Source organism: Pediococcus argentinicus (assembly GCF_001437605.1).
In the GTDB taxonomy this organism is placed as follows: Bacteria; Bacillota; Bacilli; order Lactobacillales; family Lactobacillaceae; genus Pediococcus; species Pediococcus argentinicus.
This window is the reverse complement of record NZ_JQCQ01000013.1, coordinates 1-43,657: the sequence shown is the minus strand read 5'-3', so window position 1 is coordinate 43,657 and position 43,657 is coordinate 1. Positions and strand designations below refer to the sequence as shown.

39 protein-coding genes and 1 other annotated feature are annotated in these 43,657 nt (G+C 37.1%); of the genes, 36 read left to right on the top strand and 3 right to left on the bottom strand.

Features of this window, described 5'->3' with window-relative positions; genetic code table 11:
• Positions 1–90: 90 nt before the first annotated feature.
• Positions 91–318 (top strand) — a binding site (T-box leader).
• A gap of 54 nt (positions 319–372) precedes the next feature.
• The 31 genes from IV88_RS04500 to IV88_RS04350 all read left to right on the top strand — a co-directional run bounded on the left by IV88_RS04500 (position 373) and on the right by IV88_RS04350 (position 35,775).
• A complete protein-coding gene (locus tag IV88_RS04500) occupies positions 373–1,023 on the top strand; it encodes an amino acid ABC transporter permease (protein WP_057799211.1) in 651 nt (216 codons plus the stop codon).
• Positions 1,024–1,037: 14 nt separating this feature from the next.
• A complete protein-coding gene (locus tag IV88_RS04495) occupies positions 1,038–1,673 on the top strand; it encodes an amino acid ABC transporter ATP-binding protein (RefSeq protein ID WP_057799209.1) in 636 nt (211 codons plus the stop codon).
• The gene (locus IV88_RS04490) at positions 1,674–2,495 is read left to right on the top strand and encodes an amino acid ABC transporter substrate-binding protein (protein WP_057799208.1); all 822 of its coding nucleotides are present in this window, start codon (positions 1,674–1,676) and stop codon (positions 2,493–2,495) included.
• Positions 2,496–2,574: 79 nt separating this feature from the next.
• On the top strand, positions 2,575–4,002 hold the full coding sequence (gene cls, locus IV88_RS04485) for a cardiolipin synthase (RefSeq protein WP_057799206.1): 1,428 nt from the start codon (positions 2,575–2,577) through the stop codon (positions 4,000–4,002).
• Between the two features lie 68 nt (positions 4,003–4,070).
• Positions 4,071–5,339, top strand: coding sequence for an EF-P 5-aminopentanol modification-associated protein YfmF (gene yfmF, locus IV88_RS04480; RefSeq protein WP_057799204.1), 1,269 nt, complete (start codon positions 4,071–4,073; stop codon positions 5,337–5,339).
• The gene (gene yfmH, locus IV88_RS04475) at positions 5,329–6,636 is read left to right on the top strand and encodes an EF-P 5-aminopentanol modification-associated protein YfmH (protein WP_057799201.1); all 1,308 of its coding nucleotides are present in this window, start codon (positions 5,329–5,331) and stop codon (positions 6,634–6,636) included. Before yfmF ends, yfmH begins: the two co-directional genes overlap by 11 nt.
• Positions 6,633–7,358 (top strand): elongation factor P 5-aminopentanone reductase, encoded by a 726-nt coding sequence (gene ymfI, locus IV88_RS04470; RefSeq protein WP_057799199.1) that lies wholly within the window; start codon positions 6,633–6,635, stop codon positions 7,356–7,358. Before yfmH ends, ymfI begins: the two co-directional genes overlap by 4 nt.
• A 51-nt stretch (positions 7,359–7,409) precedes the next feature.
• Positions 7,410–8,261: a helix-turn-helix domain-containing protein gene (locus tag IV88_RS04465; protein WP_057799197.1), complete on the top strand. Its 852-nt coding sequence runs from the start codon at positions 7,410–7,412 to the stop codon at positions 8,259–8,261.
• Positions 8,262–8,272: 11 nt separating this feature from the next.
• The gene (gene pgsA / locus IV88_RS04460; RefSeq protein WP_057799194.1) at positions 8,273–8,836 is read left to right on the top strand and encodes a CDP-diacylglycerol--glycerol-3-phosphate 3-phosphatidyltransferase; all 564 of its coding nucleotides are present in this window, start codon (positions 8,273–8,275) and stop codon (positions 8,834–8,836) included.
• A 106-nt stretch (positions 8,837–8,942) separates the two neighbouring features.
• On the top strand, positions 8,943–10,184 hold the full coding sequence (locus IV88_RS04455) for a competence/damage-inducible protein A (protein WP_057799192.1): 1,242 nt from the start codon (positions 8,943–8,945) through the stop codon (positions 10,182–10,184).
• Between the two features lie 86 nt (positions 10,185–10,270).
• On the top strand, positions 10,271–11,323 hold the full coding sequence (recA, locus tag IV88_RS04450; RefSeq protein ID WP_057799190.1) for a recombinase RecA: 1,053 nt from the start codon (positions 10,271–10,273) through the stop codon (positions 11,321–11,323).
• Positions 11,324–11,521: 198 nt separating this feature from the next.
• Positions 11,522–13,081, top strand: a complete 1,560-nt coding sequence (rny, locus tag IV88_RS04445) for a ribonuclease Y (RefSeq protein ID WP_057799188.1) — start codon at positions 11,522–11,524, stop codon at positions 13,079–13,081.
• A gap of 180 nt (positions 13,082–13,261) precedes the next feature.
• On the top strand, positions 13,262–15,892 hold the full coding sequence (mutS, locus tag IV88_RS04440; protein WP_057799187.1) for a DNA mismatch repair protein MutS: 2,631 nt from the start codon (positions 13,262–13,264) through the stop codon (positions 15,890–15,892).
• Between the two features lie 9 nt (positions 15,893–15,901).
• On the top strand, positions 15,902–17,824 hold the full coding sequence (mutL, locus tag IV88_RS04435) for a DNA mismatch repair endonuclease MutL (RefSeq protein WP_057799185.1): 1,923 nt from the start codon (positions 15,902–15,904) through the stop codon (positions 17,822–17,824).
• Between the two features lie 53 nt (positions 17,825–17,877).
• Entirely contained in the window at positions 17,878–18,465 is a 588-nt protein-coding gene (gene ruvA, locus IV88_RS04430; RefSeq protein WP_057799183.1) for a Holliday junction branch migration protein RuvA, read from the top strand.
• A gap of 9 nt (positions 18,466–18,474) precedes the next feature.
• A complete protein-coding gene (ruvB, locus tag IV88_RS04425; protein WP_057799181.1) occupies positions 18,475–19,488 on the top strand; it encodes a Holliday junction branch migration DNA helicase RuvB in 1,014 nt (337 codons plus the stop codon).
• 11 nt (positions 19,489–19,499) lie between these two features.
• Positions 19,500–20,534 carry a tRNA preQ1(34) S-adenosylmethionine ribosyltransferase-isomerase QueA gene (queA, locus tag IV88_RS04420; protein ID WP_057799179.1) on the top strand — a complete coding sequence of 345 codons (1,035 nt, stop codon included), beginning with the start codon at positions 19,500–19,502 and terminating at the stop codon, positions 20,532–20,534.
• A gap of 26 nt (positions 20,535–20,560) precedes the next feature.
• The gene (gene tgt / locus IV88_RS04415) at positions 20,561–21,703 is read left to right on the top strand and encodes a tRNA guanosine(34) transglycosylase Tgt (protein WP_057799177.1); all 1,143 of its coding nucleotides are present in this window, start codon (positions 20,561–20,563) and stop codon (positions 21,701–21,703) included.
• Positions 21,704–21,767: 64 nt separating this feature from the next.
• Positions 21,768–22,187 carry a preprotein translocase subunit YajC gene (yajC, locus tag IV88_RS04410; protein ID WP_057799175.1) on the top strand — a complete coding sequence of 140 codons (420 nt, stop codon included), beginning with the start codon at positions 21,768–21,770 and terminating at the stop codon, positions 22,185–22,187.
• Positions 22,188–22,349: 162 nt separating this feature from the next.
• Positions 22,350–23,843: a glucose-6-phosphate dehydrogenase gene (gene zwf / locus IV88_RS04405; RefSeq protein ID WP_057799174.1), complete on the top strand. Its 1,494-nt coding sequence runs from the start codon at positions 22,350–22,352 to the stop codon at positions 23,841–23,843.
• Between the two features lie 91 nt (positions 23,844–23,934).
• Entirely contained in the window at positions 23,935–25,083 is a 1,149-nt protein-coding gene (gene dinB / locus IV88_RS04400) for a DNA polymerase IV (protein WP_371862095.1), read from the top strand.
• A gap of 19 nt (positions 25,084–25,102) precedes the next feature.
• Entirely contained in the window at positions 25,103–26,059 is a 957-nt protein-coding gene (locus IV88_RS04395) for a DHH family phosphoesterase (protein ID WP_057799172.1), read from the top strand.
• Positions 26,056–27,420, top strand: a complete 1,365-nt coding sequence (locus tag IV88_RS04390; RefSeq protein WP_057799170.1) for a DEAD/DEAH box helicase — start codon at positions 26,056–26,058, stop codon at positions 27,418–27,420. Before IV88_RS04395 ends, IV88_RS04390 begins: the two co-directional genes overlap by 4 nt.
• A gap of 261 nt (positions 27,421–27,681) precedes the next feature.
• The gene (gene alaS, locus IV88_RS04385) at positions 27,682–30,321 is read left to right on the top strand and encodes an alanine--tRNA ligase (RefSeq protein ID WP_057799168.1); all 2,640 of its coding nucleotides are present in this window, start codon (positions 27,682–27,684) and stop codon (positions 30,319–30,321) included.
• Positions 30,322–30,417: 96 nt separating this feature from the next.
• Complete coding sequence (locus IV88_RS04380) at positions 30,418–30,699, top strand: IreB family regulatory phosphoprotein (RefSeq protein ID WP_057799167.1); 282 nt, start codon at positions 30,418–30,420, stop codon at positions 30,697–30,699.
• The gene (gene ruvX / locus IV88_RS04375; RefSeq protein ID WP_057799165.1) at positions 30,699–31,139 is read left to right on the top strand and encodes a Holliday junction resolvase RuvX; all 441 of its coding nucleotides are present in this window, start codon (positions 30,699–30,701) and stop codon (positions 31,137–31,139) included. Before IV88_RS04380 ends, ruvX begins: the two co-directional genes overlap by 1 nt.
• Before the next feature lie 9 nt (positions 31,140–31,148).
• Entirely contained in the window at positions 31,149–31,439 is a 291-nt protein-coding gene (locus tag IV88_RS04370) for a DUF1292 domain-containing protein (protein ID WP_057799163.1), read from the top strand.
• 75 nt (positions 31,440–31,514) lie between these two features.
• Positions 31,515–33,869: an endonuclease MutS2 gene (locus IV88_RS04365; protein WP_057799161.1), complete on the top strand. Its 2,355-nt coding sequence runs from the start codon at positions 31,515–31,517 to the stop codon at positions 33,867–33,869.
• An 84-nt stretch (positions 33,870–33,953) separates the two neighbouring features.
• Positions 33,954–34,265, top strand: coding sequence for a thioredoxin (trxA, locus tag IV88_RS04360; protein WP_057799159.1), 312 nt, complete (start codon positions 33,954–33,956; stop codon positions 34,263–34,265).
• Positions 34,266–34,374: 109 nt separating this feature from the next.
• On the top strand, positions 34,375–35,169 hold the full coding sequence (gene murI, locus IV88_RS04355) for a glutamate racemase (RefSeq protein WP_057799157.1): 795 nt from the start codon (positions 34,375–34,377) through the stop codon (positions 35,167–35,169).
• Between the two features lie 9 nt (positions 35,170–35,178).
• Complete coding sequence (locus IV88_RS04350) at positions 35,179–35,775, top strand: XTP/dITP diphosphatase (protein WP_057799155.1); 597 nt, start codon at positions 35,179–35,181, stop codon at positions 35,773–35,775.
• A gap of 25 nt (positions 35,776–35,800) precedes the next feature.
• Here IV88_RS04350 and IV88_RS04345 read toward each other — a convergent pair whose 3' ends face one another.
• Positions 35,801–36,643: a mechanosensitive ion channel family protein gene (locus tag IV88_RS04345; protein WP_057799152.1), complete on the bottom strand. Its 843-nt coding sequence runs from the start codon at positions 36,641–36,643 to the stop codon at positions 35,801–35,803.
• A gap of 158 nt (positions 36,644–36,801) precedes the next feature.
• Here IV88_RS04345 and IV88_RS04340 point away from each other — a divergent pair, with 158 nt between their 5' ends.
• The 3 genes from IV88_RS04340 to spxB all read left to right on the top strand — a co-directional run bounded on the left by IV88_RS04340 (position 36,802) and on the right by spxB (position 39,473).
• The gene (locus IV88_RS04340; protein ID WP_057799150.1) at positions 36,802–37,218 is read left to right on the top strand and encodes a DUF948 domain-containing protein; all 417 of its coding nucleotides are present in this window, start codon (positions 36,802–36,804) and stop codon (positions 37,216–37,218) included.
• Between the two features lie 12 nt (positions 37,219–37,230).
• Positions 37,231–37,578 carry a hypothetical protein gene (locus IV88_RS04335; RefSeq protein WP_057799148.1) on the top strand — a complete coding sequence of 116 codons (348 nt, stop codon included), beginning with the start codon at positions 37,231–37,233 and terminating at the stop codon, positions 37,576–37,578.
• 140 nt (positions 37,579–37,718) lie between these two features.
• Positions 37,719–39,473 carry a pyruvate oxidase gene (gene spxB / locus IV88_RS04330; protein WP_057799146.1) on the top strand — a complete coding sequence of 585 codons (1,755 nt, stop codon included), beginning with the start codon at positions 37,719–37,721 and terminating at the stop codon, positions 39,471–39,473.
• Between the two features lie 99 nt (positions 39,474–39,572).
• On the opposite strand, the gene IV88_RS04325 is transcribed toward spxB, so the two are convergent.
• Positions 39,573–40,670: a M24 family metallopeptidase gene (locus tag IV88_RS04325; RefSeq protein ID WP_057799144.1), complete on the bottom strand. Its 1,098-nt coding sequence runs from the start codon at positions 40,668–40,670 to the stop codon at positions 39,573–39,575.
• 178 nt (positions 40,671–40,848) lie between these two features.
• On the opposite strand from IV88_RS04325, the gene ccpA reads away from it, so the two are divergent.
• Positions 40,849–41,853 (top strand): catabolite control protein A, encoded by a 1,005-nt coding sequence (gene ccpA / locus IV88_RS04320; protein WP_057799143.1) that lies wholly within the window; start codon positions 40,849–40,851, stop codon positions 41,851–41,853.
• 43 nt (positions 41,854–41,896) lie between these two features.
• On the opposite strand, the gene IV88_RS04315 is transcribed toward ccpA, so the two are convergent.
• A complete protein-coding gene (locus IV88_RS04315) occupies positions 41,897–42,628 on the bottom strand; it encodes an MIP/aquaporin family protein (protein WP_057799141.1) in 732 nt (243 codons plus the stop codon).
• A 169-nt stretch (positions 42,629–42,797) separates the two neighbouring features.
• Here IV88_RS04315 and IV88_RS04310 point away from each other — a divergent pair, with 169 nt between their 5' ends.
• Positions 42,798–43,649 carry a hypothetical protein gene (locus IV88_RS04310; RefSeq protein WP_057799139.1) on the top strand — a complete coding sequence of 284 codons (852 nt, stop codon included), beginning with the start codon at positions 42,798–42,800 and terminating at the stop codon, positions 43,647–43,649.
• Positions 43,650–43,657: the final 8 nt, after the last annotated feature.

Sequence of the window (43,657 nt, the reverse complement as noted above, 5' to 3'; positions counted from 1 at the left end):
TTTGGACATTATCATTTATGTTCGACACAAAGTTCTAGAACTTTAGAATAAAAGCTTGACTTATTTTGAAATGTTGCTAATATAACCTTTAACTTAACTATGAACAGAAGAGTAGATTTATCACAACAGCAAAGCGAGTTACGGATAGTGTGAGCGTAGCCTAGTTGATAATCGAACCACACCTGGGAGTTGAATTTCTGAAAGAAGTAAGAAGTTCCGGTAATGCCGTTATCATTTAAGTTATTTATAACTTACTGAGGTATTGCTATGTGAATAGCGTACGAACCAGAGGTGGAACCACGATGAATCGTCCTCTTAGACTTTTATTAGTCTAAGAGGATTTTTTTGTACATAGAGAATGGAGGAAATGATATGGATATAATTAACTATGCTCTTCAGATTTTACCGTCCTTAATGCAAGGGGCTTTAATGACACTGCAAATCTTTTGTTGGACAATCATTGGCTCACTTATTTTAGGGGCTATTCTAGCTCTTGGATTAGTATCCAGGTTTGGATTTTTAAAGAAGATAATTAGTGGATATGTTTGGCTAATGCGTGGGACACCACTACTTCTTCAATTAATTTTTGTTTTTTATGGGCTACCAACAATCCATATTATTTTTCCTCGGTATGAAGCGGCACTATTCGCATTTATTCTCAATTATGCAGCATACTTTGCAGAAATCTTTCGTGGTGGTTTGCAAGCAGTTGATCAAGGACAGTATGAAGCAGGACGAGTGCTTCAGATGAGTTACTGGCAAATTACTAAATCAGTGGTAATGCCACAGGTTGCAAAGATTGTTTTACCATCACTGGGAAATGAAGTTATTAATTTAGTTAAAGATTCATCACTGGTTTACGTTATTGGTTTAGGCGATCTACTTCGAGCAGGAAATGTTGCTGCTGCTCGTGATGTCAGTCTGGTTCCGTTTATCTTAGTTGGAATTATTTATTTATTATTAACGGCTATATGTACTTATTTCTTACGTCGCGTCGAAAAACACTATTCATATTTTAGATAGAGGAGGACCTGCCAATGCTTGAATTACAAAATATTTCCAAAAAATTTGGTAATAAAACGGTTATTGATCAACTGAGTTTAAAGATTCCAGACGATTCAATTTTAACGATTGTTGGTCCTTCTGGTGCGGGAAAGACAACCCTATTGCGTTGTATCATCGGGTTAGACAAAGTCGATGGTGGTAAGTTTCTACTAGATGGACAACCCTTTGATCCATATGTAAGTCGTAATAGTGATGGAATTATCGGAGCTGTTTTCCAGGACTTTCAATTATTTCCTAATTTATCGGTTGAAGAAAATATCACACTTGCTCCAATGCAAGTTCTTAAAAAGTCAGTCGATGAAGCAAAACAAGATGCTAAAAGAATTATGGAACAACTTCACCTTCTGGATTATCAGGATCAATATCCTTATCAATTATCTGGAGGTCAAAAGCAGCGTGTAGCGATTGCGAGGGCACTTGCAATGCGACCACAGATTCTCTGCTATGATGAACCCACATCAGCTTTGGATCCAGAATTAAAAAATGAAGTTAAGAAAATTATTCTTGATCTAAAAAAGACTAAAATTACACAGATTGTCATTACTCATGACATCGACTTTGCTAACGAAATTACGGATCAGACATTAACAGTAAAGCCGGTGAAGTAAATGAAAATAAAATCTAAATATTCGGTTTATGGATTATTACTAATTGCAATCTTATTGATTACAACAGGATGTGCTCGAGTAGGAGCTAAACAAACTAACCAGGATAGCTGGAATCGAATTAGCAAATCAAAGCACGTTGTAATTGGAATTGATGATAGTTTTGTACCGATGGACTTTCGTGAAAAGAATGGGACATTAGTTGGCTATGATGTCGATTTAGCACGAGCAGTGTTTAAACAGGCTGGTGTTAAAGTTGATTTTCAAACAATTGATTGGTCGATGAATGCAACTGAATTACGTAATCAAACGATTGATTTGATTTGGAATGGTTTTACAATTACTCCTGAGCGTAAAGAAACGATGCTGTTCAGTCAACCATATTTAAAAAACGAACAAATTTTGGTTACTAAGACCAAGAGTAATATTAAATCCACAAAGGATATGTCAGGTAAAACACTCGGTGCTCAAAGTGGGTCATCAGGCTCACAGGATATTGCTCGTTTCCCCAATGTCTTACAAAATCGAATCAAAGGTAAATCACCAATTTTGTATGATTCTTTCAATAATGCTTTTATTGATTTAAATGCTAATCGAATTCAAGGATTGTTGATTGACAGTGTTTATGCCAAATACTATATTTCACATCAAAAGAATCCATCTGATTATCGTATTATTCAAAGTGGATTGCCAGATGAAGAATTTGCTATTGGAATGCGTAAACGGGATCGGAAATTAAACGATTATATAAACAGTCAATTAGATAGATTACAAAAGAATGGAACAATTACTAAACTTAATCAAAAGTGGTTTGGTGACCGTTAAAAATAAGGGCTTGGACAAACGTTGTTAGTTTGTTCCTAAGTCCTTTTTTGATACACTTTTAAGTAAAGGAGGCGATGAGATGATTTGGATTGAGATTGGACTTTATCTTTTAAATGCTTTGATTGCAATTACGATTGCATTATTTGAAAGAAGAGATATTGCTGCGGCCTGGGCTTGGATGCTGGTTATGTTTTTACTACCGGGAGTCGGATTGTTAGCTTATATGTTTTTGGGTCGTAAATTATCATCTAATCAAATTTTTGATATTAGGGCGCAACAAAATCTTGGCGTGAGTGAAATGGCGCGCTACCAAAAAGAATCTAGTGCCAATCATATTCAACTCGAATCGCCGATGGAAACAGAACTAGTTAACTTATTCTTGAATACAGATGACGCCATTCTGACACATCAAAATGAAGTTATGCTGTTAAATGATGGTAAACGAAAATTTAAGCAACTATTTCGTGATTTAAAGCATGCTAGATACAACATTAATATTGAGTATTTTACGATTTATAATGATGATTTAGGACAACAGTTACGTGACATCTTAGTTCAAAAAGCTAAGGCTGGTGTACGAATAAAGGTTATGTATGACTTGTTTGGTTCTAAAGGGAGTAAGACGGCTATGTTTAAAGAGTTGATTGAAAATGGTGGTGAGGTTATCCCATTCATGCGTCCTCGTTTTAGTTATTTAAACTTCCGCATTAATTTTAGAAATCACCGTAAAATAGTTGTGATTGATGGCTCCATTGGCTATATTGGTGGATTCAATGTCGGCGACCAGTACGTGGGACAAAATAGTCGTTTTGGCTATTGGCGTGATACTCATTTAAGAATTACAGGATCTGCAGTATTACAGTTACAAAGTCGTTTCTTTATGGATTGGAATGCCTCGAATAAGAAAAACACCGAACGGATCGATATTAGTTATTTTCCGCAGAATGAGGTACATGGTAATGTGCCAATTCAGATTGTTAGTAGTGGACCAGAGAGTGAAATTCAGAAAATCAAACAGGGATATATTAAGATGATTGCGGCAGCACAATCGTCAATCAAAATTGAAACGCCATACTTTATTCCGGACGATGCACTGATGGAAATATTATTAATTGCGATTAAAACAGGAGTTCACGTTACACTGGTGATCCCTAATCAGCCGGATCATTTCTTTGTATATCGTGCAACAGAGTATTATGCACAACAATTAGTTGCTGCAGGTGCCAATGTATACATGTATCAAAAGGGGTTTATGCACGTTAAAACAATTATTGTGGATGAAAAAGTTGTCAGTGTAGGTTCAGCTAATTTAGATATTCGTTCCTTTAAACTTAACTTTGAGGCGAATGCGTTTATCTATAATCAGCAAATTGCACAACAAGTTGGACAAGATATTAAGCAGGATATTAACGACTCTGAATTATTAACTGAACACTATTTCAAAAATCAATCAAACTGGACTAAAATTAAACAACAATTTAGTCGGTTACTTTCACCAATTTTGTAATCAAAGATTGAATTATCTAGTGGTTTTGATATGATTAGTCGCATGAATTATTTGATGGAGGAACCACATTGCAAAAAGAAATTATGGCTGGTGTTAATTTAAATCTTCAAACTACCCAGCAATTTAAAACAAATCGAATCGAAGTTCATTTTTTAAGTAAAGCATCAGTTGCCGAAATGGCAAAAAGAACTTTATTAACTAATATATTGGAAACTAGTTCGCATAAGTTTAATACCCAAACTAAAGTTACCCACGAACTCTCTCGGATGTATGGTGCTAGTTTTTCTACAAGTGTTGCCAAGAAAGGGATACTGCACGATATTTCATTTTCAATAGTGGTGGTTAATGAAAAGTTTATTAATCAAAAAGTCGATTTGATACAACAGGCATTTCAATTTTTAAACGAAATTATTAATTATCCGTTAGCTAGTGGAAATGAGTTTGATCAAGAGATTTTTTCACGCCAGAAAGCTAACCTGATTGACTATATTCGTTCAGCAGCTGACGATAAGCAATACTGGGCCATGCAACAATTGCGCCAGTTAACTTATGGGCAGGATAGTATTCAGGCCACTCCAAGTTACGGTAAGATTAGTGATATTGAGGCAATCGGTAATTCCGATTTATTTGAATATTACCGTGGCCTTTTAAGTAGCGACCAAATTCAAATTACAGTTGTTGGGGATACCGATGAAGAAACTGTCACAGAAGCTGTTAAAATATTTGATTTTAAATCTCGCAATTTTGAATTGGAATCAGTTTTTTCCAAATTAGAACCTGTTTCTGAAGTTTCAATTGGCGAAGTTCATGACAATGTTAATCAAGCTAAACTAGATTTTGCTTATGATTTCCCAGTTTACGTCCGTGATCAACATTATTTTGCAGCGATTGTCTTTAACGCTTTATTTGGTGGAACGCCACAGTCAAAACTATTTTTAAAAGTCCGAGAAGAGGCTAGTTTAGCTTACTATGCTAGTTCAACATTAGACTTATATAACGGTATTATGATGGTACAAACCGGTATCGATGGAGCTAATTGGCATAAAGTTGAAGATATTATCGCCCTTCAGTTGGTTGCACTTCAAAATGGAGACCTTAAATCTGAGGAGTTAGACAACGTTAAGAAAGGTTTGCAATCTGAATACCTAGCCAGCTTAGATAGTCCTAGAAGCTATTGTCGAAAGGTATTAAGCGATTGGGCACTGAATAGTACTATGACAGATGAAATGTGGTTAAGTGGGATTAAAGCTGTGACAATTGACGATGTTAAAGAAATTGCTTCACTTGTTAACTTGCGAAGTGAGTTTATATTGGATGGTAATTTAGATGAAGACTAAAGCTTATAAAAATTATGATGAAGAACTATTTACTGAAGTTTTAGATAACGGGCTAACTGTTAATTTGTTACCTAAGGCAGGATATCACAAAACATATGCGGTATTTACAACAAACTTTGGGTCACTTGATAATCAAATTAAGGTTGACGGTCAAACAGTCACTATTCCGGCCGGAACTGCACATTTTTTAGAGCATAAAATGTTTGAAAAAGAAGATTATGATGCTTTTGACTTATTTAGTAAGAACGGTGCTGATGCAAATGCTTTTACTAGTTATTCGAGAACTAGTTATCTTTTTTCTACAACGGTCAATTTAAAAGAAAACTTGAATAATTTATTAGACTTCGTGCAACGTCCTTATTTTTCTGCAAAGTCGGTTGCTAAAGAACAGGGGATCATTGGTCAAGAAATCAAAATGTACAATGATGATCCGGACTGGCAATCTTATATGGGTATTTTAAAAAATCTTTTTCCTAATCATGCCATGAGTCAAGATATTGCTGGATCAGTTGATAGTATTAGTGAAATCACTCCGGAAGTACTTTATCAGATTCACGAACTAGCTTATCGTCCTTCCAACATGAATTTATTTGTAGTGGGTGGTTTTGATGTTCAAGAGGTTTTGGATTGGCTCAAGGATAACCAAAATAAGAAACACTTTGAAAAAAAAGTGGTTGAACTTTCAAATAATCAAAATGACAATTTACAATCCGATGGAGCGGATATAATTCGTGAAGCCCTGCAAGTAGGAATGGTACAACGTCCTAAAGTAATGATTGGATTGCGTGGATTAAAGCCGCTACCAGCTAAGGGGATTGCTAGATTAAAATATATTATGGAACTGGATTTAGCATTATACCTACTTCTTAGTTCGTCCTCGCAAAGTTATTTGGAGCTCTATGATAAGGGAATCTTAGATGATACTTTTGGATATGAATTGAATGCTGAGCGGGATATTTATTACTTAACCATTTCTGGGGATACTAATAATCCTGACGACTTCAAACAAAAAATTGAACAGGTTCTAAAAAATGGTGTTGATCAATTGAAAGACCAAGCGCCAGAATTTGAATTAGCGCAAAAGGAAATGATTGGTCGTTCAATCACCAAGATGAATTCTATTGAGGCAATTGCGAACTCATTTGAAGGAGAATGGTACGGAAATAGTACAGTTTTCGATGAAGCGGATTTATACCAAACAATTAAGTTTGAAGATGTTCAAAAAGCCTTTGCGGACTTTATCAGTGGAAATGTGATTAGTACATTCCAAACAAATAGCAGAGGTGACCAAAAATGAAATTTGCTCTAGTTTGTGGTGCAAGTGGAGATATTGGTTCACAGATTGTTACTGACTTAGCAGAAGCAGGCTGGTCATTATATTTACAATATAATCAAAACGAAAGTGTCATAGAACATTTAGTTGCACAACTTACTGATGCTTTTCCAAAACAAGAGTTCTTTATGATTCAGGCTGATTTCCATGATGCTATGTCCATCAGCAAAATTGAATCTAGCATTTTTGCTTTAGATGCTGTGATTTTTGCACAGGGTAGTACGCAGTATAAGCTGTTCTCTGAATTGAAAGATGATGAATTAGAAAATCTTTGGCTAGAACATGTTAAAGTACCTTTGTTATTGTCACGTGATTTAACACCTAAATTAGCGATGAAAGATTCGGGACGAATCATATTTGTCGGATCTGTTTATGGTGCAGTAGGAAGCCCGATGGAGGTTGCTTATAGCATGCTCAAAGGTGCTTTGAGTTCTTTTGCGAATGCTTATGCTAAAGAAGTTGCGACAGAGGGCATTACAGTTAATGTTATTGCTCCGGGTGCTGTTAAGACACAGATGAATGACGGTTGGAGTTCTGAAAGCATTAAAAGAGTAAACGACGAGATCCCGGTTAACCGTTGGGCAACACCACGTGATATTAGTTTTATGGTTGGAAACTTGTTGGATTCGCGTGCTGATTATGTGACTGGTCAAACCATCTATGTTGACGGTGGATGGTTAAAATAACCTTCATTCAATGGTATACTTTTAAGAGAGAAAACCGAGGATAACCTAGATATGAGTAGAAATAAGTATGCGGAAATAGGAAAACAACTTCAAGATGCCCGCCAAAAGAAAGGTTGGACGGTTGAAGATGTTCATTTAAAAACCCAAATCTCTAAAAGATACATAATGGCCCTAGAGGCCGGTGCTGAAGATGATTTGCCGGGTGAATATTACGTACAATCAATTATCAGCCAATATGCTGCACTTGTAGGGATGGATCCGAAACGATTTAATAAGGATAAGGAACCCAAAAGTGTTGCGGAATGGCGTGAAGAACATCGCCCGGTTGCTAATCGTATTGAACGGGATGAAGTTCGGCAACGACCATCAGTTTTAATGGGATTGATTAGACAGGTGCCATGGCTAATGGCGATGGCCTTAGTTTTAGTGATTTGGTTATTAGTTTGGGGACTGACGTCAGGTATGTCAGGAAATGCCCAGATTAAGGCAGATCCCAAAACGGTTGTGGTTGACCACACTGCAAAAAAGAATGTTAAATCTGTGAACGGTAAAACGGTCAAGCCAGTGGATACATCTGATCAGACAGATGTTAGCGAAAATGGTGGTAATGTTGATGACTTGCAGGTTAAACTTGGTTCTAAAGTTAAAACAGCTAGCTTGAAAGTTAACACGACGGATGCTAATTCGTGGATTATGTTGATTGATACCAAAAAGATTGATGCTCCAGTTTGGCAGGGTAGTGTACCAGCTAAGTCTAGTAAATCGTTTGATTTAGAAAAAGGGCACAGTTATACTTTGCAAGTGGGAAATGTTAAGGTTACGGAACTAACTATTAACAATAAGAGTGTTCCCAATAATCCAAAAGATAATCAAATTAGAAATATTAAATTACAGGTAAAATAAGGAGATCAAGCATGAACTTACCAAATAAGTTAACTATTTTCAGAATTATTTTAATTCCACTATTTATTATTATTACTGTTATTCCTAATATCTGGGGAACTATCGCTGTTGCAGGAACAGTGATTTCTGTCACAAAATTAGTAGGAGCTATTATTTTTGCAATTGCTGCTATTACAGATTTCTTAGATGGACAAATTGCTAGAAGACAACATTTAGTAACCAATTTTGGTAAATTTGCAGATCCAATTGCTGACAAAATGTTGACTATGACAGCCTTTGTAATCTTAGTTGAAATGGGTATGGCACCAGCATGGGTCGTTGCTATTATTGTTTGCCGCGAATTGGCAGTGAGCGGATTAAGATTAATCATTGTTGAAAATGACGGTGAAGTTTTGGCTGCTGAAATGCCAGGTAAAATCAAAACATTCTCCCAAATGTTCGCCATCATTTTCCTTCTTTTGAATAACATTTTCTTTATTGGATCAATACTATTGTATGTTGCTTTGTTCTTTACAATTTATTCAGGAATCGATTATTTCGTTAAAAACAGAGCTATTTTCTCAGATTCATTCTAATAATAATTTAAATGCTTAGGATAGTAACCGTTTGGTTATTTATTCTAAGTTTTTTGTTTAAAGAAATTATTTTATATTAGCGTAATTAAAAACATAGGGGTAAAAAATGAAAGCAGAACTTATTTCAGTTGGAACAGAGATCCTATTAGGTGAGATTACAGATACAAATGCGGTTAAATTAGGGCAATTTCTCGCTCAGAAAGGAATTGACGTAGTCAATCGACAAACGGTTGGGGATAATAAAGAAAGAATTGAAGAAGCTCTTGAAATCGCAACTAGGCGGAGTGATTTGATTATTACAATTGGTGGTCTAGGCCCCACAGAAGATGACTTAACAAAGGATGCAGTTGCTGACTTTGTAGGGGATCAGCTTATATTTGATCAGAATACTTTAGACAAAATTACCGATTATTTTGAAAAAAGTAATATTGAAATAACCAGTAATAATAAGAAACAAGCTGAAGTATTTGCTAATGGTGGAACGCTCGCCAACGGAATCGGACTAGCGGCCGGCAGTTTTATTGAAAATAATAATCACACCTATGTGGTGCTACCTGGTCCGCCAAGTGAATTCACGCCAATGGTCAACGGTTCATTTAATCAGTTTTTGATAACTAGATTTAATCTGAATCAGCAAATAAAATCTAAGACACTTCATTTTGTTGGTATCGGGGAATCTCTTCTAGCAGACAAGCTAGATGATTTAATTAATCGACAGACCAATCCCACGATTGCTTTATACTTTAAAGATACTGATGTGACAGTTAGATTGACGGCTAAGGGAACAGAAGAACCAGAAATCGATCAATTGTTAAACCAAACTGAATCTGATATTAACAAATTAGTCGGTGAATTTTATTACTCGGATGAGGATGAAATAGATTTTCCAAGTTTTGTGACCCAAGAATTAATTAAGCGTGAGCTGTCTATCACATCTGCCGAGAGTTTAACCGGTGGCTTATTTCAAAGTACAATTGTAGGTGTGGCAGGTGCGTCAAACATCTTCCCCGGTGGATATGTTACTTATTCAGATGCCAGTAAACACAGTTTACTGGGTGTATCTGAGGCTACGATTTCGGATAATACAGTAGTCAGTGGCCCAGTGGCCAAAGAAATGGCCATTGGTGCGAAGAATTTAATGGGAACATCAATAGGGGTCAGTTTTACCGGTGTAGCAGGACCAGATGGATTGGAAGGACACCCAGCCGGTGAGGTATGGATCGGATTAGCACTACCCAATGGTGACACTGTTCAAAATAAATATGTGTTCAACGGTAACAGACAAAAAATCCGGCAACGCTCAGTAAATAAGGCTTTTGAGCTAATTTGGAGATTGATCTTGAAATAAGACGAACTTTTGTTCGCTTTTTTATTGCTTTTTACTTCATAAATAGGTATGATTACATTATTGATAAATCGAATGGAGGATTTATAGTGGCAGATGAACGTCAAGCAGCCTTAGACAAGGCCCTTAAAAAAATCGAAAAAAACTTTGGTAAAGGCTCAATCATGCGAATGGGTGATGCAGCTGATACTCAAATCTCAACTATTTCTAGTGGCTCATTAGCATTGGATGACGCATTAGGTGTTGGTGGATTTCCACGTGGTAGAATCGTTGAAATATATGGACCAGAAAGTTCTGGTAAAACTACTGTTGCCTTGCATGCCGTTGCTGAAGTACAAAAGCGTGGCGGAACAGCAGCATATATTGATGCTGAAAATGCCTTAGATCCAGTTTACGCTGAACACTTAGGTGTAAATATTGATGATTTACTTCTTTCTCAACCAGATACTGGTGAAGAAGGTCTAGAAATTGCTGATGCTTTGGTTACCAGTGGTGCTGTTGACTTAATCGTAGTCGATTCTGTTGCCGCTTTGGTACCCCGTGCTGAAATTGAAGGTGAAATGGGTGATGCTCACGTTGGTTTGCAAGCTCGTTTAATGTCCCAAGCACTTCGTAAGTTATCGGGTTCTATCAATAAAACTAAAACAATCGCATTATTCATCAACCAAATTCGTGAAAAAGTTGGTGTTATGTTCGGTAATCCTGAAACAACACCAGGTGGTCGTGCTTTGAAGTTCTACGCTACGGTTCGTCTTGAAGTACGTCGTGCAGAACAAATTAAAGATGGAACAGATGTTATTGGTAACCGAACTCGAATCAGAGTTGTTAAAAACAAGGTTGCACCACCATTTAGAAAAGCTGAAGTTGATATCATGTACGGAAAGGGTATTTCCCAAACTGGTGAGTTAATTGATATGGCTGTTGAAAAAGATCTTGTTGGTAAGAGCGGTTCTTGGTATTCATACGGTGAAGACCGAATTGGTCAAGGTCGTGAAAATGCTAAGCAATATATGGAGGATCATCCAGATACTCGCGCCGAATTAATGGCTAAGGTTCGTGAAGCATATGGTATGGTACCAGATGCCACAACTGAAAGTCCTAAAGAATCTAAAGATCCTAGTGAATTAGATTTAGATAACTAAATAATTAATGTTAAAAGTTCTGAACGAATGATATTATCTGATAATTTCTTATAATACCGCGTTTGGGGCTTTTTGCTTTTAAGTAACTTATTGACAGAGGTACAACTAAACATTAGAATTATTACAAGTGTAAGAATTATAATAACATCATAATTTGTGAACATTTAAACCCTATTTTGATGATTTGGAGGTCAGAAAATGAACATTTTCTCTATAATCCTCGCAATCATCGCTATCGTTGTTGGTTATTTTGGTGGTTACTTTATTCATAAGAATATTGTTGAAAAACAAAATGAAAATGCAAAAGTAACTGCTGATTCAATAATCGAAGATGCAAGAAAACAAGCTGAAACTGATCGACGTGAGGCTCTCCTAGAAGCTAAAGATGAGAGTCACAGGTACCGATCAGAAGTAGAAGGCGAATTAAAAAAGCGTCGTTCGGAACTTCAAAAGCAAGAAGATCGTTTGTTGCAAAGAGAAGAATCGCTCGATCGTAAAGATAATTTCTTCGAAAAACGGGAAAGCAGTTTGGAACGGAAGGAACAAAAACTTACTTCTGAACAAAAGCATATAGAAGAGCAACAACAAAGGGCATCCTCATTGGTTGAGGAACGACAAACCGAGTTAGAACGAGTTTCTAAATTATCTCAGGACGATGCAAAAGACCTGATAATTGAAGAAACTAAAGCCAATTTAGCAGATGAACGAGCTTTAATTATTAAAGACGGAATTGAAGATGCTGAACATCAAGTAAATGAAAAGGCTAAGAGTTTAATTGCTCAAGCTATTCAACGTGGTGCTACAGATATGGCTGCAGAAACTACTGTAACAGTGGTCAGTCTACCTAACGATGATATGAAAGGTAGAATTATTGGTCGCGAGGGTCGTAATATTCGTAATTTTGAGAATGTTACAGGAGTTGATTTAATTATTGACGATACGCCTGAAGCAGTAGTTTTGAGTAGTTTTGACCCAGTTCGACGAGAAGTTGCACATATTGCACTGGAAAAGTTAATTCAAGATGGTCGTATTCACCCAGCTCGTATTGAAGAGATGGTTGAAAAGGCACGTAAAGAACTTGATGATAATATTCGTAAAACTGGTGAACAAACAATCTTTGATTTGGGAATTCACTCGATGAATCCTGAACTTGTTAAGTTAATTGGAACGTTGAAATATCGTACCAGTTATGGTCAAAATGTTTTGAATCACTCGGTTGAAGTTGCTAATTTAGCTGGAATTTTAGCGGCTGAATTAGGTGAGGATGTTACTGTAGCAAAACGCGCAGGATTATTACACGATATTGGTAAAGCTGTGGATCATGAAACTGATGAATCACATGTACAAATTGGCGTAGAGTTAGCTAAGAAATATAAAGAGAGTAAAGTTGTTATTAATGCGATTGAATCACATGAAGATGACAACAAAGCTCAATATGTTATTTCAGTATTGGTTAGCGCAGCTGATTCAATCTCTGCTGCTCGTCCCGGAGCACGGAGTGAGACACTTCAAAGCTATATCCATCGTTTGGATAAGTTAGAACAATTATCTAACGGATTTGAAGGAGTTAAAAAGAGCTATGCAATTCAGGCTGGACGTGAAGTTCGCGTGATTGTTAGACCAAATAAGATCAATGATTTAAAGGCTGTAACGCTTACTCATAATATTCGTAAAGCAATTGAAAATGAGCTTGAATATGCTGGTAAAGTTAAAGTTACAGTTGTTCGTGAAGTACGAGCAGTTGATTTTGCAAAATAATAGTTAAAAGCTTGTTTCAAACTTTAATAGTTTGAAATCAGGCTTTTTATTTTTTATTGGTTGGTTCTAAACTAAGGAAAGTTTTTTAGATTGTCTAAAAATGTTAATATAGAAGCTATAATTAAAAGAGAACGCGTATTTAAGTAAGAAAGATAACTTGAATAAAAAGGAAGAAAACAGATGCCCCAAAAAACTAGTGATACACCAATGATGCGCCAGTACTTTGAAATAAAAAAGCAGTACCCAGATGCGTTTTTATTTTATCGAATTGGAGACTTTTACGAACTATTTTATGATGATGCCATTAAGGGTTCACAAATTTTGGAGTTAACCTTAACGGCGCGCTCTAAAAATGCGGATGATCCAATTCCAATGTGTGGTGTACCGCATCATGCTGCTCAAAATTATATTGATATTTTAATTGAGCAAGGCTATAAAGTGGCTATTTGTGAACAAATGGAAGATCCAAGAACGGCTAAGGGAATGGTTAAGCGTGAGGTCATTCAATTAGTAACACCTGGTACTGCTACTGATAATGGTGTTACTGAAGCAAAAACTAATAATTATTTAACAGCACTAACTTACGACAAAACGACTGGTAAATTTGGTTTTGCTTATACTGATTTATCCACAGGTGAATTAAAAACAGCTTTGTTGGATGATTTAGATGGTGTTTTAAACGAAGTCGTTAGTCTACAGACAAAAGAAATCGTTGTTGATAATGATATTACTGAAGATATTAAAGATCGGATATCTGAATTAGGTGTCCTAGTCTCTAATCAAGTTGATGGGGAGATTTCCTCTGAAACAAGCTTCTTGAGTCAGGATTTGAAGATTGAACAAGAAAAAGCGGTAGTTAAAGAACTCTTGTTATATGTGGAAACTACTCAGAAGAGGAGTCTTGCTCATTTACAAAAGGCGGTTCCTTATGAACCATCTTTCTATTTACGAATGGATCATGCTTCTAAATACAATTTGGAACTGACCAGTTTAATTCGAACCGGTAAAAAACAAGGCACTTTACTGTGGTTATTAGATTCCACTAAAACCGCCATGGGTGGCCGTCTTTTGAAACAGTGGTTGGATCGTCCATTAATTCAGAAAAAGGCAATTTTAAGTCGACAAAATCAGGTTCAGTCTTTAGTAGATCATTTCTTTGAAAGAAGTAGTTTACAAGAGGAATTGACGAAAGTGTATGATTTGGAACGCTTGGCCGGACGAGTTGCTTTTGGGAACGTCAACGGACGTGATTTAATTCAATTAAAGACTTCACTAAATCAGATTCCCAAGATCAAGTACATTTTGCAAGAACTTGATGATCCTGCATTTAAAGATGTTTTAAACCATTTAGATCCTGTCGATGATATTGCTGATTTAATTGAACAAGCAATCAATGATGATGCCCCTATTTCAGTTAAAGATGGAAATATCATTAAAGATGGTTACAACGAATTGTTGGATCAATATCGGGATGCGATGACTAATGGCAAAAAGTGGATTGCGCAACTTCAGGCAGATGAACGTAAAAATACGGGAATCAAGAATCTGAAAGTAGGTTTCAATAAAGTCTTTGGTTACTATATTGAAGTTACACGCTCTAACCTAGACTTAGTACCAGAAGATCGTTTTGAACGTAAACAGACACTAACGAACGCTGAAAGATTTATTACACCTGAACTAAAAGAAAAAGAACAGATTATTTTAGAAGCTGAACAGAAGTCTACTGACTTGGAATATGAATTGTTTAATGGAATTCGTGAACAAATCAAAGATTCAATTGAGCGCCTTCAACGTTTGGCCAAGGGTGTTTCTAAATTAGATGTTTTACAGAGCTTTGCGGTTGTTAGTGAAAAATATCAGTTTGTTCGCCCAACTATGAAAGATGGTCATGAAGTAAATATCGAAGATGGTCGTCATCCAGTTGTTGAAAAGGTTATGGGTCACCAAAGCTACGTACCTAATGATATAAAAATGAATGATGATACGGACATTTTACTTATTACGGGACCTAATATGTCTGGTAAGAGTACCTATATGCGTCAGTTAGCCTTAACAGTTATCATGGCTCAAATGGGATGCTTCGTAGCAGCTAAATCGGCAGAATTACCAATTTTTGATCAAATATTTACTAGAATTGGTGCCGCAGATGATTTAATTGCTGGTCAAAGTACTTTCATGGTTGAAATGCAGGAAGCAAATCGAGCATTGCAGAGTGGAACGCAAAACAGTTTGATTTTATTTGATGAAATTGGACGTGGAACTGCAACATATGATGGAATGGCATTAGCACAAGCAATTATTGAGTTTATTCATAGAAATTTGCATGCTAAAACACTATTTTCTACTCATTATCATGAATTAACTGAATTAGATCAGACGTTAGATCACTTAAAGAACGTGCACGTTGGAGCTGTTGAACAAAACGGCAATTTAGTTTTCTTGCATAAAATGCAGGATGGGCCAGCAGATAAGTCTTACGGAATTCATGTTGCAAAATTAGCTGGGATGCCAGATGACTTACTAAAACGGGCTAATGTGATTTTACAAGGACTAGAAGAAAACTCCAATGAATTAAACTCTTCAGTAAAAACTAGTTTGAACCAACAAGTTGAACCTGAGGTAGAGACAGGAGAGCCAAATGAAGTTACTGAGACGGATCAGGTCGACGAACAATTGGCACTATTTCAAACGAGTGAAGCTTCTGTTCAACAAGTTATTGCTGAACAATTGAAAGATTTAAACTTAATGGATATGACTCCAATGGAAGTAATGAATCAAATTTATAAATGGCAGAAGAAGTTACAGAAGTAGGTGAAATAGATGGCACAAATTCATGAACTGAGTGAAATTCTCTCAGATCAAATTGCGGCTGGTGAAGTGGTTGAACGACCAGCTTCAGTTGTTAAAGAATTAGTTGAAAATGCGGTCGATGCAGGTAGTGACCGAATTGATATCTTATTAGAAGAAGCAGGACTCAAATCAATCAGGGTGATTGATAACGGACAAGGTATTAACTCTGACGAAGTTCAAATCGCATTTCGACGACATGCAACTAGTAAAATAAGTTCACGTGAGGATCTTTTTAAAGTTGCTACGCTGGGATTTCGTGGTGAAGCTTTACCTAGTATTGCTTCAATTGCTGATGTTGTGTTAACTACTTCAACCGGATCCGGTGTTGGTCAAAAGGTACATTATCGTGGTGGTGATTTAGTTGATCAAAACGAAACATCGATTCGTCAAGGAACCGATGTATTAGTTACGGATCTATTCTTCAATACACCTGCACGTTTAAAGTATCTTAAATCAGTACAAACCGAGCTCTCAAAAATCACTGATATTGTGAACCGGATTGCTTTAAGTTATCCAGATATATCATTTAGTCTGAATCACGATGGACGTGAGCTTTTACGAACCACTGGTCGAGGAGACTTACTTCAGGTTATTTCAAATATTTATGGAGTGCAAAATGCTCGTAAAATGGAGCACATCCAAGGACAAAATGTCGATTTTGAAGTTGAAGGATATATTAGTTTGCCAGAGTTAACTAGGGCATCCAGAAATTATATTTCAGTTTTACTAAATGGTCGTTATATTAAGAATTATGCAATTAGTAAAGCGATTATCAGTGGTTATGGATCGAAACTTATGGTCGGCCGTTATCCAATGGCTGTTATTAATATTAAAATGGATCCGTTACTTGTTGACGTTAACGTTCATCCTACTAAGCAAGAAGTTCGAATTAGTCAGGAACCTAGTTTAACGAATCTGATTTCAAAAAGTATATATGATCAGTTGGCACAAGAAAATTTGATTCCAGATGCAATTCAAAATCTGAAGGGTAGAGACAAGGCAATTGTTCCAGTTAAGAATGAACAAATGAACTTAGATCAGTCAACGGTATTAGATCAAGCAGTTCAACTGGAAGAACCGTCTGAATCGTTTTCGACAGATAGTGATAATGAAATATCAGAGGAACAAACGCCGATTATTATTAAAAGCCGTTCGGATTTGGCAGATAATTCGCTCAAGGAATTTAAAGCAAAATATCGAGATGGTAATGCACCAACATTTACACCATCGATTCGTTCTGTCGGAGAAGATTCACAGGAATCAGCACCAAGTTCGAAGAGACGTTTTCCGGAGTTACTTTATATTGGTCAGATGCATGGAACATACTTGTTTGCAGAATCCAGTGATGGTTTGTATATCGTGGATCAGCATGCTGCTCAGGAACGGATTAACTACGAATACTACCGTGTGGCAGTTGGGCAAGTCGATGATAATCAGCAAGACTTACTAGTTCCCATTTATTTAAACTATTCCAGCAGTGATACTTTGAAAATTGAAGAACATCAAGATGTGCTAGCTAATGTGGGACTTCACTTAGAACCATTTGGCAAAAACACTTTCATAGTTAGACAACATCCTGCATGGTTTAAGGCTGGACAAGAGGAAGATACAATTCGTGAAATGGTCGATTATGTAATTAAAGATGGTATCGTTTCAGTTGCTAAGTTCAGAGAAGCCAGTGCTATTATGATGAGTTGTAAACGGGCTATTAAGGCTAATCACCATTTAGACGATGCTCAGGCAAAACAACTTTTACGCGATCTTTCTCAAACAGAGAATCCTTTCAATTGCCCACACGGTCGTCCAGTCTTAGTTCACTTTTCAACTAATGATATGGAAAAGATGTTTAAGAGAATTCAAGATCCCCATCATACTGACGTTTTAGGTGACTAGTCATGTTACAATAATAAGGCGAACAAATGTTTTTTTGAAACGGAGTCTATGAAATGTACGAATATTTAAAAGGGATTATTACAGTGATTACCCCGGCTTATGTGGTAGTTGAAGTTCAGGGAGTTGGTTATCAAGTCAATGTTGCAAATCCTTATCACTTTAAACAAGACGAGCAAGTTATGATGTATGTCTATCAGGCAGTGAGTGAGACGGATTTGAGTTTATTTGGTTTTGATCGACCAGAGGATAAGGACCTCTTTTTGAATCTCTTACGAGTAAAAGGGATTGGTCCCAAAAGTGCTTTAGCGATTCTTGCTAATGATGATCATTCAGGTTTAATCAACGCAATCAATAATGATGACGTTAACTATCTAAAGAAGTTTCCTAAGATTGGACCTAAAGCAGCTCAACAAATCATATTGGACCTTAAAGGTAAAATTTCATCTGAGGGAGTTAGCGGAAATCCAATGGGTGAGTCAACACCAGTTGGGGGTCCTTTAGAAGAAGCCAGCGAAGCCCTGTTAGCATTGGGGTATTCAGCTAAAGAAGTTACGAAAGTTAAAAAACAATTGAAACAGTTAGATATTGATACAACGGACCAATATATTAGTGAAGCACTAAAACTATTGATGAAAGGGTAGGTGATTTGAATGGATGAAGATCGAATTGTTTCTTCCGATGTTCAAGATGATGATGAACAATCGGTCGAAAAGTCATTACGACCAACTACTCTCGATCAATATATTGGTCAAGATCAAATTAAGCATGAACTAAGAGTGTATATTGAGGCTGCTAAGAAGCGTCAGGAAGCTTTAGATCATGTTTTGCTATATGGACCTCCTGGTCTTGGTAAAACCACTTTAGCAATGGTTATTGCAAATGAAATGGAAGTTCAAATTAGAACAACCAGTGGACCAGCAATTGAAAAGCCGGGCGATTTAGTAGCCCTTTTAAATGAGTTGCAGCCTGGGGATGTCTTGTTTATTGATGAAATTCACCGATTACCAAAGCTGGTTGAGGAAATGCTTTATTCGGCAATGGAAGATTATTTCATTGATATCGTGGTTGGTCAGGGACCAACAGCTCATCCGATTCATTTCCCACTACCTCCGTTCACACTGATTGGTGCAACTACTCGGGCCGGAGTTTTATCTGCGCCCTTACGTGACCGTTTTGGCATTGTGGAACATATGGAATATTACACTGAAGAAGATTTATCAGAAATCGTCAAACGTTCAGCTGATATTTTTGATACGCAGATTAAACCAGAGGGTGCCCATGAAATCGCTAGTCGTTCACGCGGAACTCCACGAATTGCTAATCGTTTGTTAAAACGCGTTCGTGATTTTGCGCAGGTAGCTGAGAAAGATAGTATTGACCAGCCAATTGTTGATCATTCTTTGAAGTTACTTCGTGTTGATAATCGGGGACTGGATGAAACTGACAAAAAGGTTTTAGAAACTATGATTGAACTTTATCATGGTGGTCCTGTCGGAATTGGAACGATCGCAGCTAACATTGGTGAAGAAAAAGATACCATTTCAGAGATGTATGAACCTTATCTACTGCAGATTGGTTTCTTGAAGCGGACCCCACGCGGTCGAATGGTCACTTATGAGGCATATCAACACTTAGGACTCGAATCAGAGTTTAAAGAAAAATAGGAGAAATTCTCATGACATTAACTGTAGATGATTTTGATTATGACTTACCACATGAATTAATTGCACAAACACCAATTAAGCAACGCGATACATCACGTTTATTAGTTTTAGATCATAAGACAGGTACCATGGAAGATAAGCACTTTTATGATATTCTAGATCAACTAAACCCTGGGGATGCGGTTGTGATGAACAACTCTCGCGTTATGCCAGCCCGTATTTATGGTATCAAGGAAAATACTGGTGGTCACTTTGAAGTTTTGCTTCTGCACAATATTGAAGGAGATAAGTGGGAAACACTTGTTAAACCAGCTAAACGAGCAAAGTTGGGTACTAAAATTGATTTTGGAGATGGATTGCTAACAGCAACCGTAACTAAAGAATTGGAACACGGCGGTCGTGAAATTGAATTCTCATATGATGGAATTTTCATGGAAATTCTTAATCAGCTGGGCGAAATGCCATTGCCACCATATATCAAAGAAAAACTAGACGACCAAGAACGTTATCAAACAGTTTACTCTAAAGAACCTGGTTCTGCTGCTGCACCAACGGCTGGTCTCCATTGGACAAAGGAGTTACTTCAAAAGGTTGAAGACAAAGGAGTTAAACTGGTTTATCTTACATTACATGTGGGGTTAGGTACGTTTAGACCAGTTGATGAAAAGAATATCGAAGATCACAAGATGCACAGTGAGTTCTACCAGTTATCTGAGGAATCTGCTGCTACGTTGAATGAAGTACGTAAAAATGGTGGTCGTATTATTGCAACTGGTACAACTTCTATTCGAACTTTGGAAACCATTGGTTCTAAGTTTGATGGTGAAATTAAAGCTGATAGTGGTTGGACAGACATTTTTATCAAACCAGGTTACGAATGGAAAGTTGTCGATGCCTTTATCACTAATTTCCATTTACCTAAGTCGACCCTAGTAATGTTAGTTGCTGCCTTTACAGGTCGTGACTTAATCTTGAACGCATACCAACATGCTATTGAAGAAAAATATCGTTTCTTTAGTTTTGGTGATGCAATGTTCGTTAAATAATTTAAATAATTGAATGGAGATTTAATTTGGAACCTGCAATTAAATATCGGTTAATCAAAACCGAAAAGCATACAGGCGCTCGCTTGGGTGAGGTAATCACTCCGCATGGTACTTTCCCAACACCTATCTTTATGCCAGTTGGAACGCAAGCTACAGTTAAAGCTATGTCACCTGAGGAATTAGATGATTTAGGTGCTGATATTATTTTGGCTAATACTTATCATTTATGGGAACGACCTGGTGAAGATATTGTCAAAGAAGCTGGCGGTCTACACAAGTTTATGAATTGGAACAAGGGAATTCTTACTGATTCTGGTGGTTTCCAAGTATTCTCACTTGCTAAGCTACGCGATATTAGTGAAGAGGGAGTTCGTTTCAGAAATGAAATGAACGGGAGTAAAATGTTCCTTTCACCTGAAAAAGCAATGCAAATCGAGAATGATTTGGGACCAGATATCATGATGAGTTTTGATGAGTGTCCACCATACTTTGAAAGTTATGATTACGTGAAGCATTCGGTTGAACGAACTAGCCGTTGGGCTGAACGTGGACTAAAAGCTCATCGTAATCCAGATACACAAGGGTTATTTGGAATTGTTCAAGGTGCTGGTTTTGAAGATCTTCGACGCCAAAGTGCAGCTGACTTAGTAAGTATGGACTTCCCTGGTTATTCAATCGGTGGACTTTCAGTTGGTGAATCAAAAGCTGAAATGAATCGAGTCCTTGACTTTACAACACCGCTCATTCCAGAAAACAAACCTCGTTACTTAATGGGAGTTGGTTCTCCTGACTCTTTAATCGATGGAGTTATTCGTGGAATTGATATGTTCGACTGTGTCTTGCCAACACGAATCGCCAGAAATGGTACATGTATGACTAGTCACGGTCGTTTAGTTGTTAAGAATGCTAAATATGCTCGTGACTTCACACCGCTAGATGATAATTGTACATGTTATGCTTGCCGTAACTACACTAGAGCTTATATCAGACATTTACTTAAGACTGACGAGACTTTCGGATTGCGTCTAACAAGTATTCACAACGTGCACTTTTTGGTTCATTTGATGAAAGATGTTCGTCAGGCAATTATGGATGACAATCTTTTGGAATTTAGACAAAACTTTTTCGATGAATACGGATATACTGAAAATCCGACTAAGAATTTCTAAACATCTGGTTATAGTACCGTTTTTTTGTTAGAGTATATGTATAAACCAAAAATGAGGTGAAAGAATGTTACTAGCAGCAAATCCACTTGGTGGAATGAGTTCAATTATTTTCTTTGCATTAATTCTTGGATTAATGTACTTTATGATGATCCGTCCACAACGTAAACAGCAACAACAACGTCAAGAAATGATGAGTAAGTTAAATGTCGGCGATAATGTTACAACAATCGGTCGTTTGCATGGTGTCGTTGATTCAATCGATGATGATGCTAAAACCGTTACTTTAGACTGCGATGGTGTGTACTTAGTTTTTGATCGTGCCGCAATTATGCGTGTTGATCAACAAGTTGCAAAGGAAAGCGTTGAATCAGATGATAAACCTGAAGAAACAAAACCAGCAACAGAAGCAAAAGATGCCGTTGAAGATGTTAAAGAAGACGCAACTGATGTAACAAAAGACGCTAAGGATGATCTTGGCGAATAATATTGTTAATAAATTCTGAAACGGTTATCCGTTTCAGAATTTTTTTATCCACTTAAATAGACATTCTAAAATAATTAACCAAATTAGATGGTTTTTAGTTGAGTAAGGGGTACTTTTGATACATAATTAGACATATGAAAAATTGAAAGCGAGGCACTTGAAATGGATCAACGTGCACTATTTATAATTTTTGGTGGAACTGGCGATTTAGCTTATCGTAAGCTTTATCCATCATTGTTCAGATTATATGAAAAAGGATATTTAAAAGAAAATTTTGCTGTTATTGGAACTGCTCGTCGCCCTTGGAGTGATGACCATTTTCACGAAGTTGTTTTGAACGCGATTGCAGATGATGGTCGCGATGTTGAGCGTACTAACACTGAGCTGGCACGTAAATTTGCTAGTCATTTTTATTATCAATCTCATAACGTTGATGACGCTGAACATTATGTCAATTTAAAAAACTTGGCTGATAAATTAGATGCTAAATATGAACTGAATGGAAACCGTGTGTACTATTTAGCTATGGCACCAAGATTCTTCGGTACAATTTCATCTCATTTAAAAGATCAAAACTTATTAACTGAAAATGGTTTTAATCGTCTAATTATTGAAAAGCCATTTGGTCGAGACTATAAGACTGCTAAAGAGTTGAATGATTCAGTTTCAGGCTCATTTGCTGAAGATCAAATCTTTAGAATTGATCACTATTTGGGCAAGGAACCTATTCAATCCATTGCTGCACTTAGATTTGGTAATCAAATCATTAGTAGTTTATGGAATAAGGAACATATCGATAATATTCAGGTTACTTTGGCTGAATCCTTAGGGGTTGAGGAACGAGCAGGTTATTATGAAACCGCTGGTGCGTTACGTGATATGGTTCAAAACCACATCATGCAAATCGTGTCACTCTTAACTATGGAAAAACCTGACGTGTATGATGCAAGCCATTTACGTGATAAGAAAGTTGAAGCTTTAAATAACATTCAGTTATATTCTGTTGATGAGGCTAAAAAGAATTTTGTTCGTGGACAATACGGAGAAGATGCTAACCAAACTCAAGCTAGTTACCGTGATGAAGAAGGTACTGACGAACATTCACAAATTGACACATTTGTTGCTGGTAAGCTCATTAGTCATAACCCTACTTTAGAAGGCGTTCCAGTTTATGTTAGAACAGGTAAACGTCTCGCTAAAAAGACAACTCAAATCAACGTGGTATTTAAGAACGTAGATACAGATATTTTCCATAATGTTGAAGACAATGATGCGATTGGATTGCAGGACAATGTTCTAACAATTTATATCGAGCCAGAAATGGGCTATACACTCAAATTAAATACTAAGTATGGTAATCAGGGTTACAATATCAATCCAGTACACTTACGTTATCGTAAGACGCCAGAAGAAAAGGCTAAGATTCCTGATGCATACGAACGTTTAATTCATGATGCACTGCGCGGTGATAAGACCAACTTTGCTCACTGGCATGAAGTTAGTCGTGCTTGGAAACTAGTTGATGTGATTCGTGAAGCTTGGGATAGCGAAGATGCAAACTTCCCGAACTACGAAAGTGGATCAATGGGACCAAAGGATGCTGATGAATTATTGACTAATGATGGTCGTAATTGGGTCTTTAATCCTTTAAAATAGAATCTGAATAACTGATGAAGGTTGTGCCAATCATTTTTGGTCACAGCCTTTTGTATTGAATAGTCGAAAAATGATGGAGGAGGCGTACATATTGGCATCAGATGAACTGAATATTCCAATGAGAGTAGATGATTCGAGAAAGATTATTCATGTCGATATGGACGCTTTTTATGCCTCCATTGAAATGCGAGATAATCCCAAATACAGAACATTACCGCTTGTTATTGCGCATGACCCGCGCGAGACTGGAGGTCATGGGGTAGTGACAACTGCGAACTATGTTGCACGAAAGTATGGAGTGAATTCAGCCATGCCCGCAATGAAGGCATTAGAGCTATGTCCACAAGCTGTTTTTAAAACACCAGACTTTGAAAAGTATCGCGCAGTTTCAGCTCAAATTCATGAAGTGTTTCATGAATATACTGATAAAATAGAACCAGTCGCATTGGATGAAGCGTACTTAGATGTAACCGAAAATAAAAAAAACATGATTAGTTCTGTCGCAATTGCGCATGAAATTCAGAAAGAAATCTTTGATAAGACGCATTTAACCTGTTCAACTGGAATTTCTTACAACAAATTTTTGGCTAAAATGGCATCAGAATACGAAAAACCAATCGGAGTGGCGATGGTTTTTCAAGACGATGTGCATGACTTCTTAGCTCGACTGCCAATCGAAAGCTTTCGGGGAGTTGGTAAAAAAACTGTACCCAAGATGCATGATCTGGGAATTGAAACTGGAGCAGATTTATTTAAATTGTCGGAAACAGACTTGATGCATTATTTCGGGAAATTTGGGTATGTTTTATACCGACAGGTGCGTGGAATCGATGATCGCCCCGTTGAATATCAAAGAGAACGGCGATCAATTGGAAAAGAAGAAACCTATGGCAATCCGCTTACGACTGATTCAGAGGTCGATATACAGTTAAGATTGATTGCTAAAAAATTAATGACATACGTTAGTCGTCAGCAAAAACATGGTAAGACGATTGTTTTGAAATTACGGTATAGTAGTTTTGAAACCCAGACTAAACGAATTACTTTGGACGAATTCGTTCAAAATGATGCGGAAACTTTTTATTTCTACGCTCGCCAACTGTTTGATGAGATTGGGGATGCTAGTCAAGGTATTCGTTTATTAGGGATTACGCTGACTAATTTAACTGATTTAAATTATCAAGATGTTGTTTTGCCACTATTCGAACGTGAAAGTTCATTTTATGGTAAGCTTGAATGAAATCAATAAAGGGGAAACTATGAGTACTTTAGATGAAATTTTTGAGAAAATAAAAAAATATAATCGAATTGTGATTCACCGTCATCAACGCCCGGATCCTGATGCGATTGGTTCACAGATCGGCTTAGCAACTATTTTGCGTGATTCTTTTCCATTTAAGCAAATCAAGGTAGTTGGTAAACAAATTGATGGTTTAAGTTGGCTTGGAACGGTTGATGAAGTAGATAATGACTTTTATGATGACGCATTGGTAATTGTTGTTGATACTGCTAATCCACCACGTGTTGATGATCGACGTTATGAAAACGGAGATTATTTAATTAAGATTGACCATCATCCTAATGATGATCCATATGGAGATATTATGTGGGTTGAAGAGGATGCTTCTAGTAGTTCAGAGCTTGTTTATGACTTTTATGAACAATTTAAGGATGAACTAAAGCTAAGTGCTGAAGCAGCAAGATTACTTTACGCTGGGATTGTGGGCGACACAGGTCGTTTCTTGTATCCTGCTACTAGTGCGCACACTCATGAAGTTGTTGCACGATTGATGGATACTAAATTTGATATGGTAGCAGTTAACCAAAAGATGGATAGTATGTCAGAAGCAGTAGCACGTCTATCTGCCTACGTTTTTGAAAACTTACAAGTTGAAACGAATGGTGCTGCTCATATCATTTTAACCAATGAAATATTGGAACAATTTAAGCTTCAGGATGCAGGAACAGCCGGAATTGTTTCTTTACCAGGTAAAATAGATACAGTTAGTTGCTGGGCCATTTTTGTTGAGCAACAAGACCATAGCTATCGAGTTCGATTGCGATCAAAAGGTCCAGTTATCAATGAACTAGCTAAAAAGCATGACGGTGGTGGTCATCCACTTGCAAGTGGTGCCAAAGCCGCTGATACAAATGAAATAAATGATATTATTACTGAGTTGAACGAACTCGCAGTTAAATACGGGGAAAATAAATGAACAATTTTGCAAAATTTAATTTAAAGCCATTCTTAATGGATGCGCTTGAAGAAATCAATTTTAAAGAACCAACACCGGTTCAAAATAAAATCATACCGCTTATTAATGACGGTAAAAGTGTAGTAGGTCAGTCTCAAACAGGTAGTGGTAAAACACATGCCTTTTTACTACCAATTTTTAATCAAATCGATCCTGAACAAAATACTATTCAGGCCGTAATCACTACGCCAAGTCGTGAGCTATCATATCAGATTTATGAAGCTGCTAAACAATTGGCTAAGAAGTCTGAACAACCAATTGAAATTGGTAATTATGTTGGTGGAACTGATAAAAAACGCCAATTAGAAAAGCTTGAACATCACCAACCACAAATTATTATTGGAACACCGGGTCGTGTGCTTGATTTACTTAAAGCACGTGCTCTTAATATGCGCCAAGTTAAGTTTATGGTTATTGATGAAGCCGATATGACGTTAGATATGGGATTCTTAAATGAAGTGGATCAGATTGCCGCAAGTATGCCAGAACATTTACAAATGCTAGTATTTTCAGCAACAATTCCACAGAGTTTAAATACTTTCTTGCGTAAGTATATGGAAAATCCAGCTATTGAAGAAATTCCAACAGAAACAACCATCAGTCCTACAATTGAAAATTTACTTATTTCAACTAAGGGTCGCGATAAGAACCAGGTGATTTATCAGCTATTAACACTTGGTGAACCATACCTTGCTTTGGTATTTGCAAACACCAAAGAACGAGCAGATGATATTACTGATTATCTTAAGAGCCAAGGTTTAAAAGTTGCTAAAATTCATGGAGGAATTCAGCCTCGTGAACGTAAGCGCATCATGAAAGAAATTCATCGTTTAGAATATCAATTTGTTGTAGCAACTGATTTGGCAGCCCGCGGAATTGATATTGAAGGTGTATCACTGGTAATTAACGATGATATTCCAGAAGACCTTGAATACTTTATTCACCGAGTTGGTCGTACGGGCCGTAATGGTATGAGTGGAACAGCTATTACTCTTTACAAGCCTAACGATGAAGATAAGGTTGTTGAAGTAGAACAAATGGGCGTTAAGTTCCAACCAAAGGCTATTTCCAATGGAGAATTGGTAGACACTTATGATCGTGATCGTCGTACAAAAAGAGTTAAGGATCACAAGAAACTTGACCCAACGATGGTTGGATACGTTAAGAAGAAGAAAAAGAAGGTTAAGCCTGGTTACAAGCGCCGAATTCGTAAGGCTATTTCTGATAAAGATGAACGTGATCGACGAGTAGCTAAGCACCAAGAGTTTAGAGAAGCTAAGAAGGCTAAAATTAAGCAATCACGTGCTAATCGAAATCGGTAGGAATTGACTTATACTGGTTGCTTAACCTATAATTATGAATGAATAAAGGACATACAGGCTATTTAAAAGATTTCAGCGACGTTTCGGTGGTGGGAGAAACGACTTTTGATAGGTTGGGCTACCTTGATAAGTGTTACGCGACTCAGCGTTATGAGTTTAAGAGGTTAACGATCAAAACATCGTTGCAAGTAAAGTGGTACCGCGTGAAAGCGTCTTTATTTTACTGGCAATGGTGTTTTTTATTTTCAGGAGGAAGAATAATTGGAACGAAAATCAAGTAGTGAAATCAGAAGAATGTACTTAGATTTCTTTAAATCAAAAGGACATGTCGTTGAACCAAGTGCGTCATTAGTACCACAAGATGATCCAACTTTATTGTGGATTAACTCTGGTGTTGCAACAATGAAAAAATACTTTGATGGTAGTGTGGTTCCTGAAGTACCACGCTTAACAAGTTCTCAAAAGAGTATTAGAACGAACGATATTGAAAATGTTGGGCATACAGCTCGTCATCACACTTTATTTGAAATGTTAGGTAACTTTTCAGTTGGTGATTATTTCAAACAAGATGCTATTCATTGGGCCTGGGAATTGTTAACTTCTAAAGAATGGTTTGGAATGGATCCTGAAAAACTATTCGTAACTGTTTATCCTAAAGACCAAGATGCCAAGAAGATTTGGCTTGAAACAGGAATTGATCCAACGCACATTGTCGAAATCGAAGATAACTTCTGGGATATTGGTGAAGGTCCAAGTGGTCCTGATTCAGAAATCTTTTATGATCGTGGTCCATCGTTCAATAACTTAGCTGATGATGATCCTGAAAATTATCCTGGTGGTGAAAATGAACGCTGGCTTGAGATTTGGAACATTGTGTTCTCACAGTTTAATCACGAACCGGATGGATCATACGAACCATTACCACATAAAAACATTGATACGGGGATGGGACTTGAACGTGTTGTTTCAGTCTTCCAAGATGCACCAACTAACTTTGAAACAGATTTGTTTTTACCTTTGATTCATGAAGTTGAAAAACTGAGTGGCAAGAAATATGGCGATACCAAGGAACAAGATGTCTCATTTAAGGTTATCGCTGATCACGCCCGTGCCATCACATTTGCTATTGGTGATGGAGCTCTTCCTTCAAATGAAGGACGTGGATACGTTATCCGTCGTTTGATTCGTCGTGCTGTTATGCATGGTAAGAAGCTTGGAATTGATCAAGCCTTTCTCGTTGATTTAGTACCTGTAGTTGGCGAAATCATGAAGGATTACTATCCAGAAGTATTAGAAGAAAAAGCATATATTCAAAAAGTTGTTCAATCTGAAGAGGATCGCTTTAATGAAACTCTAGACGATGGAATTGGTTTATTAGATAACATTATTGCTGAAGCCAAGGCAAACGGTAGTAGTGAAATTGATGGTAAGCAAGCCTTTAAGTTGTTCGATACTTATGGTTTCCCATTTGAATTAGCTCAAGAATATGCTGGTGATCAAGGTATTAAATTAGATCGTGCAGGCTTTGATGCTGAGATGGCTAAACAAAAGGAACGTGCTCGTTCAGCTCGTTCAAAGTCAGTTTCAATGGGTGTTCAATCAGACTTATTAACAGATTTGAAGACGCCAAGTGAATATGTAGGTTATGACACTTTAACAGTTGATGGAGCAGTTCTTGCTGATCTTGTTCAGAATGATCAATTGGTTGACCATGTTGAGCGTGGTACTGCAGAGTTAATCTTTGATAAGACACCATTTTATGCCGAAATGGGTGGACAGGTCGCCGATATTGGTGAAATTAAAGACCAAGACGGTCAATTAGTTGCTACGGTTGAAGACGTTCAACATGCTCCTAATAGCCAAAACTTGCACACTGTTAAGCTTGTTAAACCAATGAGTAAGGGTGAAAAATACAATTTAAGCGTCAATCGAGAATTCCATCTTAAGGTAGAAAAGAACCATACAGCCACTCATTTGTTAGATCAATCTTTACGTAGTATTTTAGGCGATCATACTAAGCAAGCTGGTTCACTTGTTGAACCAGGATATTTACGTTTTGACTTTACTCATTTTGGTCAAGTTACTGAAGAAGATTTAAACAAAGTTGAAAAGCTAGTTAACGATAAAATTTACGAAGAAATTCCTGTTACAACAGTTGAAACCGACCTTGAAAGTGCTAAAAAAATGGGAGCAATTGCTCTATTTAGTGAAAAATATGGCAAGAAGGTTCGTGTTGTTAGTGTTGATGACTTCTCACGTGAGTTCTGTGGTGGAACACATGTTAAGAATACCAACGAACTAGGACTCTTTAAAATCGTGTCTGAATCCGGTGTTGGTGCTGGTGTTCGAAGAATTGAAGCTGTTACATCTCAAGCAGCCTATGAATTCTTGCTTAAAGAAGAGAATCTCTTGAAACAAACGGCTGGTTTGTTAAAAGCAGCTCAAGTGAAAGATGTCCCAAGTAAAGTTGCTCAACAAATTGATAACGTTAAATCTTTAAATCAAGAAGTTCAGAAGTTACAAGATCAAATTGCAAAAGACCAAGCAGCTGGTATTTTTGATAATCCAGAAGATGTAAATGGCATTAGCTTAATTACAGCTAAGGTTGACGTTGCTGGAATGGATCAATTACGTCAGTTGGCAGATGACTGGAAGAACAAGAAGTCATCACAAGTACTTGTTTTAGGTGCTGAAATTGGTGGCAAGGCTAATTTGATTGTCGCAGTTGCGGAAGACTTAATTAAGCAAGGTGTTAAAGCTGGAGATTTGATTAAAGCTATTTCGGGTAAAGTTAATGGTGGCGGTGGCGGCCGTCCAAACTTAGCTCAAGCGGGTGGCTCCAATCCTGCTGGAATTGAGGATGCATTAGCTGAAGCTCATCAATGGCTTGCAGCACGCTAATATTACGAATTGATTACGAGAAGTCGCTATCATTGTGATTTCGGTGATAATCAAGTAAAATTTACTCCAGTATGTATATAGTAGGAGGTGCCAACAATGGGAAAACTCGATGAAACAATGTTTTTTGATTTTGGTAACAGTAAATCTAATGATTTGCATGAAACTTTAAAAACGGTTTATGATGCACTAGAAGAAAAGGGATATAATCCAATCGATCAGATTGTTGGTTATTTAATCTCTGGTGATCCGGCTTATATTCCCCGTCTTAATGATGCTCGGAACTTGATCCGTAAGCATCAACGTGATGAGATTATTGAGGAATTAGTGCGCTATTATCTTGCCGATCAAGTTGATGCAACAAAGAAGGATCAGAAGTAATGCGGTTAATGGGATTAGACGTTGGATCTAGAACTGTTGGAATTGCTGTAAGTGATTCACTTGGCTGGACATCGCAGGGTGTTGAAATCATTCGAATTAATGAGGATGAAGAAGAGTTCGGAATTGAACGTGTGAAAGAGTTAGTCAAAAAGTATGAAGTCGTTGGCTTTGTAGTCGGACTACCTAAAAACATGAACAATTCTGAAGGACCCCGCGTTGATGCTGCACGTGCTTATGGTAAGTTGTTGGAAGATACTTTTGAATTACCCGTTGATTATCAGGATGAACGTCTGACGACTGTTGAAGCCGAACGGATGTTGGTTGAACAAGCTGATACATCCAGAGCAAAGCGAAAAAAAGTAATTGATAAGTTGGCAGCTAGTCTGATTTTGGAAAACTATTTAAACGGTCACGGAAAACTACTAAACGAACTTAAGTGAGGATATATTATGGATAACGAAGAAGAACAACAAATCACACTTGTCGATGATCACGGCAACGAAGAACTTTATACAGTTCTTTTCACATTTGATTCAGAAGATTATGGTAAATCATACGTGTTACTTTACCCATCAGAAGCTGCTGAAGATGAAGAGGTTGATATTCAAGCCTATTCATTCGAACCAGATGAAAATCATGATTTAGGGGAGGGCGAACTTAGCCCAATTGAATCTGACGATGAATGGGATATGGTTGAGGAAGTTTTGAATACTTTCCTTGGCGATCAAGATAACGAATAGTATGTAGTTTAACTGAGTCTAGGACAAAACATTGTTTTTGTGCCGGGCTCTTTTACTTTAAAGATGGAAAGATAAATGAATAAGAAAATATTAGATATTTTAGAATATCAAAAAGTTAAAGATGCAATCAAAGATTTTTTAGGAACTGCTAACGGACAGCAGGAATTACTAGAGATGTTTCCTAAGACGGACGTTGATTCAATTCAAAAGGATTTGACAGAAACCTTAGATGCAGTGGATATCTATCGTGTGAAAAGTGGGATTCCAATTCCTAAGTTAGCAAATATTGTGGAACCACTCAGACGATTGAAAATAGAGGCAACTTTGAATGGTCAAGAACTTGCACAAATTGGTCAAGTTCTTCGGGCTACTCGTGAGGTTACAACTTTCTTTCAAGATTTGGTAGACGAAGAGATCAATATTCGAGTTTTAAATCAGAAAGTTGATCAATTAGTTTTGTTGCCAGAAGTTGAGCATCGTTTGTCAGAATCCATTGAGGGTAACGGTCATTTAACTAACGCAGCTTCACCAGAACTTCGAAAAATCAGAACGAATATCAGTCGCTTAGAATCAGAGGTTCGTTCCAAGATGGAGAAATATACGCGTGGAGCAAATGCAAAATATTTAAGTGACCCAATCGTTACAATTCGAAATGATCGATATGTAATTCCAGTTAAGTCTGACTCACGTAGTCGTTTTGGTGGAGTGGTGCATGATCAAAGTGCGTCTGGGCTAACGTTTTATATTGAGCCTGAAGCAGTGGTCGATTTGAATAATCAGTTGCGTCAAAATCAGCTGGCTGAAATTGCCGAGGAACAACGAATCTTCCAAGAACTTAGCGAATTATTAATTCCTTACCGGGATGACTTGAGAGAAAATAGTTGGGTATTAGGACATCTTGATTTACTAAATGGTAAGGCCAAGTATGCTCACAAATTGCACGCAACTGAACCACGTATTTCTGGTACCAATGTAATCAACTTAAGACAAGTTCGTCATCCACTATTGGATCAAAACAAAGCAGTGGCAAATGATATTAAATTGGGTGATGATTATCAAACTCTAATCATTACTGGACCTAATACGGGTGGTAAGACAATCACTCTTAAAACGGTTGGTTTAATTCAATTGATGGCGCAATCTGGACTATTTATTCCAGCCAATGAGAATAGTACTGTTGGCATTTTTAAAGAAGTATTTGCTGATATCGGTGATGAACAATCAATTGAGCAAAACTTAAGTACCTTCTCGTCTCACATGGATAATATTATTCAAATTTTGGATAAGCTTGATCATGATTCACTAGTTCTATTTGATGAACTAGGAGCCGGAACTGATCCTAAAGAGGGTGCCGCTTTAGCAATTGCAATATTGGCTCGCGTTCGTCAGACCGGTAGTATGGCGATGGCAACGACTCATTATCCAGAATTGAAAACTTATGGGTATGAACGACCAGCAACTATTAATGCAAGCATGGAATTTGATGTGGCTACTCTACAGCCAACGTATAAATTATTAATTGGAATTCCAGGACAAAGTAATGCTTTTGAAATTTCTAATCGATTGGGATTGGACACTGCAATTATCGATCAAGCCAGAGGTTTAGTTGATCAAGATAGTCAGGATCTTAATAATATGATTAAGGATCTGACAAGCAGACAAAAACATACAACTAATTTAGCAAATGATTTAGAAAGTACTTTGAAAGACTCCAATCAGTTACGAACTGATTTAAGCCGTGCTGTTGATTCATTTCAAAGACAACGGACAGAGATGGTCGAAAAAGCTAAAGAAGAGGCTAATCAAATTGTCAATGACAGCCAAGAAACTGCAGATAAGATTATTAAACGTCTTCGTAAGATGGAACATAATGCAGGCTATCAAGAAAATGATTTGATTGAAGCTAAAAGTAAGTTGAATTCTTTACGCCAGGACACTAATCTAAAACGTAATCGAGTTTTGAATCGTGCTAAAGCCCGCCAAGAATTGCATCCAAACGATGAAGTGATTGTTACTTCATACGGCCAAAAAGGTGAGTTAATTCGGAAGGCCGATCAAAATCATTGGGAAGTTCAACTTGGTATTATCAAGATGAAAGTTAGTGTGGATGAACTGGAATTAGTGGAATCCGCAAGAAGTATTGAAAAGAGAACTAGAACAAATGTCCGTCGAACAGCATCTGTTTCAGTTAAAACTACTTTGGATTTACGTGGCAAACGATACGAAGAAGCCATGGTTGAGGTTGATCGATACATTGACGCGGCCATTCTGGCTGGCTATGACCAAGTTACAATTGTTCATGGTAAAGGGACTGGTGCATTGCGTGCCGGTATTACTAAGTATTTACAAGCCAATAAACGCATTAAAGATTTCGGTTATGCACCTGCTAATGCGGGTGGTAATGGAGCAACAATTGTTAAATTACGTTAGCACTTGTAAAATGTAAGCAAATTGTTTTCCAAAAATTATTCGAACTGGTAGAATTATACCAAGATAAGACGAGGAGGAATTATTATGGTTGAAGTAATCAATGATAAGAACTTTGAAGAAAAGACTCAAGATGGTGTTACATTAACTGATTTCTGGGCAACTTGGTGTGGTCCTTGTCGGATGCAGTCACCAGTTGTTGAGCAGTTAGACGAAGAGATGGGTGACAAAGTTCACTTTACAAAGATGGATATTGATGAAAATCCAAATACTCCACAAGGTTTTGGCATCATGAGTATTCCAACTTTACTCGTTAAAAAAGATGGCGCTGTCGTTGATACGATTGTAGGTTATCATTCTAAGGAACAACTAGAAAAGATCTTAAATCAATATTTGTAGAATCTGATTTAGTGATAAATTAAGGGTTGTGGAGCCGATTATGGTGTTTTCACAGCTCTTTTTTTGTTAAAATAGAAGTTAATTAATTCAAGAAAAGAAGGCACTTAAAATGGATAATCGTCCAATTGGATTTATGGATTCTGGTGTAGGTGGCTTAACAGCAGTCAAATCACTGCACCAGTTATTGCCAGATGAAAAAGCAATTTATATTGGGGATGAAGCTCGAGTGCCCTATGGTCCTCGTCCAACTACTGAGGTTGTTGATTTTGCAATTCAAATGGGTGATTTCTTAGTTAGTAAGAATGTCAAAGCAATTGTAATTGCCTGTAACACCGCAACAGGGGCTTCATTACCAACTTTGCAGGCTCGTTATAATATTCCAGTGATTGGTGTGATTCAACCGGGTGCTGAAGCTGCTTTACGAACTTCTAATTCTAAGCGAATTGGAGTTATTGCTACTGATGGAACTATTAAATCAAAAATTTATAGTGAAACCATTCATAAATTGGATCAAAATGCTTTTGTTAAGGAACTCGCATGCCAAGACTTTGTACGAATAGTTGAAGCTAACCAGTCTAAAGCACCAGAAACTGAAAGTATTGTAAAAAAACAGCTAAAACAATTAGAACCTGATAATTTAGACACTTTGATTCTGGGGTGTACTCATTTTCCACATCTACGTTCAGCGATTCAAACAGCTGTGGGTGAACAGGTTCAATTAGTTGATCCTGGATTACAGGCTGTTTCAGACTTGAAAGAGCAATTACAAAAAACAGATGGTTTTGTTGGTCAGACGGTAGAATCTGAAGAGTATTACACCACTGCTAATTTGGAAGAATTTAAGACAATTGCAGATGACTTATTAGGTATGAATACAAACGTTCAATTAGCAAAGATTGATTAGGAGACTGAATTGGAAAAAACAATTGTTATTGCAACTAAGAATGAAGGTAAATTACGGGAGTTTAAGGAAGTGTTTGCTAAAAAGGGAATTGATGTAAAATCCTTAAAAGACTTTCCAGAGCATTCTGAAATTGCTGAGACTGGTTTGACATTCGAGGAAAATGCTCGCTTAAAAGCTGAGGGTTACGCTGAGGTTACTGGATTGTCAGTATTAGCAGATGACTCAGGACTTCAGATTGATGCCTTACATGGACGTCCAGGAATCTTTTCTGCAAGATATGCTGGTAATCATGATGATGCAGCTAACAATGCTAAGGTTCTAATGGAAATGGGTGGAATTCCAGATGAAAAAAGGACAGCCAACTTCCATACAACGTTGGTTCTAAGAAAACCAGATGGTCAAGAACTAATCGGCAATGGTGATGTTCATGGACGTATATTAGGTGTTCCGCGTGGTAATAACGGATTTGGATATGATCCATTATTCTATTTACCAGAAAAAGGTAAAACATTTGCCGAATTGACTAGCGATGAAAAGAATCAAGTTAGTCATCGTGGTCGTGCAATCGAAGATCTAATGGAACGATTTGATGAGTTTTGGAAATAATNGCTGGAAAATTTTCCAGCCTCGTTTATTTATTCTCTAATTCAATACCTTCAGCCACTAGAGCTTGAATACAACGATCTAAGAGCATCGTTTGCATTGCGGACTGATAATCCAAATTGACCTTTGCAGATACCTTAATACTGATTTTATGGGTATCTGGATTAATAGTAGGTGCAGTAATGATAGGATTACTGTGTAGTTTGTCTGATTGAGCTTTTGCTTTATTTAGAGCGGTTTTTAAGATGTCCTTGGAACGATCGACATCAGCCACGTTAGCTGGTGTTAAATAGAAAGTTAAAGTGCTATTTCCCTGTGAATGATTGGAAATCAAGGCGACAGATCGATTAGGGATGAAATGAACGGTTCCATCACTGGCATGAAGTTCAATTGTTCGAAGCCCAATCGCAAAAACTTTACCGTCGATATTTTGAATCGTGACTTGGTCTCCAACTCGTAGTTGTCCCTCAATTAAAATGGTTAAGCCATTGATTAAATCTGAAACGAGTCCTTGAGCACCAAGTCCAATCGCGATACTTACAATTCCGGCACCGGCGACAAGTGTTCCAACTGGTACACCAATGTTAGATAAGATGATGTATAGGTAACAAAATAGGACCGTATATTTAAAGGTGTTCATAACGATGACATAAATAGTATCACCGCGTTTTGATCCACCGTTAGTTGTTCGATATTGGTCTAACAATCGCATCAATACAAACTTACCGATGCGATTAATAACGATAAAAATTAAAGTAATAATTACAATTTCAAAAATATGACTAATTATTAGTTCACCAATTTTCTCCCAGTTAATTTTACTCAACTGAGATTGAATCGGACTAAACTTACTAAGTATGAATGGATGCATGAAAATTCCTCCGTTAGGTACTTATTTTAACAAATTTTTGGATTAAAAAATATTCTGAAATTAATTCCCGAATTAATTAAGCCATTTGTTATGGTTTTCATTGCAAGTACTGCGCCACAATGCTATTCTTTAAGCATAATACAATAGGAGGTTATCAAATGACAGGTGGCGGTATCGCAGCAATTATTGCTGCAGTTGCATTGTTAGTATTAGTCCTATTTATTGGACTTGTATTGATTAATGCGGCTAGAACGTTAGGCGAAATAAATAAAAGTTTGGCAGTGATTACTCGGGATGTGGATCTAATTTCACATGAAGCTGAGGATATTATGGCAAACGGTAATGACCTATTAAAAGATGTGAACGGAAAGGTTGCAACTATTGATCCGCTGTTCCAAGCTATTGCAGATTTGAGCGAAAGTACTTCTGATCTCAATAATGCAACTCGGAACTTGGCTGGTCGAGTAACTTCAACCTCAAAGAGTAAGAATACCGGAAAGGTTGCAACAGCGATGAACGTTGGTAAAGGCGCTGTTAACCTATATAAGAACCGTAAGAACAAAAAGAGTGAATAGGAGGAATTAAATATGTCTAAAGCAAGTTTTCTATTTGGTGTTGTAATTGGTGGAGCCGCTGCAGTAGCTGCAACTCTTAAGTTAACAAACGTGTCACCTGAAGAATTACGTGATGCAGCAATTGATAAGTTTGATGAAATTAAGGAAGATCACGATTTCAACACAGACGAATGGCGTGACCGTGCTAGCTCATCAGTTTCAGATTTAAAACAACGTGGAATTGATTTAGCTAACCGTGCTAATAGCAAGTTCAACGTTGATGACGACTTAGGTGATCAAGAAGATGACATCACAATCGACAAATCAAGTGATAATTATCAAGCACCTACTGAAGTATTTATGCCAAAGAACGATAAATAGTAATTATTGAAAGAATCAAAACTTAATTGTTTTGGTTCTTTTTTTGTTAACTACAAGCGTATTAGTTGATATGAATGTATAAATAATAGATAATATTCGTGAAGGTAAACGCTTTCAAAATATTGTAGGGGGCATTAAATATGACAGAAAAAGTACAAGCAGGAGTAGCAATGTTAAAAGTTATCGAATCTTGGGGTGTAAACCACATCTATGGGTATCCTGGTGGATCGATTAACTCTACGATGAATGCGTTGCAACAAGAACAAGAGAACTTGCAGTACATCCAAGTACGTCATGAACAAGTTGCAGCTTTATCAGCAGCTGCAGATGCAAAATTAACTGGAAAAGTTGGAGTTTGCTTTGGCTCAGCCGGACCAGGTGCCGTTAACTTATTGAATGGTTTATATGATGCACGTGAAGATAATGCACCAGTATTAGCATTAGTTGGACAAGTGCCACATAACCGTATGAACTATGATTATTTCCAAGAATTTAACGAAGCTCCAATGTTTGACGATGTTGCAATCTTTAATCGGACTGCAATGACGGCCGAAAGTCTTCCATACTTAGTTGATAAAGCTATTCGTTGGGCTTATAAAGAAAATGGTGTTGCTGTAGTTGTCATTCCAAATGATTTTGGATATGTTGAAATTCCTGATATCCCTTATACCAGTGAAAGAACACGCAACCAAGCACTACCAAAGCCATTGCCTGATTCTGAACTAGTTCAGGAAGCATTAGATATGATTAAGGATGCTAAATATCCGGTTATTCATCTAGGACAAGGTGCCCGCGGTGCAGATAAGGAATACGAAGAATTATCTAAAAAATTGCAGATTCCAATTATTATTACTGGATTAGCAAAAGGTGTTGTTCCTGACAGCTTTGAGGGTAATATGGGACCAATCAATCGTGCTGCTTCTAAAGTTGCAAATGAATTAATTAAGAAAGCCGATTTAGTAATTTCAATTGGGGCAAACTTCCCATTTGCTGAAAGTGTTTACGCAAATCGTCCATTCAAATATATCCAAGTTGATAATGATCAATCCAAGTTTGGTCGTCACCATCATTTAGACTTAGGTATCTGGTCTGATGCAAAGGAATTTGCTAAGAAGGCTATTGAAATTAGTGAGGATGTTGAACCAAATGCATACTACAAAGCCGCTGTTGCAGCACAAAAAGATTGGGGTGCATATCTCCAGAAATTAATGGATCGTACTGACGAACCACTTGAATATGAACAAGTCTACAAAGAAATTAATCGAATCGCTGATGACGATGCTGTATTCTCAATGGATGTTGGTGACAATACCATCAATAGTTTCCGTTTCTTAGATATGAATCCAAAACAAAAACTATTAACATCTGCATTATTTGCAACAATGGGATGTGGTATTCCAGGGGCAATGGCTGCTAAATTGAGCTATCCTGACCGCCAAGCATTCAATATCGCCGGTGATGGTGCATTCTCAATGGTTATGCAAGATATGATTACTGAAAAACGCTATAACCTACCAATCATTAATATTGTTACTTCAAATCGTCACTTAAGCTTTATTAAGTCGGAACAAGACGATGTACCACAACCAGAATTTGGTGTTGATTTAACCGATGCTGATTACGCCAAAATTGCTGAAGGTATGGGTGTCAAAGGTATTAGAGTTGATAAATTCAGTGAATTACATGCTGCATTTGAAGAAGCTGAGAAAGAATACAAAGCTGGTCGCCCAGTTTTAATTGACGCTAATATTACAAGTAAACGTGGTATTCCAGTTGAGTTTGACTTGGGTAAAGATGATGGTTCAATTTATGAAGATGATCAATTCAAGGCTGAATACGATGCTGGTGAATTGAAACCATTTGACGAATATCTAGCAGAATATTCTGCTGAATAGTTTTATGAAAAGTCCGACTGCACTCACGCGTAGTCGGATTTTTTTGTACAAAAAGACCAGAGAAATGTTAGTCTCTCTGGTCATATAAGCGTTATTAAATTAATTGATATACTTAAGTTCTTTTGATGTGTGTGTGAATGGTTCAGCACCATCTTTAGTGATGTGAACACAGTCTTCGATTCGAACTCCGGCGACTCCTGGAATATAAATTCCTGGTTCAATTGAGAAACACATGCCTTCTTGAAGTACCATTTTGTTTCCTTCCATAATTGAAGGAAATTCATGTTCGCCCATACCCATTCCATGGCCTAGACGGTGAATGAAGTATTCGCCATAGCCAGCTTTTGAAATGATATCACGTGCAAGTTTATCAAGATCTTCTGCAACCATTCCAGGTTTAGCAGCAGCTTGGGCAGTTAGTTGAGCTTCCAAACAAACGTCATAAATATCTTTTTGTTTGTCATTAAGGGTACCAAATGCGACGGTACGAGAAGAATCACTAATGTATCCTTCGTGAACTGTTCCTAAATCAAAGAGAATAAGTTCATTCTTTTCAATCTTGTTAAGACCTGTTGCACCGTGTGGCTCTGCAGCGTGAGCACCAGCTTGGACTAATGTATCAAAGCTCATGTTCATAACACCACGTTTTTTGAGAGCAAATTCTAATTCAGCAGCAACATCAGCTTCTGATTTACCTTCTGCGATAGCGTTGAAACCAACTTCAAAAGCGAAGTCGGCTTCACGTCCTGCAGCGTCAAGTTTAGCAATTTCTGAACTAGTTTTAATTAACCGAAGATTTTGAACTACAGGAGTAACATTCTTTTCAAAATCTGCATTATTAAATTGATTTTTAATTAAATCAAAACGATCAACGGTTAGACTCTCTTTTTCGATTCCCCAGTGAATAGGATTTGGATTGATTTGTTTGATGTATCCAGCAATCATATCGAATGCTGGTTCATGATCAAGATATCCGTAAACTGGAAATTTCCATCCGGTATCTTTCACAGCTTCTACTTCAAGGGCTGGGGCAAAGATAAATGGATCATGGTCTGGAAAAACAAATAGTGCCAAAACTCGTTCGATGGGATCACTTGCAAAACCAGTTAGGTATTGAATACTTTCTGGATTACTAATGTAAGCAATATCGAGATGTTGTTCGGCCACCCATTGTTGGACTTTTTCTAATTGTGTCATCTAATCGCTTCTTTCTATAAGAGTTATTTCGATTATAGCACACAGGGAATTTTTTCAATGAAATCAGAAGGTGATAAATGTCATGGAAAACTTGCATGAGTGCTCTAAATTTGATAACGTATTCATGGTAATGAAAATGTATGAAAACAAATCATATCAGTAAATAGAGGAATATATAATGGAAAAACAAACAATTACAATTTACGATGTTGCTCGTGAAGCCGGTGTATCAATGGCTACCGTTTCTCGTGTTGTGAACGGCAATCCAAATGTTAAACCCGAAACACGTAAAAAGGTTGACGATGTTATTGCTAAGTTAGACTATCATCCAAATGCGGTTGCTCGTGGATTAGCAAGTAAACGATCAACAACAATTGGCGTGATCTTACCTGATGTTACGAATGCTTTCTTTGCATCATTAGCACGAGGAATCGATGATGTTGCTGCTATGTATAAATACAACATTATTATGGAAAACTCAGACGAGAGTATTGACCGTAAGTTAGAAGTGCTCGAAAACTTGCTTGCAAAACAAGTTGATGGTGTAATTTACATGGGTAACTCGATTGATGATCGGCTTCGTGATGCATTTAAGAATACAAAGACACCAATCGTTTTTGCTGGATCAGTTGACGATAAGAAGGCAATGCCTTCTGTCAGCATCGATTACAAAGAAGCAGTTAAGAACTCAATCAGTAAGTTGATTGAAACTGGTAATAAAAAAGTTGCTTTTGTGTCAGGTTCAATTGAAGAACCAGTTAATGGTAAATATCGTTTAGCTGGATATAAGGCAGCCTTAAAGGATAACAAGATTAAGTTTGACGAAAGTTTAGTTTTTGAAACAGCTCGTTCATACGATGCTGGGATTAAAATTGCTAGCGAAATTGCTTCAAGCAAAGCAACAGCTGCTTATGTAAGTGATGACGGCATCGCTGCAGGTGTTTTGAATGGTCTAACAGACTTGGGTGTAAAGATTCCTGAAGATTTCGAAATCATTTCAAGTAATAATACTGATATTACAAAGATGGTTCGTCCACAATTGAGTTCGGTAGTTCAACCAATGTATGATATTGGTGCCGTGGCTATGCGTCTTTTAACTAAATTAATGAATGGTGAAGACGTAGATGAACGTAACATTGCCTTACCATTTGAAATGGTATTTAGACAAAGTACAAAAGATTAATACGAAAAAAGAGATTTCACATTTAAGTGAAATCTCTTTTTTGTTACATGAAGAATGTTTTGTAAAGTTCTAACGCACTGATACTAGCAAGAATTGGAGCAACTACTGGAACAGCAGCGTAGTGCCAGTGTGAATCTTTTTTAAATGGAATTGGAAGTAGCGCATGAATAATTCTTGGACCTAAATCACGAGCAGGATTAAGAGCAGGACCAGTAGGACCGCCTAGGGAAGCTACTAATGTCATAACAAGTAACCCTAAACCAATGAATACGGTACCCATGTTAGCTTTGAAGTATGGAGCATGTGTTAATGCTACAGCACCCAAGAATAATAGGAATGATCCGACAAATTCATTAATGAAACCGTTCAAATGACTCTTAGATGCATCAATTGTACTAAATGTTCCAAGGATTGCTTCGGGATTAGTAGTTTGATCATAATGAGGTTTGTAAGCAGCATAGACGATCAATTGACCAACCATAGCTCCTAACAATTGAACAATTACAAATGGAATAACTTGACCCCATGGGAACATTCCAGCAACTGCTAAACCAATCGTGAAAGCAGGATTGATTTGAGCTCCAGAAATAGTTCCAAACATCATGGCAGGAACTAAAACTCCACATCCGTAACCAAGAGCGATTAATAACCAATCACTACCATTACCTTTAGTTCCTTTTAACTCAACGTTGGCAACTGAACCGTTACCTAAAATAATTAAAATTGCAGTACCAATAAATTCTGCTAAAAGCTTAGCAGGAAAAGAATATGTCATAAAAATAACTCCTTAAATACTATGTAGTTTTTGTAAGCAACATTTAAAAGTATATACTAAATAGACATATAAAAGCTAGAAAATTTATGATGATTGTGATAGTTATTGATATAATGGTAGTTAAATTGATAAATGTAAGGAAGAAGTGTTAAATATCGAAGACAGTAGAATGGCTCGTAAGCACGAACAAATCAGTAATGATGAGCCTGTACAAAATTTAAAATCTACTAAACCAAAGCATCATTTTGGTTTACGTTTAATCATGGTTATTACTGGTTTAATTTTCTTTATGAGCTTACTTTTTAGTAGAACTGTTTTGAATAGTACCTATATGAGTCACCAGGTAGTGAGTTCTTCAATTGGTAGCAATATTGAGCAGTCTGTTAATAGTCAATTGCAGAAATATGGAGTTAACAATCAAGACATTGTTCCTGAAGGAGCAATCAATCAGGTCGTACAGAAAATGGCTGAACAATTGTATGCTGGTCAGACAGTTCAGGTTGATCAACAGATTGTTAGCAGTGTGGTTAATAACGGATTGAAAAATTCAAATAGTAATGCCACTGCACTTGGAATGGGGTTGTCCAATACAATTGCCAGTCAAGCGGTTAATGTGATTAACAACCAACTTAATACGAATCAACTTAATACTTACGCATCAGATATTCAAACTCTGGTGAATGTAAATCGAATCACGATGATTATTAGTGGCGTCTTATTAGTTATTTGGTTTGTTTTGGCAGTATTTAGTCTCATTTTTGTTAGTGCAATTAGTAGTACTTTATTTTGGACAGGCCTTTTGAGCGGAATTGGATTTGGAGCAGTTTACTTATCCAATATTGTTGGTCAATTGAGTAACCAATACCAAGTTGCTAGTGACTTGATTAAGCAAGTTGGCAATGATGTTTTAACCACGGGATTCTTAGCAGCCATTATAATGGCTGTTGTAGGGATAATTTTATGGATTATCGTTAAAATTACACATTTTAGATCAAAAAAGATGAAGCTGGGAAATAACTAGCCCAAAAG

What these genes read in the sequence shown, in the direction of transcription:
- IV88_RS04500 (WP_057799211.1), top strand. Translation starts at nt 373, where the DNA reads ATGGATATAATTAACTATGCTCTTCAGATTTTACCGTCCTTAATGCAA.
- IV88_RS04495 (WP_057799209.1), top strand. Translation starts at nt 1,038, where the DNA reads ATGCTTGAATTACAAAATATTTCCAAAAAATTTGGTAATAAAACGGTT.
- IV88_RS04490 (WP_057799208.1), top strand. Translation starts at nt 1,674, where the DNA reads ATGAAAATAAAATCTAAATATTCGGTTTATGGATTATTACTAATTGCA.
- cls (WP_057799206.1), top strand. Translation starts at nt 2,575, where the DNA reads ATGATTTGGATTGAGATTGGACTTTATCTTTTAAATGCTTTGATTGCA.
- yfmH (WP_057799201.1), top strand. Translation starts at nt 5,329, where the DNA reads ATGAAGACTAAAGCTTATAAAAATTATGATGAAGAACTATTTACTGAA.
- ymfI (WP_057799199.1), top strand. Translation starts at nt 6,633, where the DNA reads ATGAAATTTGCTCTAGTTTGTGGTGCAAGTGGAGATATTGGTTCACAG.
- IV88_RS04465 (WP_057799197.1), top strand. Translation starts at nt 7,410, where the DNA reads ATGAGTAGAAATAAGTATGCGGAAATAGGAAAACAACTTCAAGATGCC.
- pgsA (WP_057799194.1), top strand. Translation starts at nt 8,273, where the DNA reads ATGAACTTACCAAATAAGTTAACTATTTTCAGAATTATTTTAATTCCA.
- IV88_RS04455 (WP_057799192.1), top strand. Translation starts at nt 8,943, where the DNA reads ATGAAAGCAGAACTTATTTCAGTTGGAACAGAGATCCTATTAGGTGAG.
- rny (WP_057799188.1), top strand. Translation starts at nt 11,522, where the DNA reads ATGAACATTTTCTCTATAATCCTCGCAATCATCGCTATCGTTGTTGGT.
- mutS (WP_057799187.1), top strand. Translation starts at nt 13,262, where the DNA reads ATGCCCCAAAAAACTAGTGATACACCAATGATGCGCCAGTACTTTGAA.
- mutL (WP_057799185.1), top strand. Translation starts at nt 15,902, where the DNA reads ATGGCACAAATTCATGAACTGAGTGAAATTCTCTCAGATCAAATTGCG.
- ruvA (WP_057799183.1), top strand. Translation starts at nt 17,878, where the DNA reads ATGTACGAATATTTAAAAGGGATTATTACAGTGATTACCCCGGCTTAT.
- ruvB (WP_057799181.1), top strand. Translation starts at nt 18,475, where the DNA reads ATGGATGAAGATCGAATTGTTTCTTCCGATGTTCAAGATGATGATGAA.
- queA (WP_057799179.1), top strand. Translation starts at nt 19,500, where the DNA reads ATGACATTAACTGTAGATGATTTTGATTATGACTTACCACATGAATTA.
- yajC (WP_057799175.1), top strand. Translation starts at nt 21,768, where the DNA reads ATGTTACTAGCAGCAAATCCACTTGGTGGAATGAGTTCAATTATTTTC.
- zwf (WP_057799174.1), top strand. Translation starts at nt 22,350, where the DNA reads ATGGATCAACGTGCACTATTTATAATTTTTGGTGGAACTGGCGATTTA.
- IV88_RS04395 (WP_057799172.1), top strand. Translation starts at nt 25,103, where the DNA reads ATGAGTACTTTAGATGAAATTTTTGAGAAAATAAAAAAATATAATCGA.
- IV88_RS04390 (WP_057799170.1), top strand. Translation starts at nt 26,056, where the DNA reads ATGAACAATTTTGCAAAATTTAATTTAAAGCCATTCTTAATGGATGCG.
- IV88_RS04380 (WP_057799167.1), top strand. Translation starts at nt 30,418, where the DNA reads ATGGGAAAACTCGATGAAACAATGTTTTTTGATTTTGGTAACAGTAAA.
- ruvX (WP_057799165.1), top strand. Translation starts at nt 30,699, where the DNA reads ATGCGGTTAATGGGATTAGACGTTGGATCTAGAACTGTTGGAATTGCT.
- IV88_RS04370 (WP_057799163.1), top strand. Translation starts at nt 31,149, where the DNA reads ATGGATAACGAAGAAGAACAACAAATCACACTTGTCGATGATCACGGC.
- IV88_RS04365 (WP_057799161.1), top strand. Translation starts at nt 31,515, where the DNA reads ATGAATAAGAAAATATTAGATATTTTAGAATATCAAAAAGTTAAAGAT.
- trxA (WP_057799159.1), top strand. Translation starts at nt 33,954, where the DNA reads ATGGTTGAAGTAATCAATGATAAGAACTTTGAAGAAAAGACTCAAGAT.
- murI (WP_057799157.1), top strand. Translation starts at nt 34,375, where the DNA reads ATGGATAATCGTCCAATTGGATTTATGGATTCTGGTGTAGGTGGCTTA.
- IV88_RS04345 (WP_057799152.1), bottom strand. Translation starts at nt 36,643, where the DNA reads ATGCATCCATTCATACTTAGTAAGTTTAGTCCGATTCAATCTCAGTTG.
- IV88_RS04340 (WP_057799150.1), top strand. Translation starts at nt 36,802, where the DNA reads ATGACAGGTGGCGGTATCGCAGCAATTATTGCTGCAGTTGCATTGTTA.
- IV88_RS04335 (WP_057799148.1), top strand. Translation starts at nt 37,231, where the DNA reads ATGTCTAAAGCAAGTTTTCTATTTGGTGTTGTAATTGGTGGAGCCGCT.
- spxB (WP_057799146.1), top strand. Translation starts at nt 37,719, where the DNA reads ATGACAGAAAAAGTACAAGCAGGAGTAGCAATGTTAAAAGTTATCGAA.
- IV88_RS04325 (WP_057799144.1), bottom strand. Translation starts at nt 40,670, where the DNA reads ATGACACAATTAGAAAAAGTCCAACAATGGGTGGCCGAACAACATCTC.
- ccpA (WP_057799143.1), top strand. Translation starts at nt 40,849, where the DNA reads ATGGAAAAACAAACAATTACAATTTACGATGTTGCTCGTGAAGCCGGT.
- IV88_RS04315 (WP_057799141.1), bottom strand. Translation starts at nt 42,628, where the DNA reads ATGACATATTCTTTTCCTGCTAAGCTTTTAGCAGAATTTATTGGTACT.
- IV88_RS04310 (WP_057799139.1), top strand. Translation starts at nt 42,798, where the DNA reads ATGGCTCGTAAGCACGAACAAATCAGTAATGATGAGCCTGTACAAAAT.